This window comes from Paraburkholderia lebeckiae (assembly GCF_050436225.1).
Taxonomy (GTDB): domain Bacteria; phylum Pseudomonadota; class Gammaproteobacteria; order Burkholderiales; family Burkholderiaceae; genus Paraburkholderia; species Paraburkholderia tuberum.
Genome location: NZ_JBNDLU010000001.1, coordinates 2,586,528 through 2,643,239 on the forward strand (window position 1 = coordinate 2,586,528; position 56,712 = coordinate 2,643,239).

Sequence of the window (56,712 nt, forward strand, 5' to 3'; positions counted from 1 at the left end):
GAACGCTCGGCCGTATCGAGCATGTAGCTCGACATCGTTTCGGTGACGCGCGCCGCGACGAAGCTGCCGCGCCCGACCTCGCAGCGGATCAGGCCTTGCCGCTCCAGTTCCTTGTACGCGTTGGTCACGGTCTGCACGCTGATCGCGAGTTCGGCGGCGACGTCGCGCTGCGGCGGCAGGCGCGCGCCCGGCGGCAGCGACGTGTTCTCGATGTCGCCGGCAATCGCCTTGACCAGTCGCTTGTATTTCGATTCCACGCCGTGCACCGCGCGCACGGCCTCGCGCCACTGCTCGATCACCGCTGCTCCTATGTTGGTGGTGGATGCTGGCTCCGTGAGGAGTCGGCGTCGTCTCGCTTAATCTCCCATAGTGCGGCAGAAACGGGGGAGGAAATTAATGTCCTAGGGCATTTAACGCGAAAAAATGTGGGGCAGGATCTCGCCAAGCGGCGCCATCCAAGGATGACGGTTGAACGAGGCCACCTATTCCAGCGTCGCCAGTTCAACATGGAAAACGCGTGAGTGGACGTTATGCGGAGGCAATCGATCATGTCACTGTCGACGGCCAAGACTTCGGCTGGCCATGCTACGAAGGATGGAGCCCTGGCGCCAACTTCGCTGCGGCTCTCGAGCCCGACTATCAAAACACGGGCTACTGCGGAAAGTTCGTGGGTGCCAAGGAGCCGTTTTATGCGTACGCTCACACGAGCTACATTTCAGCCGATGACAGTCGTGGAAGAACCTGCGGCGGCAAGCGGAACGGCAGAGGGCCGGACCAGAACGGCAGTGTCATCTCTGCGATCGGGTTTACCGACAATGCGAGCGCAACCTACCCTGCTCAATTCAAAAAGGCACTGTACTTTGGTGATCTTCTGCGGCAATGCATCTGGACCATGCAACCTCCGAACAATGTGCCCCAGACTTTCGCAAGGGGTCTGCAGGGAGGACCGGTGGATCTGAAGGCGGGCCAGAATGGCGACTTGTTCTACGTGGATCTCGTGACCAGTACGATCAGGCGAATTACACACGACTAGGAAGAAGTATCGGTGGCGCGCTACAGCAACCCCACAAAATGCGCCAGCACAAACACAACCGCGCCGCCCGCGATCAACACCAATGCATTGATACGCGTCGTCATCACGAGCACGGTCGCGATGGCCGCGGTGAGCCACGCAATCCACCCGCCTTCGAGCTCCTTGAGCAGCACATAGACGGCCGCGAGAATCAACCCGGCAGCCACCGGCCGCAACCCGGCCTGCAACGCATTCAGCCAGCGCGCGCCTTCGTGCCGGTTCCATACGTGCACGACGCCATACATCAGAAACGCAGTCGGCCCAAATAGCGCGACGGTTGCGACGAGCGCGCCACCGAGTCCGCCGACCTGATAGCCAATCAGCGTCGCGAGCAGCGAGCCAGGACCGGGCGCGAGCCGCGCGATCGCGAAGTCGCTGAGAAATTGCGCATGGGTCATCCAGTGATGCACGTCGACGACCTGCCGCTGCACTTCGGGGATGATCCCCTGCCCGCCACCGACGGTCACGATCGATAGCGGCGCGAAAACGGAAAACAGAGTGATGAGAGTTCGAGACACGACGAAAGCTTTTCCGGAATTTGACTAACGGCGATCCAAGGCGATCAGGGCTGGCGCGCCTCGCGCACGTATTCATAGCCGACGCTCAACGCCCCGGCGATCAGCACGGTCCAAACCAGCGACACGCGAAACACCGCCGCAGCCGCGAACGTCGCGAGCAGCACCAGATACGGAAACATGCGGCGCGGCAGCCGGCGTGCGGCGGTGATCGCCATCGACAGCGACAGCCCGATCGCGCCGGCCGCGGCGCCAGCGAGCGCGATATGCGTGAGAGGAAACGATGCGATCGCCGAGAAGAACGCGCCGAGCAGAATGATCACGACGGCCGCCGGAAAAATGATGCCGAAAAATCCCGCAACAGCGCCGCGCCAGCCGAGCAGCCGGTAGCCGATCCAGATCGCCAGATTCTTCACGTTGACACCGGGCAGCGCCTGCGACAACGCGAGGCCGTTGAGAAATTCGTCTTCGCTCATCCAGTGGCGGTCGTGCACGAACTCGCGCATGAACCAGCCGCTCAGTCCGCCGCCGAAACTCGTCAGACCGATGCGGGCGAAGATCAGAAAGAGGCCCAGCGAGGTCACTTCGCGCGGCGGTGGTGCGTGGTGTGGCGCGTCGTCTTCGGATCTCGATACCGGGTCGCTGACGTGTTGCCCGTGGATGCCTTTGGCCAATGCTCGTCCTTAGTCGTTTTGATCGTGCTGCGCTTGCCGCGCGCCCGGCATGATAGCCGCAGACGTCGCCGATGACGTAGCCGATGAAGCAGACGCAGCCGAAGGCGAGGAAGCCGAAGAAGGCGCCGAGGCAGCCGAAGAAGCCGCCGCCGGATGCCGCGGATCATGCAGCTCATCGGTCGACCACCCGCCGCCCAGATCGCCAAACAACGACGCCGCGTGTAGCAAGCGCGATTCCTGCACATTCAGCGCGGTCTGCCGCGTCGTCAATTGCGTCGCTTGCGCAATCGCGACCGTCGTGTAGTCGACGGTGCCCGCCTGGTATTCGTTGAACGCGATCTCCGCGCCACGATCCGCGTCGCGCACCGCCGTTTCGAGCACGAGCGCCTGCTCGGCGAGAATGCGCAGGCCGGACAGATCGTCCTCGACGTTCTGGAACGCGCCCAGCACCGTGCCGCGATAGTTGGCAACGGCCGCGTCGTAGGCCGCCTTCGCCGCGTCGACATCCGCGCTGCGCAGGCCGCCGTCGAACAGCGTCTCGGTCGCGCTGCCGCCGAGCGACCACACGTAGTTCGCGGCCTTCAGCAGACCGGACAGCGGCGACTGCGTGAATCCGGCCGCGGCCGACAGCGAGATGTCCGGGTAATACGCGGCCACCTCGACGCCGATCGCCGCATTCTGCGCGGCCATCTTGCGCTCGGCTGCGGCGATGTCGGGGCGGCGTTCGAGCAGCGTCGACGGCACGCCGACCGGCACCGAGGGCAGCGCCGGCATCGCGGTGCTATGCGTGATCGACAGTTCCTCCGGGTTCTTGCCGACCAGCACCGCGATCGCATGCGCGTTCTGCGCGCGCGCGACGCCGAGCGCGATCAGATCGGACTTCGCGGTATTCAACTGGCTGCGCGCGGTGATCACGTCGCTCGGCGGAATCGTGCCCGCGCGATCCTGCTCGGTGACGACGTCGAGATAGTGCTGATACGCGACGACCGTTTGCTGCAGCAGGTCGATGTTCGCGTCGCTGGTGCGCAGCTCGATGATCGCGGTCGCGAGCGCGACCTGCTCGGAGAGCGTCGCATTCGCGAGCGTCGCTTCGCTCGACTGCGCGGTCGCGGCGTTTTCCTCGACGCTGCGGCGCACCTGGCCCCACAGGTCCGGCGCCCAGCTCACGTTGCCTTCCAGCGAACCCGAATTGACGATGCGCGCCGCCGTACCATTGACGAAGCTTCCCGATGCACTGACCGAACCGCCGCTCGCGCGTTCGCGCGTCGCCGAACCGGTGGCGCCGATGGTCGGAAACAGGGCCGCGTGCGCGGCGCGCACTTCGGCGAGCGCTTGCTGGTAGTTCGCGTAGTCCACGCGCACGGTCTGGTTCGACACCGCGACGAGCGGTTCGAGTTCGTCGATCAACGGATCGTTGAACGCGCTCCACCATGTGCCCTTCGGGCCGGTCGCGTTCGGCTCGGCCTGGGTCCAGCCCGGCAACTCGGAGTAAGTGGCGGCCACGCTCACCTGCGGCCGGTGATAATCCGGGCCGACCATGCAGCCGGCGTTGAACAGCGCCAGCAGCGCGACGGCGAGCGTCGCGATGCTCGGCAACCCGGCGCGAGACCCTGTGATTCGTTCAGTCGCAATCTTCATCGTCATGCCTTCGTATCCGCTTGTCCCGGCTTCGCGTCGCGGTTCCAGCGCAGCCCCGCGGACCATCTGACCAGCCGTGCACGCAGACGGTCGAGATACAGATAAATCACCGGCGTCGTATAGAGCGTAAACATCTGGCTCAGGATCAGCCCGCCCATCACCGTGATACCGAGCGGCTGGCGCAGCGAGCCGCCCTGGCCCATGCCGACCGCGAGCGGCACCGCGCCGAGCACGGCCGCGAATGTCGTCATCATGATCGGCCGCAGACGGATCAGCGCGGCCGCGTGGATCGCGTCGCGCGCGGGCATCTGTTGCTGGCGCTGCAACTGGATCGCGACGTCGACCATCATGATGCCGTTCTTCTTGACGATACCGATCAGCAGGATGATGCCGATCATCGCGATCACCGAGAACGGCGTGCCGAAGATCAGCAGCGCGAGCGTCGCGCCGATGCCCGCGGATGGCAGTGTCGACAGAATCGTCAGCGGGTGGATCGAGCTCTCGTACAGCACGCCGAGCACGATGTAGACGACGCCGAGCGCCGCGAGAATCAGCAGCGGCACCACGCCCATCGACTGCGAATAGGCCGCCGCCGCGCCCGCGAACGAGCCGTGGATGCTCGCGGGCATGCCGATCTCGCGGATCGCTTCGTTGATCGCCGCGCCCGCCTGACTCAGCGACCCGCCGGCCGGCAGGTTGAACGAGATCGTCGCGGCGACGAGCCCGCTCTGGTGGTTCACCTGCGTCGACGTATGGCTGTTCCTATACGTCGTCAGCACCGACAGCGGCACCATCGTTTCGGCAGCCGTGCTGTCCGCGCTACCGGTCGAACTGCCGCCCTTGCTGTTGGCGATGCTGTTGTTGGTCGCGTTCGACTGCGCGTCCGAGTTGCGCGAGTTCGTGTTCGACGACGTGCCGGTCGTGGTCGCGGTAGTCGTCGCCGATACCGTGCCGTGCGGCATCTGTGTCGCGGCCGTGCCGGTCGGATTGCCGGCGGACGTGCTCAGATAGATCCGGTTCAGCGTCTCTGGATACTGCCAGTACTCTGGCGCGACCTCCATCACGACGAAGTACTGGTTCAGCGGGTTGTAGATCGTCGACACGGTGCGCTGGCCGAACGCGTCGTACAGGACGTTGTCGATCTGATTCGGCGCAAAACCGTAGCGCGCGGCGGTCGCGCGATTGATCGTCAGGTAGGTCTGCAGGCCGTTCTGCTGCAAGTCGGAGTTCACGTCGAGCAGCCGCCCGCGCTCCTTCGACAACGCGGCGACGAGCTTCGGCGTCCACGCAAACAGCGCGGCGGAATCGTCGCTCGTCAGCGTGTACTGGTACTCGGCAGCCGATTGCCGCCCGCCGATGCGCAAATCCTGCTGCGCCTGCAGAAAGAGCCGCGCGCCCGACACTTCGTCGAGCTTCGGCCGCAGCCGGTTGACGACCTGGGTGGCCGTTGCGTGCCGCTGCGACAGCGGCTTCAGCTCGATGAACACATTGGCGGTATTGAGCGCGCGCCCGCCGGTAAAGCCCGCGACGGACTGCACCGCCGGATCCCTTTGCACGATCGACTGCAACTGCGCGAGCTTCTTCTGCATCGCCGTGAACGAAATGCTCTGGTCGGCGATGATCTGCCCGATCACGATGCCGGTGTCCTGCTCGGGGAAGAAGGTGGCAGGCACGAGTTTGAGCATGAACACGTTGCCGACCAGCAGCGCGAACAGCAGCAGGATCACCAGCAGCGAATGATCGAGCACGGCCGTCAGCGAGCGCGCGTAGACGTCCTTGAAGCGATCGAACTGCCGCTCGATCCACCGCGCCCAACGCGCTTTCGAATGACCGGCGTTGTCGCGGCTCAGCACGTACGCGCACATCGCGGGCGTCACCGTCAACGAGATCACCAGCGAAATCAGGATCGCGATCGACAGCGTGATCGCGAACTCATGGAACATCAGTCCGACGATGCCCGGAAACAGGATGATCGGCAGAAACACCGCGATCAGCGACAGGCTCATCGAGATCACCGTGAAGCCGACCTCGCCCGCGCCCTTCAGCGCGGCCTCTTTCGGACTCAACCCCTGCTCCATGTACCGCACGACGTTTTCGAGCACGACGACCGCGTCGTCGACGACGAAGCCGGTGCCGATGGTCAGCGCCATCAGCGACAGATTGTCGATGCTATAGCCGAGCAGATACATCGGCCCAAAGGTACCGACGATCGACAGCGGCAACGCGACCGCCGGCACCAGCGTCGCGCGCGGCGACTGCAGGAAGATGAACACGACGCCGACCACCAGCAGCACCGCGATGAACAGCGTGCGCTCGGTATCGCTGACCGACGAGGTGACCGACTGCGAGCGATCGATCGCGACATCCACGTGCACGCTGCTCGGCAACGTCGCCTCGATCGCCGGCAGCACGTTGCGTATCTGCCGCACGGTGCTGACCACGTTGCTGCCCGGCATCGGATAGACGATCACGAGAATCGCCGACTTGCCGTTGAAGAGCCCCGCGTTGCGGATGTTTTCGTTCGAGTCGCGCACCTGGGCGACGTCGCGCAACTGCACCGGCGCGCCGTCGCGATACGCGACCACCAGATCGCGATACGGCGCCGCGTGCGTGATCTGATCGTTCGACGTGACCACGTAGCGCTGATCGCCGACGTCGATATGCCCCTTCGCGCTGTCGGCATTGGCCGCGCTGATCGCCGCGCGCACGTCTTCCATGCCGATCCCGTAGCTATTGAGCTTGCCCGGCTGCAACTCGACACGCACGCTCGGCAACGCGCCGCCGCCGAGCGTGATCTGGCCGACGCCCTGCACCTGCGACAGCTGCTGCTGGATCACCGAATCGGCGGAGTCGTAGAGCTGCGCTTTGGTCAGCGTGTCCGACGTCAGCGACAGCACCGTGATCGGCGCGTCGGCCGGGTTGTACTGGCGGTAGCTCGGATTGCTGCGCAAGGTGGTGGGCAGATCGGCGCGCGCGGCCTGGATCGCCGCCTCGACGTCGCGCGCGGCGCCATTGATGTCGCGCTTCAGACCGAACTCGACGATGATCATCGACGAGCCCGCGTAGCTGATCGAGGTCAGCTCCGCGACGTCGGCGATCGTCGCGAGCCGCCGCTCGAGCGGCTCGGCCACCGTCGACGCCATGATGTTCGGGCTCGCGCCGGCCATGTTGGCCTGCACGACGATCACCGGAAATGCGATGTTCGGCAGCGGCGCGACCGGCATGCGGAAATACGCGAGCATGCCGGAGATCAGGATCGCGATCGCGAGCAGCGTCGTCGCGACCGGCCGCCGGATGAAGATCGCCGGGATGTTCACCGCGAGCCCTCCGCGCCGCCTTCCGGCGGGCGCCCGCCCGGCTCGTCGCCGCCGTTGCGCTTGGCGCGCTCGGCGCGCCAGCGGTTCACGCGCGTGGCCATACGGTCGAAGAACAGATAGATCACCGGCGTCGTGAACAGCGTCAGCACCTGGCTCAGCGTCAGGCCGCCGATGATCGCGAGACCGAGCGGCCGGCGCAGTTCCGAACCGGTGCCGGTGCCGAGCAGCATCGGCAGTGCGCCGAGCATCGCGGCGAGCGTCGTCATCAGGATCGGCCGGAAACGCAGCAGCGACGCCTCGAAAATCGCATCACGCGGCGCCTTGCCATGATTGCGTTCGGCATCGAGCGCGAAGTCGACCATCATGATCGCGTTCTTCTTGACGATGCCGATCAGGAGCACGATGCCGATGATGCCGATCACGTCGAGATCCATACCGGCGAGCATCAGCGAGAGCAGCGCGCCGATACCGGCCGACGGCAGCGTCGACAGGATCGTGACCGGATGGATGAAGCTCTCGTACAGCACGCCGAGCACGATATACACGGCAACGAGCGCCGCGATCAGCAGATAGACCTCGCTGGACAGCGAATCCTCGAACGCCGCGGTCGCGCCTTGCAGCGACGACGTGATCGACGGCGGCAGGTCGATCGCCTGCTCGGCCTGGTGAATCTCCTTGACCGCGGTGCTCAGCGATGCGCCCTTCGCGAGATTGAACGACACCGTCACCGACGGAAACTGCGCGAGATGGCTGATCACGAGCGGCGCCTTCGCAATCTGGATCTTCGCGATGCCGGAAAGCGGCACCTGACCCGTGCTGCTGGTCTGGCTCGGCAGATAGAGATTGCCGATCGACTGCACGGTCGGCATCGTTTCAGGCTTCGCGACCAGAATCACGCGGTACTGGGCCGATTGCTCGAAGATCGTCGACACGATGCGCTGGCCGAGCGCGTCGTACAACGCGTTGTCGATCGTCGCGGGCGTGATGCCGAAGCGCGCGGCCAGTTGCCGGTTCACTTCGACGTTCACGCTGAGGCCGTCGCTGTTCAGATCGCTCTGCACGTCCGACAGCGACGGAATCTGCTTCAGGCGCGCGACGAGTTCCGGCACGTACTTCTGGAACGCCTGCTGGCTCGGTCCGCGCAACACGAAGCTGTACTGGTTCGGCGACACTGTCGTGTCGAGCGTCAGGTCCTGCTCGGGCTGCATGAAGAGCTTCACGCCCGGCACGTGCGCGACTTCCTGCGCGAGCCGTCGTGCGATTTCCTGGGCGTTGTCCGAGCGCTGGTCGCGCTCGCGCAGATTGATCAGGAAGCGACCGTTGTTCAGCGTCGCATTCGTGCCGTCGATCCCGACGTACGACGTCAGCGATACCACGTCCGGGTCTTTCAGGATCGCATCGGCGAGCGCGCTCTGGCGCTGCACCATCGCCGCGTACGACACCGAGTTGTCGGCGACGCTGATGCCCTGGATCACGCCGACGTCCTGCACCGGAAACAGTCCCTTCGGAATCACCACATACAGGATGCCGGTCAGCACCACGGTGGCGATCGCGACCATCAGCGTCAGCGTCTGATGATCGAGCACCCAGCGCAGGCCGCGCTCGTAGGCGGCGAGCGTCTTGTCGAACAGGCCCTCGCTGATGCGCTCGAAGCGGCTCGGATGGCGCTCGGCCTGCGCGCGCAGCATCCGCGCGCACAGCATCGGCACCACCGTCAGCGACACGACCGCCGAAATCACGATCGTGACCGCGAGCGTCACCGCGAACTCGCTGAACAGCCGCCCGATCACGCCGCCCATGAACAACAGCGGAATCAGCACCGCGATCAGCGAAACAGTCAGCGACAGGATCGTGAAGCCGATCTGCCCGGCGCCTTCGAGGGCGGCTTCGAGCGGCGACATGCCCTCTTCGAGATAGCGCACGATGTTCTCGATCATCACGATCGAGTCGTCGACCACGAAGCCGGTCGCGATGATCAACGCCATCAGCGACAGGTTGTCGATCGAGTAGTTGAGCTGGTACATCACCGCGAGCGTGCCGATCAGCGAGACCGGCACCGAGATGCTCGGAATCAGCGTGGCGGGCACGTTGCGCAGGAACACGAAGATCACCGCGACGACCAGCACGATCGCGAGAATCAGTTCGAACGCGGCGTCCCCGACCGACGCGCGGATCACGCCGGTGCTGTCCGACACCACGGTCACTTTCATGCCGGCCGGCAACGTCGATTCGAGCTGCGGCAGCTCCTTCATGATCTGGTTGACCGTCTGGATCACGTTCGCGCCCGGCTGGCGCTGCACGTTCAGCACGATTGCGGGCGAGCCGTTGTACCAGGCACCGCGCTCGACGTCCTGGGCGGCCTGGCTCACGCGCGCGACGTCGCGCATGAATACGGGCGAGCCGTTCTGGTAGGCGATTACGGTGTCGAGGTAGTCCTTCGGATCGGTGATCTGATCATTGCCGTTGATCGTGTAGTCGAGATCGGGGCCGTCGAAATTGCCCTTCGGCTGGCTCACGTTCACATAGCTCAGCAGCGTGCGCAGATCGTCGATGTTCAGACCGTAGGCGGCGAGCTTGTGCGGGTCGGCTTCGACGCGGATCGCGGGCACGTTGCCGCCGCTCGTCGTCACGACGCCGACGCCCGCCACTTCCGAGATCTTCGTGCCGAGGCGGTTGTTCGCGACGTCCTCCAGTTGCGTCAGCGACATCGACTTCGAGGTGACCGCGAGCGTCAGAATGGGCTGGTCGGCAGGATTGACCTTTGCGTAGGTCGGCGGTGCCGGCAAGCCCGACGGCAGATAGCTGTTCGCCGCGTTGATCGCCTGCTGCACGTTCTGCTCGGCGATGTCGAGGTTCAGCGACAGATCGAACTGCAGCGTGATCACCGACGCCCCGTCCGAACTGTACGAGGTCATCTGCTGCAGGCCCGGAATCTCGCCGAGCTGCACCTCGAGCGGCGCGGTCACGGTGGTCGCCATCACGGTCGGGCTCGCGCCCGGATAAAAGGTCTGCACCTGAATCGTCGGATAGTCGACGTTCGGCAGCGACGATACCGGCAGCACGCGCATCGCGATCAGACCGACGAGCACGAGCGCGATCATCAACAGCAGCGTCGCGACCGGGCGAAGAATGAACAGGCGGGAAATGTTCATCGGCGCGGGGGTCCGTTACGACGAGGCGGCTTCGGACGCGGCCGGCGCAGGCGATGCCGGCGCGCTCGACGCCGGCGCGGCTTCGGACGCGGCGGCGGGCGCCTTCGGGCCGACGGCGGACGCGCCGCTCGCCGCTGCGGCGGACTTCGGATGCGCCGGCTGGATCTTCGCGCCGTCGTTCAGACGATCCGTGCCGTCCGTCACGACCTGGTTGCCGGCCGCGAGTCCCGACACGATCACCGTGTTCTTGCCGTCGCTAGGCCCGAGCTTGACCTTGTGCACGGACACCGTGCTGTCCGGATTGACCAGATAGACGAAGTCGCCCGGCGCGCCGGACTGTACCGCGGCGGTCGGCACGAGAACCGCGTTCTGCATCGTGTCGACGAGCAGCTTCACGTTGACGAACTCGTTCGGGAACAGCGTTTCGTCGTCGTTCGCGAAGGTCGCGCGCAAGGTGACGGTGCCGGTCGCGGTCGCCATCTGGTTGCTGACCGCGTACAGCGTGCCGGTCGCGATCTCGCGCGAGTTATCGCTCGAATACGCGGTGACCGGCAGCTTCGCGCCGGTGGCGAGACGCTGCACGATCGACGCGAGCGAATCCTGCGGCACCGTGAACTGCACCGTGGTCGGCTTCACGGTCGTGATGACGACGATGCCCGTCGACGACGACGCGGTCACGTAGTTGCCCGGATCGACGAGCCGCAAGCCGACCTTGCCCGCGATCGGCGCGGTGATGCGGCAATAGGCGAGGTCGAGATCGAATTGGGCGATGTTGGCGAGGTCGACCTTCACCGCCGCTTCGTCCTGCTGCACGAGGAATTGCTGATCCGCGAAGGTTTGCTGCGCGATCGACTTGTGTTCGTTCAGCTGCGTATAGCGCTCGAGATCGGCGCGCGCCTGCGCGAGCGACGCGCGGTCTTTCGCGAGCGTCGCTTCCGCCTGCTGCTTGCTGATCTGATACTGGCGCGGATCGATCTGCGCGAGGAACTGGCCCTTTTGCACCTCCTGGCCTTCGTGATAGCCGACTTCGGTCAGATAGCCGCTCAGCTGCGGCAGCACGGTCACGGTTGCAGTCGGCGTGACCGTGCCGAGCTCGCTCAGCGTGACCGGCATCGAACCGAGCGTCGCCTGCGCGACGGTGACGACCATCGCCGCGTTCTCGCGCACCGGCTTCTTGCGCGTCAGCAGATGAACCGCGACGAGCGCGACCAGCACGAGCACGACAACCGCGAAGATGATGAGCCCGCGTCGGGAGCGCTTTGGCGGCGGGGACACGGTTTCGCTCATGTTGATCTCCGGGAACGGATTTTGGTGCTGATACTCGGTTGGAAGCTCGTCCGCCGACGGGACTGCGCAAAAGTGCCATGGTTCCCGCGCGTTGTCATCAGTCGAAGGCCTCCGGACGTGTTGTCATGAAGATGTAAGGAAGTGGGGCAAGGGCTTGAATACGGGCATGCGTGAATGTAACCGGCTTGCGCCGGCCTTGAGTTACAGGGGTGCAACATGTTGGCCGGTGAAAGAGTCAGGGGCATCGGTCGGGCGGCACGTGGGGGCGGACACCCGCATGGGCCGAGTTATGGGCGCGGCGGGACATCGCAATATGCGGTAACAGACGACAGCCAACTGACAACCGGGCCGTGCGTCCAGAGTCGTCACAATCGTCCGCTATCATCGCGAGCCAGCGTCGCGCGCGCCGCGACTATCACGACACCCCACAACCTCGCGCCGATGTCCATCACCGTCAATTTCCCAGCCGAAGTCCGCGACTGGATCGCCGCCAACCTTTCGCGCGGCGTCGCGCCCCAAGCGATCGTCAACGAACTGGTGAGCCGCGACAACGCGGCCGAGCTCGCGTCGGCGATGGTCGATGCGGTCGCATCGGCGTTCCTGTACGGTATGGCGTTGCCCGGCGACAAGCTCGAAGTCGGCAGCGCGCCGCTCAGCTACCAGCCCGAGCCGCTGCGCGTGCCCGACGGTCCGCTGATCCAACTCGGCGAGCGCAAGGTGCGCGTGCTGTCGCGGCTGCAACGACCGGCCGCCGTGCACATCGCCAATTTCCTGAGTGCCGATGAATGCGAGCAGTTGATCGCGCTCGCACAGCCGCGGCTCGACCGGTCGGCCGTCGTCGATCCAGTGACCGGCCGCGATGTGATCGCCGGTCATCGCAGCAGTCACGGGATGTTTTTCCGTTTGGGCGAGACGCCGTTGATCTCGCGCATCGAGGCGCGCATCGCGGAACTCACGGCAACCCCGGTCGAGAATGGCGAAGGCCTGCAAATGCTGCACTATGAGGAAGGCGCGGAGTCGACGCCGCACGTCGACTATCTGATGACGAGCAACGAAGCGAATCGCGAGTCGATCGCGCGCAGCGGCCAGCGCATGGGCACGCTGCTGATGTATCTGAAAGATGTCGAAGGCGGCGGTGAGACGGTGTTTCCGCAGATTGGCTGGTCGGTCGCGCCGCAGCGCGGGCATGCGCTCTATTTCGAATATGGGAACCGCTTTGGGCTGTGCGATCCGAGTTCGCTGCATGCGAGCACGCCGCTACGTTCGGGAGACAAGTGGGTGGCTACCAAGTGGATTCGGACGCGGCGCTTCGCGCCTCGCGTTCAGGCTTGAGAAGTCAGGCCTGAAAGGCAACGCTTGTCGAGATGAAAAGGGCGTGCTGATTGTCCGCGAGCGTGGAAAAACATTCGAACGACTCGCGCGAGCCGTTGTCAGCTTCGCGCTGCTAGCCGAGGCGGGTTGCAGCGCGAAGCCAGTGCGAGTAGTGACGCGTCAGACGCCGCGCCCTCGAAGCAAGGTCATCAGAACTGCTCGATCCACGTGGCGAGGCGATCGGCGGCGAACTCGCTACCGCGCTGCGCCGGCCGGAACGCGATTGCATCGCCTTCACTGGCCGGCTGCAGTGCAACGTCATTGCCGTCGAGCCACAGAAGGCTCGCCAGCCATACCGCGTGCCCGCCCGACACCGCGTTGTTGCCCGGCTCCGCGAGAAACTCCGCGAGTGTGGCCGGCTGGTCGCACACGAGACCATCGCCTTCGCGGCGCACATTGATGCCTGCCTCGGAAAATACCCCGGCCAGCGTCGTCAGTGCGTCGCTCGCAGTCACGCTCGCGCTGCCGTGACGGCTGCGCAGCGTGGCGAGGTGCGCGGCCACCGTATGACCGAACGCGCCGCTGCGGGCACTCTCGGCCGCGATCAGATCGGAGTAGTCCTGCAGCAGCCAGTCCGGTTCGGAGTTCGGCACGTCGGCGAGTACCGCTGCGGCGAGATACGTCTCGACCGGCTGAAAGCGCTCGGGCCCGATCAGCGTGGCCGACAGCGAACGCAACAGACCGATGCGGGTGGCGACCACCTGCTTTTGCAGCACGCCCAGCTTCTCGCGCACCAGCGTGTCGCGCTCCTTGCGCAGCTCGGCCAGCTCGAGCGCCTGCTTCAGCTCCATGCGCAGCGCCGTGATGTCCCAAGGCTTCTTGATGTAGCGATGGATGTGACCGAGGTTGACGGCCGCGACGGTCTGATCGATTTCCGAATACGCGGTGGTCAGAATCCGCACGACATGCGGAAAGCGCTCGCTCGCATAGCGCAGCAGCTCGTTGCCGAACTCGCCCGGCATACGCTGGTCGGAGACCAGCACCCCCACCCTGTCGCCGTGCTCGTCGAGCAGCGCCTTGCCCTCTTCCACCGAGCCGCCAGTCAGGACCGGCGCCAGGCTTCCGATGGCACGCTGGAAGTACTTTACGGCGGTAGCTTCGTCATCGACGAAGATGATCGCCGGCGCCAATTCCTCTGTGGCTTTTGCTTCGTTCATCAACAACTCCTGTGCGTTTGACCTTTGATATGGGGGAAATCCAGCACTACGGTGGTGCCTCCCCACGACGTGGACTCGATCCTGAGTCCGCCGCCACAGGACTGCATGACACGGTTGCATAGAATCAGGCCCAAGCCGTTCCCCCCGGATTTCGCGTGCGTTGTAATTGGGTCCGTCAACAGGCGGTCTTTGATCTCGGGCGGAATTCCCGGCCCGTTGTCGCAGATGCCGATGCTCGGGTGGGGTTCCGTTGTCACGGTAAAGCGCACCGACGGCGACGACACATCCGCGAGCGCGCGCAACGCGTTGGACAACAGCGACGACAGCACGAGCGCCACGCAATTCGGTTGCGTGAGCACGGCAAAGTCGCTGTCGACGTCGACCTGCACCCACGAGCGCTGCGCGGTCGTAAACGGATACGTATCGAGCAACGCCGAGATCAGCCCATGCGCGGTACTCTCGATGCGCGCCTCGTCGCCCTCCAGTTGCCGGCGCCGCCCGTTGTGGACCGAGCGCCAGAAGGACGACACCACCGCCATGCAGTACTGCGCGCTCTCGCGCATCGATTTCGCGGCGCCGAGAATTTCGCCTTCCGCATCGCGCTCCGCGTCGATGCGGTCTTCGATGCTGTGCGCGTTCAACGCGATCGCCGCGAGCGGCGTGTTCAGTTCGTGCGCGATGAACGCCAGGGTTTCGTCGATGGCGATCAGGCGCTGATTCTGCATCGCGCGTTCGTGGTAACGATCGAACGCAAGTTGCAGCGTATCGCGCACTGCCGCCGGCTTCAGCGGCTTTTCGAGGATGCGGAACACCTCGCCGGTGTTGACCGTCCGCAATAACATCTCGACGTCTGCATAAGCAGTGACCAGAATCCGCACGATGTGCGGATATTCCAGCGCCACCTGGCGCAGCAGTTCGCCACCGTCACGCCCCGGCATGCGGAAGTCCGTGACCAGCACCGCGATGCGGGCGTGGTCCTGCTCGAGGATAGCGATCGCCTCATCGCTGCTCGTAGCGAGCAGGACCTCATAATCGGCACCTACGGTGCGCGCGAAATATTTGCAGGCCAACTCTTCGTCATCGACGTAGAGAAGAGTGGGCTGTGTCTGTCGGATGTCATTCATGGCGTTTCTCAGGGTGCGGGCGACAGATCGAAACTGAATGACGCCCAACTGCCCTGCTCGCTCTCAGCAAACAGCAGGCCGCCATGACGCTCGATCACCGCATAGCTGATCGACAGCCCGAGGCCCAGGCCTTGCCCCACTTCGCGGGTGGTAAAAAATGGCTCGAACACGCGCGCGATATGCTCCGGAGCGATGCCCGGCCCGTTGTCTTTTACCGTCACATGCAGGCGGTCTTCGGTCCATCTTACGTTGACGTGAATTGCCGGCGCGGGCGTGCCCGCCTTGCGCATCGCCAGCACCGCATTCGACAGCAGGTTGATCAGCACGCCGATGATGGCCGCCTCGTCGCCCTGCACCAGCGTATCCGCGGGCAGCTCGCGCGTGACGGTGACGCCGCGCAATTCATGCCCGACGAGCCGGATCGCCGAATCGAGCGCCTTTTCGAACAGGAACGGCGTGCCCAGCTCCGCCTCGGCGCCGGGCTTGCGATACGCGAACGTCTTCAGGTCCGACACGATGTGCTGGATCCGCTGCATGCCCTGCCGCGCATCGACCAGACATTCCTGCAGCGTCGGCTCCTTCTTCGAGATCGGCTCTTCCAGCGCAACCTCGATTGCCATCAGACAGAAGTTCACCGGGTTGTTCACTTCGTGCAGCAGGCCGGCCGCGAGCGTACCGATCGCCGCCATTTTTTCCTGCTGCAGCAGTTGGCCCTTGATGTCGAGCAACTGCCGATTGATCACTTCGAGTTCGGCGTTCTTCGCGGAGACCTCGCGCGTTTTTCTCGGACACCTCGGCCTTCAGGCGAAACAGCATGAAGCGCACGCGTTCGTTGAAAAACGTGTAGACGGCACTTGCCGCAGCGGCGAACAGAAGGAGCAGAACATTGACGGTCATCGTGCCGAGCGGCACGCCGTCATGCGGAGGCAACAGGCAGGCCAGCAGATACAGAAAGCAGGACAGCACGCCGAACACGAGGTTTTGCCAAAGGCCGAATGGCAACGCAATGCCGGACGCGAAGATGGCCAGATTCAGGCCCATGTAGTAAGGCGACAGAACACCATCGGTGCGCCAGATCATCCATGAAATCATCGCCTGCGGCAGCAGCAGCCAGGACAGCGTCAGCCATGGAGTAAGCCGCCGCCCCATGCTGGTGTCGAGCAAGGCGATGACACCGCCGATCATCAACGACACGAGCAGGCGCGCGAGCGCGAACGACGTCTGATACTGCGGATACTGCGCGTAATCCAGCCCCACGCCGAGCAGCACGAGCGCAATCGCCGTGCACGCGCCGCCCCGGCTGAACGTGACGCGAAAGTCGGCCAGCTCGGTTTGATAGCCGCTTTGCAAGGGACTGGTAGTCATGGACAGGGATGTCGACACGGTTTCAGAGGATCGTGGCTTCCGCGAACACATTCACCCCGGTCACGTCGACGTAGAGCTTCTGGTCAGTGGAGTTGGCGGGAAGCAGCGAGCTCATGCCGCTCTCGTTCCGATAGATCAGATACCACTCGAGCAGATGCTCCATCCCGTACTTCTCCGGATTCGCCGAATGGACGTTGGTGACCAGCAACTGGCCGCCAGCTCGCGTGCGAGCGGCGAAGTAACTCAGGAGACGCGCGCAGACCTTGTCCGACAGATAGTCGAACAGACCCGCGCAGTACACCGCGTCGAATTCGCGCGCGGAGGGGTCCGTTGAAATTTTACGCTTGAGCAGATCGTGCACCGACTGATGCACCATTTGCACCGAGGCTTTATGGCCCGCGGCATTCGCCGAGCTTTCGATCGCGTCCTTCGTAAACGCCAGCGTTTCCTCGCTGAAGTCGACCAGCTCGAACGACAGCAGCTCCGGATGCGGATATTCGCGCACGAAGCGCTGGATCTCGAAAGCGGGCCCGCAGCCAACGTTGAGAATGCGGAACGGCCTGCCGGCAGCGCGCGCCGCTTCGGCCTGACGCGTCAGAAAGTCGATCAGCAGCGTGATGCGGTTGCGGTGCGCGGTCGCGACCGCCGCTTGCAGGAACGCAGTATTGACGATCTGGAAGTATGTGGTCGGACCTTGCTGCGGATCGCTGAGGATCTGGTTGACCATCTCGTAGTCGCCGGCATAGCCGAGCGGCTTGGTGAACGTGCGGTAGACGAATGGCGCGCGCAGCAGCAACGGATGCAGTGCCGCTTGTGCATACGTGCGATGCACGGGTGCGGTCTCGGCTTCGACGCGCTCGGCCTCTTCCTCCAGGCGGTCGAGGAAGAACTTGATCTTGAGCATGATCGGCGTGGCGAGCTCGTAGAACAGGTCCTCGCGCAGCCTGCCTTCTTCGGTCTTCGGCAAGCTCTCGGTCAGGTCGACCTGCTCGACCCAGCGCGACACTTCCGACAGGAATGCGCGCATCTCGTTCACGACGATCTGATAGTCGCGCCGGATATTGAAACGCGCGTCCCAGTCGCTAATAAAGAGTTCTGCTTCCCGGCCGACCGACTTCGCTTCATTGGGCAGAACGCTAAGCTCGCGCCATTCGTCGATGAGTGCCAGCGAAACCACCGCGGTCAGACCGGTGTTCACCAGACTCACCACCACCGCCTTGCCGAGATAGGCATTCTTGGTGCCCATGCGCACGCTCAGCTCGCTTAACACCTCGCTGACCTGCACGATGGAATAGGGGTTATAGACCTCCATGACCAAAGACTTTCTCTGGAGGTTGATGATCGTCCCACGCACGTGCTCGCGCTGCGAGTTGCGGAAGCTGATCACCGGGTCGATTTGCGTTTGAGAGTACACGGTATTAGTACCTGAGGAATCCGGGAACGCAGCAGGGTGTTGGAGAAGTCCAGTGAATGGCTGCCGCATGCACGACACCAGCGACAGGTCGTGGACGCGTTTCAAACCACAGTTGAGCTGGAAACACCAAAGCCCCTTGCCAGAATGGCTCCAGCGGGTTGCAGTGTAACATCAACACATTCAATTCTGACTGAGGTCAAATTCAGGATGAAAAGTATACGCAAGGTTTTCTTGCGAGCATGTACGTGCTGTAGAAAGCCGTTTTTGCAAAGAACCATTTGAAACGAGTTGGCGAGCGCGCGGGTGCAATCGCCGACAATTCGTTTCTCGACAAAGACTTGCAATCGCATTGCCACGATGGCGGCACGATCCGCTATTGAGCGGGTGCGTTGCTTGTGCCTTTCTGATCTATGCCCTTTGGATATGCCCCGTGCATTCGCCGAATAAGCGTTTTTTTTTTTAACGCAATTCGCGTCCGGCGCGGCAGACGTTTTTCTTTTAGAGTTCGGCGCGAGTACCGTCGACATCGAGCGGCTCGCGCACTCGTTGACTCATTCGTGCAAGGCCAAGCCTTTCACGGCCTTGTCGACGGCTTTCTTCGGTCCGTGCAGTGCGAGACCGACGAGGTCGAGATTCGCCGCGTCCTCGGCGCGAAAGACTGCGCGATTCGCCGCGTCATGTCCTGTCGAAAACATCGCGTGCACATACGGCACGATTCGGAGCTCGCGCGACAGCGCCTGCCGATGCGCGCCCTGCAGACCGAACCGGTCGGCGGCGAACACCATCATCGGCTGGCCGAGCATGCGGCCGTAGCGGTGCCCGGCGGCATCCTCGTAGGGTTCGCCCAGCGCATCGGGCGCCGCGGCCGCGACACCGGTCGCGAGAAACGCGATCACATTGAGCTTCTGCCAGACCGCGAGATCGCTGCGCACGATCAGCGCCACTTTGGTATCGAACATGATGACTCCTCGTTGAGCCGCTCATGATCGACGATGCCGCGCGATCAGTCTGGAACGTTTGTGCACATCTGCCGGTACGCCGCCGGCGTCATGCGGTACGCCCGACGAAACCAGCGGCCGAGATGGCTCTGATCCGCGAAGCCGACTTCGGCGGCGACCTGCGCGGGCGTGCGGCCGGTCGCGAGCAGGCGCCGCGCGGCGCGCAGGCGCAAGCGCACCAGATACGCGTGCGGCGAGGTGCCGAACGCGCGCTGAAACAGACGCGTCAACCTGAACCGGTCGATGCCGGCAACTTCGGCGAGTTCGTCGAGCCCGAGATTGCCGTCCATGTGTTCGTGCAACAGATCGCGCACCCGCGTGATCGCAGGTGACGCAGCGAGGTCGCCGCTCAGCGGTGCATCGCGCAGCTGGGCGCCGAGTTGCAGCAGCAGACGATCGAGCGTCTGGTCGCGCGCGAGCCGGCCCTCGTTGCCGTAAATCGCGGCGAAGGCCCGGCCGATCACATCGACGAGCGCGCGGTCGTCGACCAGCGTACGGCCGAACGCCGCCTCGACGCCGGCCAGTCCCGGCAGATCGAGCCGCCGCGCCGCGCGCTCGACCCAGGCTTGCGGCAGATACAGCATCGCGTAGGTGAAGCCGGCCGCCTCTGGCGCGTGACCGTCGTGCAGCGCGCCGGGCTCGATCAGGATCGCGCGGCCCGGCACGCTCGTGTGCAACGACCGATGACACTGGAAGCGTTGCACGCCCTGCTCGGTATAGCCGATCAACATGTCGTCGTGATCGTGCGGATCGTAGGCGTGGCCGCCGAAATGCGCGCGCAGGCTCTCGATGCCGGTTTCGGCATCGCGGCGGGCGATTAGCCAGTTGGCGGGACTAAGTGGAGTGGGCATGGTTTGGAGCTGGCGGGCAGCGGGCGATGCGGCCAGCGGATAGTGTACGGCAGCGGGGGAATCGGGTTGGGCCAACGCCCCCGCCGGCGAAACGTCCTGACGATGTCAGTGCAACTCACCCCGCTCGTCGCCGACCAGAACGACGATGACAACGACCGTTCCTGTCGACGAAGGCAATCAGGGTCGCGGCTTCTTCGAACGCGGCGGCCGTGCGTTGACGAACGGGTTATAGCCGCGCGAACTCGCCGGCCGATCCTGTTCGGTCGCGCGGCGGCGCTTGCTGGATCGTCCGTCGCCCGACAATTGCGCAAGCAGTTCTTGCGATTCGGACTCCGACTCCACTTCCGTTTCATCCACGGGCGGCGCGGTTTTTTTGCGTCGCGCGGTTTTTGGCTGCGCTGCTTTCTCGTCCGTATCCGACGCGACGCCCGCGATGTGTTCGATCACGGTCATGAACGATGCCGATGCCGATCGGACAGGTTGTCCCGGCAGCATCGTCAGCGCGACGATTTCGTGCAGTGAACGACCGTCCACGGAGCGGCCCTGCACCGTGTCATGCCAGTCGACATCCGCTTGCGCGAAGGCGCCGATCACACGTTCGAGCACTGCCGGCGACAGGACGCCGCCGTCGTATAAGCGGATGACGACGCTTTCGAACATCTGGAGCGGGGCGATACCCGTTGTTTTCGGCGCCACGTTTTGTCGTCCGGTTGGTTTCTCTTCCAGTATCAGCCAGCAAATCACATGCCGATGCGGAGAGTAACTCATCGTGATCGCCGAATATGGCATGCACGAGGCGTGAATCATGCTCGCATGCAGTGACGCCCGCTTGCGCAAGCCGGGCGTCGCCGGTCGAGCCAAATCGACGCGCCGTCGTAGCAAATTAGAGAGAACCATCGATCGAGCCGCGGGACGTCATCACGGCCTTGTCATATGGCGTTGGGAAGATCGCGGCGCCATCCAGGCCCGCGACGTCGAGCGGTCTTGAGTCTTGCGGCACAGAAGGCACAGAAAAAAACGACGACCGACAACCCACACGACCCAACGACCATGAAAAGAAGCGCCTCGACACTCGCCGGTTTGGGAGTCATGCTTTCGCTCGCCGCTTGCGGCCCCGACAATGTCAGCTCGCCCGCCACCGGCTCGAGCCGGCGATATTGGTCTACGCGAGCAGCAGTAACGCATCCTCCAGTGACAGCACCGTTGTACGTGAATCGAATGCGGTAGAAAACAGATGCTCGTGGACCACCTGGTCCGGGTCGTAACAGCAATCCTTCACTGTATACAGGCGGAAGTCCGCGTCGCTGGCGTACGCGACCGAGGAGAGCACGACTCCGGTCGACGCGATGCCGACCATGATCAGCGAATCGATACCTTGCCCGGAAAGCTTCGCCTCCAGATCGGTGCCGAAGAACACGCTCGCACGATGCGCGATGACGAGCGGTTCGTTGGCCTGCTGGCCCAACTCTGGCGCGGTCCGGTCTGCGAGGAAGAGGCCAAGACTTTTGATTCCCTGCCCATTCCTGTTCAACGGGCTGACTTCCGGATAGCCCGGACTGAACCTGAGGTTGGCGAAATAGACGCTGACGCCTTTGGCCCGGGCCGCGTCGCATAACCTGCGCGTATTGGCGAGCAACGCGGGCGCGACCGACGGAAAGAGTCCGAGAATGTCGGTCTGGTAGTGCATGACGACAAGCGCGGTTCGCGATGGTGCGATGGCCGGAATCCGTGCACTCGCGCGAGTGCCGCCGAGCCCGTCGTTCGCGATGCCGTCAGAACCTGCGTTGGTTGTCATTACGCCACCTTCATCCGGGTTCCACGTCCTGTTGTCGGAGCGGCCGCTTCGATGCCGTGGAAATCATACTTCATCGCATCGCGCGGGCGATCATCGATTCCGCCTGGACGCATACCCTACTTCAACGGCCCTGCCCGCTTGCTACACTATGTACAAAGGTCGCCGGCGCTCCCGCAAGAGTCATGAACCGCCTGCGACGCAACTTCGCTAAAAAATAGAGGATGAGCATCCAAATGACGCTTTCGACGAGAAAATTTGGTCGTACCGGCTGGAATGTGTCGGAAATCGGTTTTGGGGCATGGGCGATCGGCGGCTCGTGGGGCAGTGTTGCGGAAGATGACGCCAAGGCCGCGCTAAATGCCGCGCTCGATAACGGTGTCACGTTCATCGACACGGCCGATGTCTACGGCGATGGTCGCTCCGAACGGATCATCCGCGACGTGCTGCGGCAACGAGGCGGCGAACGTCCGATTGTCGCCACCAAGCTCGGGCGCCGACTCGACCCGCATGTGACCAGCGGCTATCTGAACAAGCGCGAGCTCGAAGCTTTCATCGACCGGAGTCGCTCGAATCTCGGCGTCGACACGCTCGACCTGGTCCAGCTGCATTGCCCGCCGACGGAGGTTTACTACCGTCCCGAGGTGTTCGACGCAATGGACGACTTCGTCGCCGCGGGCAAGATCCGCTACTACGGCGTGTCGGTCGAAAAGGTGGAAGAGGCGCTGAAGGCGATCGAATATCCGAACGTGGTTTCGGTGCAGATCATCTACAACATGTTCCGTCAGCGTCCATCCGATCTGTTCTTCAGGCAAGCGCAAAAGAAAGACGTTGCGGTCATCGCGCGAGTGCCTCTGGCGAGCGGCATGCTCACGGGCAAGATGTCCGCGGATTCGACTTTTGCGTCAGACGACCATCGTGCATTCAATCGGCATGGCGAGGCGTTCGACGTCGGCGAAACGTTCTCCGGCGTGCCCTACGACGTCGCGTTGCAAGCGGTCGACGAACTGCGCGGCCTCGTACCAGTGAACGCCTCCATGGCGCAGCTGGCTCTGCGCTGGATCCTGATGGAGGATGCCGTCTCCGTCATCATCCCGGGCAGTAAAAACGCGGCCCAGGCGGCGTCGAACGTCTCGGCCGCGAGCCTCGCGCCGCTGTCCGACGAGGCAATGCAACGGGTCCGGGATGTCTATCAGCACCATATCGCGCCGCACGTCCATCAGCGCTGGTAAAGGCAACGCGGTGGCGGCTTCGCGGTGGGCGCATTCGACATGCAGGGAGCACCCGGAATAAATTGTGTTTGCACCTGGACTCTGGAGAACCCCATGACAGACATCGCACTTGCACGCAAAGATGCTTGCCTCGCAGTGGTTCATGCGGTACTGACGGACTTGAGCGACGACAGCAATCTGATCGGCGCGGCTCTACGTGTTGCGGACTACCTCGTAGATGATCTCGAAGGCAAGATCACCGAGACCGACGCCATACTGCTCGCTGTCACCGCGCTAACCAGGGTCAATCGCGCGATTCGCGAGTGGAACGACGTGGACGGCAACGCGATGGACGCGATGAGAGTCGCGGATTTCGTCATCGATGAACAAATAAACGGGTACGACAGCGCGCCACATCAACCGACTTCGTCGGCGGCAAGAATCGAGGCGCGAGCGGCCGCGGTGATCCGGCCGACGGGGTCCCCGGTGCGGCCTGTTCACCACTGAGTTTCGTATCTCACTCCGGGCGCGCCACCGCCGGCCGTTTCAGCGGCTGGATGGTGGCCATCGCAAGCCCCGCTCCGGCGAACGCACACGCGGCGCAGACGAGCGCGACGGCCCGCAGCGCGTCGGTCATCGCATCGGCTTGCGCGCGCGCCACGGATGTCTCGCGCGGCGTATGCGGGGCGCCCGCCGCCCCTCCCGCCTGCTCGACCGGCGCCAGCAATTGCCCGGTCTGGCGCGTATCTTGCGGCACATGCAGTTCGTCGAGGCGCGCCGATAGCGCCGCGTGGTGCGACCACACGAATACGATCCCGAGCACTGCAATCGCCAGCAGACCCGCCACGCGCGCAACGGCGTTATTGATGCCGGACGCCACGCCTGTGCGGTCGCTCGGCACCGCGCCCATCACGGTCGTGGTAAGCGGCGCGACGGTGATCGTCATGCCGAGCCCGAGCACGACGAGCGCAGGGAAGAATTCAGCCCAATAGCTGCCGCGCACGAACGGCAGCGCCAGCAACGTGAACCCGACTCCGGCGACGCCCGGGCCAACGGTCAGCAGCGTGCGCGAACCGAGGCGGCTAGTCAGACCGCCAGTGAAGCGCGATAGCAAACCGATGATGAAAGGCACCGGCAACAGCGCCGCCCCCGCTTCGGTCGCGGTGTAGCCATGCGCGCGGATCAGCGTGAACGGCAGGAAGAAGAACATGCCGCCAAGGCCGAAGTAAAGCAGCAGTGTGACGAGGTTGGCGCCGGTGAAGTCGCGCGAGCGAAACAGATCGAGCGGCACCATCGGGTTGGGGCTACGCGCCTCAATGGTCACGAATGCGGCGAGCATCAGCACGCCGGCGCCGATCGCACAGAATACGAGCGGATGGGCGAAGCCACGCGCCGATGCCTCGGTCAGGCCGAACGTCAGCGCACCGAGGCCCGTGGCCGCGCTCAGTGCGCCGGGCCAGTCGAGCTGTCCAGGCGCATCGGCCCCGTGGCTGTTGGGCACCGCCGATATGGCGAGCGCGATCGTCAGCGCCGCGAGCGGGACGTTCAGGAAGAAGATCGCGCGCCACGACCACGCGTCGACGAGCCAGCCGCCTGCCATCGGCCCCACGGCCGACGTGATCGCGCCGATGCCCGCCCAGGTGCCGATTGCCCGTCCGCGCGCTGCGTCGTCGAACACCGCGCCGATTATCGCGAGACTGCTGGGTACCAGCAGTGACGCGCCGATGCCTTGAACCGCGCGCGCCGCGACCAGCGCAAATGCATTCGGCGCAAACCCGCAAGCGGCCGACGCCAGCGTGAAAAGCGCGACGCCCGCGATGAACACCGTGCGCCGGCCGAGCTTGTCGCCCATCGATCCGCCGACCAGCACGAGGGAGCCGAGAAACAGCAGATACGCGTTGACGACCCACTGCATCGCCGCGACGCTCGCGCCGAGTTCGCTCTGAATGGAGGGCAGCGCGACGTTGACGACGGAGCCATCGATGAACGCCATGCTCGAACCACCGATCGTCGCGGCCAGCGCCAGGCGCTTGCGCGGGCACGGGCGGCCGGTCGTGACGGGCTGCGTGCGGATGACGAGCTCGTCGCACGGGCTCGCCTGCGCGGCGACGATGTGCGCCGTCCTCGGCTTGCTACCAGGATGATCAGGGTCGGCCACGTTCCCTCCCGTGCTGGTCGATGAAGACTTAGAGCCTGTTCGTGCCACCGAGGCTAGTCAACCCCGCAGCGCAACATCGCGGAGCGGGTTTTGCCCATTCGGGGTGTCCCGCGCCGCCGGACGGGACGCCAAGGACTTCGCCGGCGAGCGGTTACAGGCGATAATCGGTTGGAAGCAATCGATCTATAAAAGCGGAGAAGGAATGGACAAGCAAGGTTTCACCACTGGCATCGTTCACGGCGACAGAATTGCAGGCACCGAGCACGGTGCCTTGCGTCAGCCAGTTCATACGTCCGTGCAATATGGTTTCGAGCGCGTCGAGGACCTGATCGGCGTGTTCCAGGGCACGAAGAAAGGCGGCTTCAATTACGCGCGGCAGGGCACGCCCACAACCGCCGCGCTCGAGCGCAAGATCACCAGCCTCGAAGAAGGCGTCGGCACCATCTGCTTCAGCACCGGCATGGCCGGCATCACCGCGACGTTCCTCACGCTGCTGCGCGCGGGCGATCATCTCGTGTCGAGCCGCTACGTGTTCGGCAACACCAACAGTCTGTTCGGCACGTTGCGCGCGCTCGGCATCGAAGTCACGACCGTCGATGCTGGCAACGTCGACGACGTGAAGAACGCAATCCGGCCGAATACGCGCATGGTGTTCGTCGAAACCATCGCGAATCCGGGCACGCAGATTCCCGACCTGCAAGGTATCGGTGACGTGTGCCGTGAGCGCGGCATCGTGTACTTCGTCGATAACACGATTACCTCGCCTGCATTGTTCAAGCCAAAGGCGGTCGGCGCGAGCCTCGTCATCAACTCGCTGACGAAGACTATCGCGGGTCATGGCGCCGCGCTCGGCGGCGCGGTGACGGATACGGGCCTGTTCGACTGGAGCGCGTATCCGAACATCGCCGACGACTATCGGCGCTCGCCGGCGAAGGATCAGGGGCTGCTGCAGATCCGCAAGAAAGGCCTGCGAGACATGGGGGCGGCATTGTCGTCCGAGCAGGCGCACTCGATCGCGATGGGCGCGGAAACGCTCGCCTTGCGCGTGAAGCAAAGTAGCGACAATGCGCTCGCGCTCGCGCAGTTTCTCGAAGGGCACGAAGCGATCGGCAACGTGTTCTATCCTGGCCTGAAGAGCCATCCGCAATACGAGATCGCACAGAAGCTGTTCAAGGGCGCGTCGTGGCTGTTGTCGTTCGAATTACTCAACGCGGATCGCATGGTCGAAGTCGTCAACGCGCTCAAGCTGCCGGTCAAGGCGACCGGTCTCGGCGACACGCGCACGCTGATCATTCCCGTCGCGCCGACGATCTTTTTCGAAGCCGGGCCTGAAACGCGCAAGGCGATGGGCATTTCCGACGGCATGCTGCGGCTGTCCGCGGGCATCGAGGATATCGACGATCTGATTGCGGATTTCGCACAGGCGCTCAAGTTGGCGGCGTAGTTTTTCGGGCCTTCGAAATTTTGAGCGAGGCTGGTGCGCCGGCCTCGCTTATTTAGTTCCTGGCAGTGCAATCGGACGTCGGGTATCAGTTGAAAGTCTGGGTTACTTCCTGCGCCGCTGATACATGAGCTTCACGATATCGGTCGTCGGCCCGCTGGTCATGAGGCGACGGATGTCGTCCATGTGAACCCAGCGACACCTGGATATTTCGTTACTCGGGCGAGCTTTGGCCCGATTCGGGATTTCGCAGGAAAACACGTGATGGTGCTTCTGCTTGCCACGGAAGTCGAAGAGATGCTTGGCCGACTTGCCGGATAGTTGAGTTTCTTCCTTGAGTTCCCGAAGTGCGGCGTCCGTGCGATGTTCTCCACGCTTGAGGATCCCGCCCGGCAAAGCCCACTTTGATTGACTACGTGCGACCAGAAGGATTCGCTTACCTCTGCGACAGATCACGGTGGCGCGTTTCTTCAAACCGAACTCCCACTTATGCCCCAGATGCTCTCAAGACGCGCCCCGCACGGCGGCGTATCGGGCTTTGCCAGACATAGTTGAGCATCCTAATACAGAACAGCGGAAGCCAGAAATGTTTCGAAGCGAGGACAGCGGACGCGCGGCAGCTTAAAGTATGTCATCAACGCGTCACAATCTCGGCGCACGAAGGTCGCTATGGTAAGGTCTGGGCAAATGATTTTCTATCCGACTCGAGGTTGCAATGGATATGGATGGTGACTGGTCCTTGCCACGGCCAAACACTCTCTTCAAAGCAAACCGCCGGACGGCCGGTTCATCACTGTCAAAAACGAGTTCCGTTGCCAGTACCTTCTCGTCCCTGGCGGCGCCAGTGGTGGCCGAAGCCGTGCAAAGGGCAAGAGAGCTATCCACGCAGAGCGATGCAGAAGGGTTTCATCAGCTTCGCGTCGCTTTCAGAAAGCTTCGGGCTTTGTACTGGGCGTACTCTCCATACCTCGGAGAGGAATCGACCGCGCAAGCCACCGAAGAATTCAAGCGTCTTGCGGCCGTGGCAGGCGGAACCCGTGACTGGGACATAGCCGGCGATCTGCTGAGAGCCGCCCAGGAGTCCGGCGCCTCGATCGAACTGCTGGTGGCCGCGGCGCGCGAGAAGCGCGCGCAGGCGGTGGTACATAGCCAGACGATGATCAAAAGCGACGATGTCGAGGCGTTCCTGAACGATGTCCTGCTTCGCGCGCAAACCTCACTGCAGTCGCATTGCGACGATCTACCCATTCAGGCGTTCGCCGAGAAGCGTGTCCGTCTGGCACAGCGCGCACTTCAAAAGCGAAGCAGACGCGCTGCACGCAGCAGCGAGGACACCCACGAGGAGGATCTTCACGACGTTCGAAAGGCAGGCAAAAAACTGAGGTACCTGCTGGAGTTTTTTCAACCCGTTATCAACGGCGGACACGGTCGCACCATCAAGGAATTGACATCCGTGCAGAACAAGCTGGGGCAGTTCAACGACATTGCCGCAAGCGAGGCGCTGATTCGCAGTGCGTCATTCAATGAGGTTCCGCCCGAGGTCTTGCAGGAATCGCTGCAATGGTTGGAAAAACAGAAGTCCCAACGGATGCGGGCGGCATCGCGGCGGGTCCGAGGCATCTCTAACTGAGGCGGGCGCGATCTCACTAAATGGATGCCGAAGTATCGGGGGGTTGTTGCGCGGTTGGTGAACGGCTGCGCTCGGCCATGAAGGGACCGTCGACGCATATAGCCAAATCGTCGGCAATCCACGGCGCCGCGCCATCGACGACCCGAAAAGAATCTCGCTATAGCGGGGTAGCTCCCGCTGGAACTCTTCAACTGATACTTGTACATGCGGAGATCGTCGAAGCGATCGTTGCCTTCCACATACAGGTCGCCAGAATTGAGTTCGCGCATGATCTGATGGACGCATAGCTCGAAGAACCACCGATCCTGGGTGCGCCGACGGCGCTAGATAGAACCGCTCGGGCCACCCTCTGCCACAAACCACGGATTCGCGAAATCTACGTCGCTGCTCTGCCCGCGCTTGCCGTAAGTCAACACCGTGCCGTCCATCGACATGACGCGACCGCCCGCGGCCGACAGCACCGCATGCCCCGCGGCGGTGTCCCACTCCATTGTCCGGCCGAGCCGCGGGTAGATATCCGCCGCGCCGCTCGCGATGGCGCGAAATTTCAGCGACGAGCCGACCGACACACATTTTGCGTCGGGGTAGCGCTGGATAAATCCGTCGGTATCGGCCGACGCGTGCGATCTGCTTGCGACGATGGTCGGCGGCTCGCAACGGGCGCGCACCGCGATTCGCCGCCGGTTGCGTATTCCGCGATCAGCACCGACCTCCGACATGCACGCGTAACCGGGGCGGCCCGAGTACAGCACGCGCGTCGCCGGTGCAAGCACCACGCCGATCAGTGGCGCACCGTCCCGTATCAACGCGATGTTCACCGTGAAATCGTTGCGGCCCGCGATGAACTCCTTGGTGCCGTCGAGCGGATCGATTAGAAAAAAAGCTCGCCCCAGCACGTTCGGCACCACGCCCGCCGATACCGCCTGTTCGGCCACGCACGGCACGCCGCGATACACCGCGCGCAATCCGTCCACGATGACCGCCTCGGCGGCGTGATCGGCTTCGGTTACCGGCGACCGGTCCGCTTTGGCCCATACCGGGCACCGGTTGTCAAAATACTCGAGAATCTTTTCGCCCGCCACGATGGCGATCTGCTCGAAACGGTCCAGCGTGCTGGCATCCACCGACAATGCGTCTTCCTGTTCAATCATTCAAATACCCCCGCTCCTTCAACCATACCTCCACTCGCTCGACCGTTTTCTCCACCGAGTGCCCGACGGTATCGAGCCGGATCTCCGGTGACTCGGGCACCTCGTACGGAGAATCGAGCCCCGTGAAGTTCTTGATCTCGCCGCGCAGCGCGCGCGCATACAGGCCCTTTGGATCGCGGCGGACGCACTCCGCAATCGGTGTCTCCACAAACACTTCGACAAACTCGGCTTTTTCGGATTGAACGAGATCGCGATGTGGTCGATGTCCGATGCTTTCAACCCGCTGCGCGCGAGACAGCTTTCGATCGCGCGCTCCGGAAACTTCTGGGAATGTTTTTCGCCCGTCAGGCGCTCGCCTTCCACGGCGACCAGCAGTTCGCCATCGGCAACGACACATGCGGACGAGTCATGAAAAATGTAGACGTGAAATAATGGTGATACATGCGTTCTTCAAAAAATATTCCGTGCTCCTCGACACTGCCCAACTGGTGTTCGTGAATCTTCGCGGCAAGCCGGCCTAATTCGGTATTCGGCCAATAGCTGATTCCCTCGACGCATTTTCGCAAACCCAATATATCGAGGATTTTCCACAGCGTGATGAACGGAAAGCGCCATTCCAGATGTGTCAGGGAAAAGAAGGTATTCGCGTCGAGCGACAGCGGCCGCAGCAGGAACGTTGTTCCGCTGCGCGGCTGGCTCATGATGAAAACCGGCCTGGCCAACTCCTGCTGCGTAAACCGTGAAAACAGAATCTCGTCAAGATACCAGAGCACCGTGAAAAACGGTGCATAAATCAATTCCTTGCAAAGATGCCATGCCATGCTGCGCTTCTGATTCAGCGTCACCTCGCGGCTTCGAATAACCTCCCTCGCGACGACAAGAAATGATCGCCACAAAAAGAACGGACAACAGGCAACCAGAAAAAAATAACTGATCAATACCATAAACAACACCACTCACCTCCCCCATACTTCAGTTTAAAAATTAATTCCTTCGGAAGAACGATGTGCGCTATCACGAAATTGATTTTGATTATCATATATCTGCAAATGGCCTCGATGCATCCGCAGATTTGCAGTCTTGAACTGCAAAATTGCAGTGCATAACAATTTATACAGACTTGCCCGCACTTGATTATCCATATTGATTTAAAACAGCGGCGCGCGACTGGTGATTTCACATTGTTTGACTATTGGCGCATACCGGTGATGCAGTTATGATCCGATCCAGACGATAGATCGCGTAAGGAAATACGGTGCATGTCAAAAGAAAACTGGGACGACCTGCGGGTCGTGCTGGCCGCTTCGCGGACCGGCAATTTCGGCGAGGCGGCGCGTCTGCTGTCAGTTAACGAAAGCACGGTGGTCAGGCGGATTGCTCAGGTCGAAGAGCGGTTGGCCGCGCGCCTGTTCGATCGCGTCAAAGGCAAACTGACGCTGACGGATGCGGGCCTCGAAATCGCCGGCCTCGCCGAGCGCATCGAGATCGAAGTGCAAAGCTCCACCCGGACGATTTCCGGCGCCGATGTTCGCGTCGCCGGCACCGTACGCGTCACGTCGGTACCGATCCTTACCAACCGTATTCTCATTCCGGCGTTGCCGAATCTGCTGGGCCAGCATCCAGACCTCAACGTCGAACTGGTCGCTGAAGCGCGTTCGCTGAGTTTGACCAAGCGTGAAGCGGATATCGCGATTCGCCTCGCGCGGCCGCGCGGCGAAGTCAGCGTGGTCGCGAGAAAACTGGGCGATTTGCCGTATGGTGTCTATCTGCGCGAGGGCGCGGCAGAAGACGCGCTGCGATGGCTCACCTACGATGATCGGATGAACGATCTGCCGCAAGCGGAATGGATGGCGAAAACCATCGGACTTGGACAAGGGTCGGCGGGCCAGGTGATGGTCAACGATGCCGAGGCGCTGCTCGCCTGTGTACAGGAAGGTCTGGGCAAAACGCTGCTGCCGGTCGCCGTCGGCGAGAGCATCGGCGGCCTTGTCCGTGCGACGCAATTTCCTTGCGACCTGACACGCGAAATCTGGCTACTCGTGCATCCCGACCTGCGCAAGCTGAACCGGGTGCGCACGGTTATCGACTGGGCCGCGGCGACGGTGAACGCGCTCGCGTCGCGCCACGCCGCCGGGTGTTAAGGCGAGCGCTTAGCGGAACAGATAGTCTTCGCTCGAACTGCGCAGTTTGATGCCGGTCGCCCGAGCCGTTTGACCGATGATCCACTCGGCCAGCAGGCTGCTTTCGTGCGCCGATGCGCCGACCACCTGAAAGTGAAACGGGCACGTACTGCTGTCCATTTTCGCCACCCGCGTGCCGCGGCTGACGTCGAAGCGCCAGCCGGCCAAACGTTCCTTGAACGGCGCGTTCCAGTGCGGCGCGATCGCTTTTTCCACCTGCGTCGATTCCGCCGCGCCGATCATTCTGGTGGTCGCCGCCCGGATCGGCACGATGTCGCGGCACGCGACCGGCATCGCGCGCGTCAGGTACATGTCGACGAGCAGATCGTACGCGTCGATGCCGGTCGCGAGCTTGAAAACCGTCGGCATGTTGCCGCCCATGATGCGCGGATTCGCCTCCACCAGCACCGGCCCGTGTTCGCTCAGAATGATCTCAATGTGGAAGATGCCGAAGTCCAGCCCCACGCTGCGCACGACCTCGACTGCGTAAGCGCGCAATGCATCCGCCACTTCCGACGACACGGGAGCCGGCATCGTCGTGCCCAGTTCGATCGCGGGTTCGTCAATGCAGCGCTTTCTGGCGGAGACGATCAGCGGCACCACTTCGCCGGCGGCCGCCGCGACCTCGACAGATAACAGCGGCCCGTCGATGTAATCCTCGAGCAGCGTTTGCGGTGAAATCGCGTCCAGCAAACCGGCAGGCAACGCAAGCTGCTTGCCCAGCGAGGCGAAGTACGCGCGCAGCCGGTCTTCGTCGTCGATCTTCTCGGCCAGGATACTGCCGCCGCTCGACGGTTTCGCGATGACCGGATAGCCGATGTGCGCCGCGCGCACGAGTGCCAGCTCAAGGGTGTCGACGACGAAATGGCCGACAGACCTCAGGCCGCTCGCGCTGATCCGGTCGCGGCAAGCGGCCTTGTTCTGCGCCAGCGACAACGCGGCCGGTTCGGTGCCCGCGAGGCCCAATCGCTGCGCGCAACGCGCCACCGAACTCGCGCAGTACTCAAGCACCGTCACCACCGCGTCGAGCGGATGTTTACGGTTCAGCTCGGACAGCGCGGCAAACAGTTCGTCCTCGTCTCTCGACGCATCGATGCGGACGATCCGGTCGGCCAGACCGCGTGCTTCGATCGCCGACAGATCGCCGAGAAATTCGACAAACTGCTTCGACGAAACGAACGTGACTTCGTGTCCGCGGCGCTTCGCGGCAAGCAGCGCATTCAATCCGACCGGATTACTGTCGACAAACGCGATATGCATGATTACCCCACTTCTTTTCCAAGGAAGCCGGCTTGGTTTCCGAACGCCGCCCGGCGAAACCGGGCGAACAGCGGCACCAGCGCGGCGATGACTATCACGATGAGCGTGACCGGCGCGAAGCCGATTTCGCTCACCAGATAGCTGCCGCCCAGCGAGACGGCCAGCATCAGGCCGAGCGCCCACGCATTCGCGTTGGCCATGATTCTGGGCATGCTTGCCGACGGCACGGAGGTGAGCACGAAGCGCATGTGCACGCAGTACGCGGCCTCGAAGCCGAACGCGAACACCGCGTACATCGGCACGCCGAACGCAGGGCGCGTGATGAAGATCAGCGGAATCAGCGTGGCGAGCTCGATGCAGTGCGACAGTGGCCCGATCGTGCGATAGCGGCCGCCCGCAACACCGATGCGCGCCGCCGCGAGCGCGCCGACCACATACGCGATATTAGTAACGGCCTGCAGCAGCGCGATACCCGATGCCGGCATGCCGAGCTGATCGACCGCGAAGACCGAACGGGCGACGTTGTGATACCCCTGAAAGAGCGCCACCGCGGCAATGAAATAGACGAGCGCCGATTGCGCATCCGGATCGGCGCGCTCGTTCACCGCGCGCGATTTGCCGGACTGATCGGCGGGCTGCCGTGCTTTGGCGACCGTCGCATAGCTGCAGGCCGAAATCAGGTGAAGCGCGATCGAAAGTGCGATGACCTGCTGCGAACTCAGACGCGGCAGGAACAGCGCGCCGGCCAGCGCACCCACACCGCCGCCGAACAGCATCGCTGTGTTGTAGTACGACGCGGCGCGATCCAGCGTGGCGCCCGTAAAAAGCCGCTTGACCGCGACGGGGCGCGCGACCTTCGACAGGTTGTCGAACGTGCCCTTGACAACGAGAATCCCGAGCAACGGATAGAGATCGTTCACCAGCCGCATCGCGACCAGCAAGGAAAGCGCCGAGCCCACTTCCGCCGCGATCAGAAGCGAGCGCCCGTCGTAACGCGAAGCGAGCGACCTAATCAGCGGCAACGCCAGCACTGCCGGCACCCACTGTGTCAGGACGATGCCGTTTGAAAAGACCGGGGAGTGGGTTTGTGTGAACACGGCGGCTGACAGTGTCATCAGCAGCAGGAAGGTTGCGACCGTTGACGCGAATATCGCCGCCCAGATTCGCACGAACGTCGCGTCGCGCACGACCCAGGTTTCCGGCAGGTTGAGTGACCGTTGATTCACGGAATCCTCTGCCTTTTCGGCTAGTTAAATGATCGAGATGAACTTGATAAAGCCGAGCACGCTGAATATAAGCGGTGATGCTTAAAATTCAATTTCTTATCTAAAGTAAGCACTCAACCAGCGAAGCTATACATTCCGCTTAACCGTCGAAAACACCTGGGGCCATTCAAAAATGCGAAACGACTTTCTCAAACCGGTCGGCCAGAATGGATCTTCCTTGATTAAACCGAGGACCTGCTCCGGCGTTTCCGCCTCGACCACCCACAGGCCGCCTGCACCCGTGCCGTCAGCCGTGTCGATCAGCGGTCCGGCCTGCAGAAACGCCGCCTTGTTTTTTTGCAGAAACGCCAGATGCGGTTTCATATTTTCCGCACGAGCAGAGGCAATCGCCTCATTGTCTTCGAACTGCACACAGTAAATCATTTTATTTTCCCGAATGACGCTACGCTGGGCATAGTAGCATCGGTACGGCAGGTTTACCCGCGCATATTTGCCTGGCAGAATTGCATTAATGCGGGCGGTTGGGATGAACTTTGCGCGCGCAGGCGCATCATCGTTCAGAGACGAAAGAAACTGCGCTGGCGGATTGGACTTGCGGACCGGAACGCATGCGCCAAAGCTGGCTTATGGCGGGTCTGGGACAACGCGGACGGCTCGCAGACCGCTTCCATGACCATGCTTACTCTCAACGCCGCCGAGCATCCGTTGATGAAGCGGTTCCACAAGCGCGGCGTCGTCGTGCTTCCGCAATCCGAACACGTCGACTGGCTATCGTGCAAGAGCACGGACGAAGCCAGATCTTTTCTACGACTGCTGCCAGCCGACGCCTTGCAGGCGGAGCCATACCCGTTCCCGCCGCGCGTACGGACCCCGCTCGCTCCCGAAGAGGGCGATCAACCGTCCCTTATCTAAGCTGGCAGGGCCGACTCCGTCCCTTGCAGTTCTCGCCTCGTCGGGCCACAAAGATCGTTCTTCGCGGATTTGCGGGAGACCACTTGCCGACAGGCAGTAGTCGGCCACAAGCAGCCTGTCGAAATGGCCACGCAGATCGTCGACAATATTCGGGTTAGCCGTAGAGCCCAACGCAATTTTCCCAAGGGTCGCGCAGCATGCACATCCGCTTTCCATCTTCCACTTGGCCTGGCCCACGATAAAGCGTGGCACCTATGTTCAGAAAATGCTTTAGCGATTCATCGAAGTCATCGACGGTCCAGTAGACGACTGTGCCCGCCGATCCCGCCGATAATTTTGCATGGGCGGGAACAATTTCGAGTCTGATGCCATTGAATTTGAGGTATGTCAGATTGAACTCGTCAAGAAAGCGCCTCTCAGCGCCTCGAAAAGCTGACTGGTACCAGTCCAATGCGGCCGGCACGTCTGGCACATACACGAGCACTGCACATATTTGCGAGTTCATGCGGGTTCTCTTTTGTGTCGTCGCTGAACGAGGTGAGGAAGATCGCGATTCGCGATATTGGTCGAAAAATCTGCTTTAGCAAAGTGGGCGACCTAATTGTTGAACCGAGAGAGCGCTTTGTCGGTACCCATTTGTCCGCTACGGTCGAGGCATGCAAATCGCATAGGGTTGTGGCCGACCGAGGCCGTGTGAAAACGCGCTCCGCACGAAGCCTTCTCAAAAGTCGACCCTTCAGATCGCCGCGTATCAGCCCGGTGGCGACTCGGGAAGAGCGGCCTCAAATCTGAAGTGCAACACCTATCTCGTATAAGGTGTTGCGATGCACGAAAGAACTCAGTACCAGCAACTTCAACCTGAAGAGCGTCTGACCATTGCAAGCCTGCATCTGCAGGGTTCGAGTATCCGGGCCATGGCCCGGATACTCGGGCGCTCGCCGGCCACCGTTAGCCGGGAACTGACGCGAAACAGCTCTCCCGCTGGCTACGCGTCCGTGCCGGCTGAAGCACTCAGTGCCGCACGCCGCAGCGCGGGTCGCCATCCCACAAAGCTTTGCCTGCAAAGCGTCTGCTGGCGTATCGTTCTCACCCTGCTCGAGTGGAAATGGTCACCCCAGCAGATATCGGGCACACTCAAGCGTATGTATCCGACCGACCCGACCCAGCAGGTTTCGCACGAAACCATCTACACGGCCATCTATGCCCAGCCGCGCGGCGAACTGCGCCGCCAGCTCATTGCGTGCTTGCGCCATGGCCACAGCACGCGCATGCCGCGTACACGGGGCACAGACCGGCGCGGACAGATTCCTGACATGGTCAGTATTCATGTGCGGCCGCCCGAAATCGAAGACCGACTGCTGCCTGGGCACTGGGAAGGCGACTTCATCAAGGGTGCCGGCAACCAGTCCTCGGTAGGCGTGCTGGTCGAACGGACCAGCCGGCTGGTGCTGCTTGCCAAGATGGAAGACGCCACCGCCGCTTCAGCGCTGGCGGGCTTCTCCGCCAAACTCAATTCGATTGTCGCGCCATTACGGCAGAGCTTCACCTACGACCAGGGCAAAGAAATGTCGCGCCATAAAGAGCTCACCGCCGCAACCGGCGTGAAGGTGTACTTCTGCGACCCCCACAGTCCCTGGCAACGCGGCACTTGCGAAAACACCAACGGGCTACTGCGCCAGTATCTGCCCAAAAGCACAGATCTTTCGGTCTACAGTCAGGACGAACTTGACGCTATCGCCGACAGTCTGAACAGCCGACCTCGCGCGACTCATGCCTTCCATTCGCCATTCGAGGTCTTCGCCGCGACCCTTGCCTCAGCAAGTCAACCTCAAGGCTCTAAACATTAAACCCGCTGTTGCGCTTCACTCTTGAAACCGCCAAGGGTAAAGCGACACCCGAAAACCGAGTACTTTTCCGTTTTCACACGGCCTCGACCATGAAGAGACGTTCGACACACGTTTCTGATTCGTCGACAATTGGTGAATATAAACAAACCTCGACGGAATACTTGAGATGCTGCTGCGGCCGACCGAAATCCAGATTGAATCAACCCGGCTCTTGATGAAACCGTTCTCGGCCAGCGACGCGGATGCCACGTTTTCATGCATCACCCCTTCGCTCACCCGTCACATGGCGTGGGAGCCACCGGCATCCCGGCATGACTTTGACGGTGTTTGGCGGTCCTGGATACCGTCGATAGCCGACGGGTCAGACTATGTATTCGCGATACGTCAGTGCGCTGACGGGAGTTTCCTTGGGTTGGCCGGACTTCACCGCGTACACACCGAGAGCCCGGAACTCGGCATCTGGATTCGTGAAGATTGTCATCGAAATGGCTTTGGTCGTGAAGCTGTAACTCTAGTTGCACACTGGGCAACGCGAACCATTGGCTCTGAAAGCTTTACCTATCCGGCTGCCGAAGAGAACCACCCCAGCCGACGCATCGCCGAGTCGTTGGGCGGCGTCATTGTGGAAAGCCGCGTGACACCAAAGTACAAGTCCGTCGTCTACCGAATTCCTCGCCAGCCACTCACGAAAGAGGCATAGGCGGTTCCGCCTTCAAACCGACCTTCGTCGGCCATGAACGGACGGTCGTCGGCGAATACTGAATCGTCGACAATTTTGACGCGGTGAACAGCCAGTAGAATGTGGCCGATTACCCAGATACCCTTTCCCGCGTTCGCCTGGTTGGAAAAAGCAATGACTCATGTGATCCGCATCGTCCGATGGGAGGCATTAAGCCCGGCCCAGAAAATCGACGTTGAGAATTTGAAGATTTCCGATCAACAGATTGAGTATGCTGGGCCAACTCACCGCGCAGTCGAGGCTTGCATGTCCGATCTGACTGGCGAAATCCAAGGGGCGGCTATCTTCCACACGGAAGTAATTGTAGGTTTTCTCGTTCTGAAGAGGCGAAACGCCGCCCCCAGTTGGGCTTCAACTGGAGCCGCCGTCATTTCGGCCCTACGTATCGACTTACGCTTCCAAGGTCTAGGAATCGGAACGGCTGCGCTCCAGCGTGTGCCGGAATGGCTTTTGACCCACTGGGCCGACACCAAGTCCATTATGCTTTCCGTCGACGAAGAGAATGAGACCGGGCGCCGTTCGTATGCAAAAGCCGGCTGGGTGGATCTGGGAACCCGGGACGAGGGAAGAATCGGGTGGGTTCGCTATATGAAGCGCGACCTGCAAACGGTGTTTGCTGTCTCTGACTGAGCTCAGCGCAGGAACTCGCTTCGGCCCCAATCGGTCAGGCGGAAAGGCGGCGACAATTTTCGTTTGACGTATCCTTGAGGATCGATGTTCCGACACTCTTGGCCAACGATCCCGATAACAAAACCCGATGCAAGCACATCTCAGAATAGCCAGACCTGTCAGCGACCTTTCGCGGGCAGAAAGCATGTATTGCGCAGCGCTCAGCCTCGTTGTGCTGGCGAAATTTCAAGACCATCAGGGGTTCGACGGGTTGATACTCGGACGTTCCGGCATGGACTATCACTTCGAGTTCACACAGTGCCGTGAACATCCGGTAGCGCCAACACCAACGCGTGAGGATTTGCTGGTGTTTTACGCCCCGGATCGAGTTGAGTGGCAGTCGACTTGCGATCGTCTCGCCGAGAGCGGATTTGTTTGCGTGGCGTCGCTCAATCCTTATTGGGACGTGTCAGGCAAAACATTTGAGGATCACGACGGCTACCGAATCGTTTTGCAAAACTCGGCGTGGCCCTCATGATGCTTGCGTAATGCATTTGGATGCCGGCCCGATCGCTTTGCAGCAAGTCGCACGGTCGCGTGAGAGGCGAACTCCGGCCATATACGGCTAAGCGGCTTACCTCCGTGAACTGCTGACACTCGCTATCTTAAGCATCGCCAGTAGCGAATCGGACATGTATGTCGTCAATTAGCGAAACGCCAGCGTCTGGAGGCGTGCATCTAAATTTCGGCAAAAAATGTTGAGGTAGCATCATCGGACTCAACGGGGGAAGACGGTGTTTCGGGGAATCAAGTCTCACATAAACGCAATTGGCGTCCCTCTTGCCCGTCTGCTTCTCAGCGATCTGCTGAGGATCCTGGCAGAAATGGTTGGCTACATCACGCTCCCTTGGTGGATCGTTCATCTGGGCGGCGCACACGACTTGGCGATCTACAGCGTAAGCATTGCCGTCACCACGATTTTTGCAATGCCACTACTTTCGCCTCTTGGGGACCGCTACGCAAAGAGGCCACAGATTGTATGGGGTCTGTGCGCCCTGATGGTCGTCGCCTTTACCCTCGCTACGCTCGCGTCCCTGTTTGACTACCGGCTTATGCTGATCGTCTGCATAGGCATGGTGACGGTTATCGCGAAAGCTTTCATCGATCCAGCTAGCTCCATCATTTCGGCTGAACTTGTTCCGGCGGATCGTTTGGCCAAAGTGCTTCGTCTTCGTAAATCGACGCAGGCGGCTGGCCGTGCCTTAGGACCCACATTGGCTGGCGCGACTCTGGCGTTGGGTGGTATCGCCGCAACATTTTGGATGAACGGCATTTTGCTCGGCGTCGCTGCCTACGTGGCCTGGCAGCTTCCATCGCATACTCAGCCTAACGAACGCCATCGCGGTTTAGCCCGTTGGTGGGAAGACCTGCGCGCCGGCCTGCATGCTAAATGGATCGTCCCGTTGGAGCGCGGCTGGACGCTTGTCAATTTCTTCGTTTGGATATTCCAGGGCCCTGCAGTCGGCATGCTGATCCCGCTCAAAGTTCAATCACTTGGGCTATCGGGTCTCTGGCTAGGTGCTAGCGAAGCGGCCTTATCTTTAGGTTTGCTTCTCGGCAGCTTTCGTGGTTCTGATGCGCTAGTCGGTCGTTTCGGCCGATTCAATGTCAGGGTGGGGGCCGCCATGTGCGAAGGGCTGGCGCTTGCTGCTTCGGGCTGGGCGCACTCACCCATCGTTCTCATACTGGCGTTTACATGTGTGGGTTTCGCCAATGCATCGATGGGGCTCGTCGGCGCGACGCACCGTTCATTGGCTATCCCGCAGAACTTCCGCGTTCGCATTCTCGCTGCCAGCATGATGACCACGCAGATTGCGGGCATTCTTGGACCAATGATCGCAGGCGCTGCGCTCACGCATTGGGCGGTGGGCGAGGTCTATACATGCTTCGGCTTTGGCACTTGTTTGCTCGCTTTTGGTTTTGTCCTGATACCGCGATCGCGCGAATTCTTTGCGCTCAACCACGATCAGGTGAAAGATTGGTTTCGTCACGAATATCCCCAGGCATTCAAAGCATCTGCGGTGCCCGCATCGAGGCAAACTGCGTAGATCGCAACGCGGCAAGTCTCGGGAAACGCCACGTGTATGTGCGGATCGGACTTACCCGAGACACGATCGAGTGACCGCTTTGTAGAAATTTAGTCGACCGCTCAGGGTGGCGGACCTTCGGCCCCAAAGTGCAAATTGGTGACAATCGATTCGGCGCGATAGTATTTGCACAAGAAGTAAGCCTCGCGAATCCTTTGACCGGAAGCCGTTCCCAATGAACATCGCCTTTTCCGATACAACCGAGTCCGACGCCGACACACTGGTCGCCATTCGTATCGCCGCGATGCGCGAGAGTCTGGAGCGCATCGGTCGTTTCGACCCGCAGCGTGCCCGCGAGCGCTTCCTCGCGTCATTCGACCCTGCGCGGTGTCGATTCATAGAGGTCGATGGCGTTCGGTCGGGCTTTATCCTCATACGCCCACAGGTAGACTACTGGCTACTGGACCACCTTTACATTCTGCCGGCGCACCAAGGGAAAGGAATCGGCGCAGCCGTCTTGCGGGACGTCTTCGCGAACGCCGACGCGCAACGCATGCCAATCCGCCTCGGTGCTCTACGCGGCAGTGATTCAAACCGCTTCTACCAGCGGTACGGATTTGTACAGACTGACGAAGGAGAATGGGATATCTACTATGTGCGTCAGCCAATCGAAACACAGGAAGAAAGCTAGGGTGTATTGGTATTCATAGGGCGGGGCCCATCGCTGGAGTCGGCGACAGAAGTTCGAGCGTCCAGACGCCTAACCATGTACTGCCGAGTTCGGCCATTTTGGGACATTCGACAGAGTGGTTTGGATCGCCGACAATCGGGCAGGCACAAACTCATCGGGGGTGAAGGTGTCGCTGTACGTTGATAACGAAAGCTACATCAGTCGGCTGAGGAAAAAGGTTGGAAGTGATTTGATTTTGAGTCCCTCCGTTGCAGCCGTGATTCACGATCATGAAGGCAAGCTGCTACTTCAGGAGAAATCGTCCGGAGAGGCGTGGAGTTTGCCCGCTGGTGGAATTGAACTGGGAGAAAGCCCACAAGAGGCCATCTTCCGCGAGGTAATGGAGGAAACTGGATATGCAATCCGCATTCACGGCATTCTCGGCGTGTTTGGCGGACGGCCGTTCCGATACACGTATCCAAGCGGCGACCACGTCGAATACGTAGTGACGCTGTTCCAATGCAAAATCATTGGCGGCTCCGGGATACCCAGCGATTCCGAAACCCGGTCAACTCAATATTTCGGAAGGCACGAGATGCCGGAACTGGCACTCCCGTATCCGAAAGGCGATTTGTTTCGCCCTTTCTAAGATCACAGCCGGACGCCGTTGCTGTTTGACGTGCCTCCAAATTCGGCCACAAACGGCCAATGGACAATTCAGTTTAATGTTGTGACAATCGGTCATTGCGTATCAACAATGAGCGATGACATCACAACTTGAGGCGTTTATTCAGTCCGGTCCTGTAAGACTCGCGGTGCAGGATCACGGCGGAATCGGGCCTGTAATGCTTTTGCTACACGGAGCGGGGCGATCGGCCGCTGATTGGATTCCAATGGCGCATTTGTTGACATCAATTCGACACGTCATCGCGTTGGACTTGCGCGGCCATGGACTATCGGAGTCGGGAGATTGGAGCGTCGATCTTGTCTTGAAAGACATAAGGGCCGTGCTTCAGAGCTATTCCACCACCAATATTTCGATCGCTGGCCATTCGCTCGGAGGAGTCTTGGCATTCCTTTACGCGTCGAGGTATGGCGGTGTTAGCCACTTAATCGATTTGGACGGGTTTGCGCTACTTGCCAACGAGTATGTCGGCCTTTCTCCCGAAGAAGCGGCGGCCTCTCAAGAAAGAGTGCGAGCTGAATGGGTGCGGCCGCAGCCGAACTTGACTGACAAGGCAGTAGCTAAGCTCGAAGAAAACTTAGTCGAGGCCTACGGCCTTTCGCCGGCCGATAGTTCAAAGATTATTAGGCGAGCGCTGAAACCACTTGGCAACCAAAGTCACTCGCTGCATAAGGACATGCGGGCGATTCAGGGAATTCGCACTTTGTATGGAGCATTTCTCCATGACGATAGCTTTTTCGACCTGGTCCGCTCGATAAACGTCCCAACGTTGATCCTTCGCGCAAATCGGCTCAGCCTGCCGGCACAACTCCCCGAGTGGCATAAAGAAATGCTTAAAGCATACTTCCTTGGAGTTCAGCACCAAACTGACGCTTTGCAGTATTCCAGCCAGTTTTCGCTGTCTGTACGTGAAAGCAGCCATATGATGATGTTGGAAGAGCCGGGGGCACTGGCTGCTGAGATAAACCGATTCCTCACCGCAGGCTAAGCGGCGCTTAAGGCTGCGTACGCCCGCGGCGCTCACCACTCGAATGTCCGTTTCTGGTAACGGTGAGAGACCGCTGTGTCGCACTAACCCGCGACGGATGTCGCGTTCAAGAGACTCGCGCAACCGCTCGTGCCGGTGAGCTGTTCCATACAGGCGAGTGCCGGCTTGCTACCGCCTGCAAGCGAAGGTCGCCGCGCAGCTTCCTGCTGAGCGGCCCAGTCGATGGTCGTGGCGGAGGTCATGAAATTGTCCTGATAACTGATGCGCCTTTTTCAGAAAAAAGGGGCTCGTCGAACCTTGGCCGCAATGTGATGCGTGGACGAGCGCTTCAACCAAGTCCGAATGTTTTCCTCAAGCTTGAATCGACGGGACCAGCGGGCATAAAGCGGCGTAATTTGCTCAGCAACGATGCCTGTCCGGCAGGCGTGCGACGCATCCGCCAGGCGCCAAGCGCCGCTTCGACAATAGTGTTTGCCACGCCCTCGGGCTCGGGGGCACCTTTGACACTGCTCACGACTGCGCTCGTTGCAAGGGCACGCTCGCGATCATAGTCGGCGATTTTCGAACCCGCCTGGGGCGCATTGATGTCGAGATTGGTCCTGGTAAAAGTCGGTTCGACCAGCGTTGCGCGTATGCCGAACTGGCGCACCTCATGATCCAGGGTTTCGGTCAGCCCTTCCACAGCGTGCTTGGACGCCGAATAGAGTCCCATGTAGGGCGCCGGAAGAAACCCGAGCACCGAACTGACATTGACGATCCTTCCACCGCGTTGTGCCCGCATGTGGGGGAGTACAGCCTGGGTCGCGCGCAGAATGCTGAATACATTGGTATCGAACAGAGACGAGGCCTCGGCAGTCGACGTTTCCTCGACCGCGCCAATCATGCTCGTTCCTGCATTGTTGACAAGCACGTCGATTCGCCTGGCGCGATCGATGACGGACTGGATTCCAGCCTGGACCGAAGCATCGTTGCAAACATCCATCTCGACAAGCTCGACGCCCGGGATAGGCGCCGCTTTTGCGATGCTGCGCACGGTGCCAAATACGCGGCACCCCCGCCTGGCAAACTTCTCGGCGGCGGCGCGTCCGATACCCGATGACACGCCGGTAACAACGACAACGGTGGAATTCGACATGAACAGCTCTCTTCAGGTGAATTGATGGTGTTTTTTTAACTGCCCGCGTCGAGCGCGTCCTGCAGCGTTTGCCCGGAAGGCTGCACCTTCTCATGCCGATCTTTGCGCGAGCCAGCAATACTCCCGGGTCGAATCCTGAACCAGATCGAATACATGGCCGGCAGGAAGACCAGAGTCAGAATCGTCCCGGCGAACGTACCGCCGATCAGCGTGTACGCGAGGGTTCCCCAGAACACCGAATGGGTCAGCGGGATGAAAGCGAGGATCGCCGCCATGGCCGTCAGGATCACCGGCCTGGCACGCTGCACGGTGGCTTCGACGACCGCATGGAACGGATCCAGCCCCGCCTGCTCGTTCTGGTGGATCTGTCCGATCAGGATCAGCGTGTTGCGCATCAGGATGCCCGACAGCGCGATGAGACCGACCAGCGCATTGATGCCGAACGGCTGCCTGAACAGGATCAACGTCGGCACCACCCCGATCAAGCCCAGCGGGCTGGTCAGGAACACCATCACCATGGCGGAGATCGAGCGCACCTGGAAGATGATGATGATGAGCGTAACCGCCAGCATGATCGGGAAGAGCGGCAACATGGCTTTCGTCGCTTTAGCCGATTCCTCGATGGAGCCCGCCTCTTCGATACGGTAGCCGGTCGGCAGCCGGGCCATGATGGGCTGAAGCTGCTTCGTGATCGCCGTCGATACGTCCGGCGGCTGAAGGTTGTCGGCAATGTCGCCCCGTACCGTGATCGTCGGCACGCGGTCCCGCCAGCGCATGACCGGTTCTTCCATGCGCACGTCGACCTTGCCCACCTGCGACAGCGGAATGCGTTGCCCGTTCGCGCCAGCCAGCGTGAAATCGCCGATCCGGGCCGGATCGAGACGAACATCGCCGGCCGAACGCGCCATGACCTGCACGGTTCGAATATCCTCACGCACGGCGGTGACAGCCACGCCGGTTAGCAGGAATTGCAGTTGTTGCGCCACGGCGCTGGATGTCAGCCCCACCGCCTGCAAGCGATCCTGCTGCAACGTGAAGTGCAGCGTGGGCGTGCGCGTACCCCAGTCAGCGTTGACCGTACGCATCATCGGACTGCCCTCCATCCCCTGCTCAACTTCTCCCGCAATACCGCGTAGCTTGTCCGGGTCCGGGCCAGAGATACGGTAGGCGACCGGGAACGGCGAATATGGACCGAATACGAGTTGCGTAACCCGCACGCGCGCCTCGGGGGCGAGACCGCCCGCGATGGCCTGACGCAGTCGCTGCTTCAATGCGTCGCGCTCATCCTGGCTGTCCGTGCGCACCACGATCTTGGCAAACGACGGATCGGGCAGTTCCGGCCCCATCGCCAGGTAAAAGCGTGGCGCGCCTTGCCCGACGTACGCGGTGACGATCCTGGCTTCCTTCTGCTTCGCGAGCCACGCTTCGACCTTCGTCGTCGTAGCGCTGGTTTGCGAGATCGACGTGCCATAGGGCATCTGCACCTCGACCAGCACTTCGGGACGGTCGGAGATCGGGAAGAACTGTTTTTTGACCACGCCCATGCCGAGGATGGCCAGCACGAAGAGGCCCACAACCGAACCGGCGACCAGCCATTTGCGCGCGATGACGCGCGTGAGCAGCTGACGGAAGCGGTTGTAGCGCGGCGTGTCGTAGATCGCGTCGTGACCGCCTTTGACCTTTTTGAAGTCGGGCAGCATCTTCACACCCAGGTAGGGCGTGAAGACCACGGCGACGACCCACGATGCGATCAGTGCGATGCCGACGATCCAGAACATGTTGCTGGTGTATTCCCCGGCCGTGGAGCGCGCGAAGCCATTGGGCATGAAGCCGACGGCGGTCACCAGCGTGCCCGCCAGCATCGGCGCGGCCGTATGACTCCACGCATAGGCGGAGGCGGCGATGCGGCTGTAGCCTTCCTCCATCTTTACCACCATCATTTCGATCGCGATGATCGCGTCGTCCACGAGCAGGCCGAGCGCGAGGATCAGCGATCCGAGCGTGATGCGGTCAAAGTTCTTGCCGGTCGCGGCCATCACGACGAACACCACCGCGAGTGTCAGCGGTACGGCCGCGGCAACGACGAGGCCCACCCGCCAGCCCATGCTGACGAAGCTCACCAGCATGACCACCAGCAGCGCGACGAAAAACTTGAGCATGAACTCGTCGACCGCCGAATGAATGTTGACGGCCTGATCGGTGACCTTGGTGAGGCTCATGCCCAGCGGCAGCCCGGCGTTGATTGCGCCGACCTCGCTGTCCAGCGCCTTGCCGAGGTCGAGCCCGTTCCAGCCGTCGCGCATGACGATGCCCAGCAGCAGTGCCGGTTCGCCGTTGTTGCGGATCATGAAGGTCGCCGGATCTTCATAACCACGCGTAACGGTGGCAATGTCCGACAGCTTCAGCGTGCGGCCCTGCGCTACGACCGGCGTGTCGCGGATCTTCTGCAGGTTGTCAAAGGCACCGTCCAGGCGAATGAACAGCTCCGGACCTTTGGTCTCCACGGAGCCGGCCGGCGTCAGGGCATTCTGACCGTTGAGCGCGGCGAACACGTCCTGGGGGCTCACGCCCAGCGTTGCCAGCCGGTCATGTGAGAGCTCGACATAGATCCGCTCCGCCTGCTCACCGATGATGTTGACCTTCTTCACGCCCGGCACGTGCAGCAACCGCTGGCGCAGCGTCTCCGCATCGCGAACGAGCAGGCGCTGCGGTTCACCCTTCGCCTTCAGGGCGAAGAGGGCAAACGTGACATCCGAGTATTCGTCGTTGACCATCGGCCCGATCACGCCAGCCGGAAGGTTATTTGCCTCGTCGCTGATTTTTTTCCGGGCCTGGTAGAACTGCTCCTGCACTTCCGACGGCGGCGTGCTGTCGAGCAGGGTCAAGGTCGTGAAGGCCAGCCCAGGCCGTGTGTAGGTCTCGGTCCGGTCGTACCAGCGCAGCTCCTGCATGCGCTTTTCGATCTTCTCGGCGACCTGATCGTGCATTTCCTGCGCCGTGGCTCCCGGCCAGGCGGTGATGATGGTCATCACCTTGACCGTGAACGCGGGGTCTTCCGCCCGGCCCAGCTTGAAGAACGAAACGAGCCCCGCCAGCGAGATCAGGCAGATCAGGAACAGGGTGATGGAGCGCTCGCGCACGGCGAGCGCCGACAGGTTGAAACGGCCTTCGCTCACGGACGGGCTCCCTCGGCCGTCATGGCGACGGCTTGACTTGTCACCCGGACCTGCTCGCCTTCGCGCAGCAACTGCGCGCCGAGCGCGACGATCCGGTCGCCTTGCTTGATCTCACCAGCGACGCGAGTACTATCGTCGTCCAGACGTTCGACGGTAACCGGCCGCCAGGCAACCTTCGCCGGCTCGCCCTTGATGACCCACACCCCCGGTCCCTTGCCCGCGTCAAACAGCGCGCCGATCGGCACCTGCAAACCGCCTTGCACCGCGGAACGCGCGTCCGGAATCTGGACCGTCACCGTGGCGCCCAGTGGGGCGTCGGCCAGCTCTCCCTGCAGCACGTACCGCGCTTCGAACGTACGGGTACGGGGATCCGCCGTATCCGAAAGCTGGCGCAGCGTCGCCGGCACGCTAACACCGCCGTTGCCGAACAGCGTGGCCTGGGCGACCGAACCGATGGCGGGGCGCAGGGTTTCGGGTAGCTGGATGACAGCCTCGCGGCGCCCGGCGTGGGCGAGGCGCACCACGGGCTGTCCGGCGCTGACGACCTGGCCCGGTTCGACCAGCGTTTCCATCACGACGCCATCGCCGTCCGCCAACAGTTCGGCATAACCCGTCGCGTTGCGCGCAACGTCGGCGTCAGCCTCGGCCGCACTGAGCTGCGCTTTGGCGGCATCGGCCGCCGCCTTGATCTGGTCATAGGCCGATGCCGATATCGCGCCGGTTCCGCGCAGGTCGCGATAGCGCTCTTCATCCTGCGCGGTCTGCTGCGCGCGTGCTCGCGCGGCGGTGACCGCGTCCTGCCGGGCCTGCGCGGCAAGCCTCAGATCGATGGGGTCGAGGCGCATCAGCGGCTGGCCGCGTTTGACGGTTTGCCCGGCATCCACCAGCCGCTCGAGCACCTTGCCGGAGACGCGAAATCCCAGGTCGCTCTGCACGCGCGCGGCGACGGTTCCGGTAAACGAACGGGAGGCGGGGATCGCCGCCTGCGCGATGGCGGTGCGCACCAGGGGCGCTTCGGTGCGCGGATCGGACGGCGCTTTTGCGCCGCAGGCGGCTAGCGCAAGTGGCAGTGCACAGACGACTGCAGAGGTAGCAAGGCGACGCCGGAGCATGAAAGACCCATTGACGGAGTGATCGGGGCTTTCATTATGGTTCTAGTGACCAACTTAGTCAATAGTCACAATCGAAATTTCCATCAAGGCGACAGACTGCGAAGCACGAGACTGGACAGTTGTGCAGGCGCGACCTTGGTGTAATCGAAGCTGTACTGCAGGAGCATTGGGTTCAGGTAGGGGCGCATCACCAGATAGATCGCCATCGCAGTCTCATCGAGGGGTGTTTTGCGCTCGAACTCCCCGCTTTGCCGGCCCTCCTGGAGGACGTCCCGAAGCAGCTTCTGGACGCGCTCTTCATACGCAAGCACCGCCTGCCAGTTCTCCGTGGCCGCCGATGCGGCAATCTCGTAGAGCTTGCGGTCCTGGAAAAACAGACGGAGGCTCGCTTCCGTGAAGACGTTGAACATCCGCCGCAGCTTCTCCGGTGGCAGATCGGTCTGTGCGACGGCCGCCCTCACCTCGGTTTCGATCTCGTGCAGGCAGTTCGCGCAAATCATCTCGCCAATGGCCTGCTTGGACTCGAAGAACTTGTAGATGTAGGCCTTGGAAAACCCGATCGCCTTGGCGAGGTCTGAGACCGTCGTTTTCTCGTAGCCATACCGGCTGAAGTGCTCGGTGGCGGCGACGACGATCTGATCCCGTACCTCGTGGTCAGCGGGGCCGCGCGCCGGGATGGAGGAAGTGGTGACTTTTTTCATGGGTATAGCATACAGGAATGGACAACCAGTGACTATTTGGTATTATAGTCACCACTGGAATCTTGCGAAGACGCTCATGCTACCCAAACCTATCCTTGCCGCGGTTATTGTCGCCAGTCTCTCGGCTGGCTGCGCTGTAGGCCCCGATTATGTCCGGCCCAATGTAGCCATGCCCGAGCGGTTCCAGGGCCAGGCCGCGGTGGATCACCGGCACGCGGCGGCCAGTGCCGACCTTGTCACGTGGTGGACGGGTTTCGATGATCCGCAACTGACACGATTCGTCACGCTCGCACTGGATCAGAACCTGGACCTCGCGCAGGCCGCCGCTCGCGTCTCGCAGGCGCGCGCGGGACTGGGCGCGGCGAATGCCGCGCTGCTGCCGTCCGGCACTGTCAGCGGGCAGGCGGCGCGAGTCTACCAGTCGGTTGAGACCCCCTTGGGGCGAGTCCTGAATTCGACGCCCGGTTTCGATCGCTACGGCAATGAGTACGAGGCTGATTTCAACGCGAGCTGGGAACTGGATGTGTTTGGTGGCCTGCGTCGCGGGCGGGAAGCGGCACTTGCCGAATACCAGGCTTCGGAAGCCGGTGCGGTGGCCACGCGCCTGGCAGTGGCGGCGCAGACTGGCGATATTTACATCACGATTCGTGGATTGCAGGCCCGTCTGAAGGTTGCCCGGCGGCAGGTGCAGACGCAGCAGGATCTGCTTTCGACCATCAACCTCCTGTATGGCAAAGGATTGGCGGCCGACCTTCAGGTAAGCCAGGCCGAAGGTGCGCTGTCCCAGGTTCAGGCATCCGTCCCGGTCCTCGAGGCGGGTCTGGATGCGGCGATGAACGCGCTGGACGTGATGCTGGGTTCGCAGCCCGGCACGCATCGAGCCGAACTGGTCGAAGCTGGTGACATCCCGGTCGCCCCGCGGATCGCGGACACAGGATCGCCGGGAGAGTTGCTCAGGCGCCGGCCCGACCTGATCGTGGCCGAGCGTCGCCTCGCCGCATCGAACGCGCGCATCGGCGTAGCGATCGCAGAGTATTACCCCAAGGTGTCGCTCAGTGGACTGCTCGGCAGCGCCACCTCGGTGGCCAGCGGCAATCTGTTCAGTACCGGCGCCAATCAGGCCGCTGGCGTGCTGGGGCTGCGCTGGCGTCTGTTCGATTTCGGCCGCATCAATGCGCAGATCGAGCAGGCCAAGGGGCAGCAGGCGGAAATGCTGGCCGCGTATCGGCTCGCCGCGCTTCATGCAACCGAAGACGTCGAGAACTCATTCTCGGCACTCGTGAAGCGCGAGCAAGAGGCCGCGGTGCTCGCCCAGGGAGTGGATTCGCTCGGTCGCGCTCGAGCGGCCTCGTTCGCAGCCTATCAAAAAGGCGTCGTCAGCCTCATCGAAGTCCTGCAGGCCGACGACAACCTGCTACGCGCCTCCGATGAGCGGGTGCAGGCGCAAACGGAATCCGCACGCGCAGCCGTTGCCGCCTTCAAGGCGCTCGGTGGCGGGTGGCAACCTGGCGAATCCGAAGCGGTCGCCATCAAATAGCAACCCTACGCACCCAACGATCTGCCAGGAGCGTGGATTTTGGCCATCGTTCTTTGCCAGATGAGCGCTTTGCCGCATGCCACACAAACGAATGACGCGAGCAGAAAGCCGCGAGCGAACCCGGCAGCGCTTGCTCGACGCAGCAGCGTCGAGCATCGCCGAAAAAGGGTTTGCTGCGACTAGCGTGGAGGATATCGCAGCCGAGGCCGGCTATACCCGCGGCGCGTTTTACTCGAACTTCAGCAGCAAGAGCGATCTATTCGTCGAACTGCTCCGTCTCGATCACCAGAACATGCAAGCAAACTTGCAGAAGCTGCGAGACGCCACACCGTCCAGCGAAAACCTGCAAGTGCAGCTCACCTTGTTGTACGCGCAGTGCTATCGCGACGACAACAACTACATCATCTGGGCTGAGGCACGTTTGCATGCCATGCGTGACGCGAAATTCCGACAACATGTGAATGCCCTATGCCTGCAAAAGCGCGACATGATCGCGTACTTCATTGAGCAGTTATGCCTGCGCCTCAACATACGGTTGCCGGGCTCTTTCGCCGACCACGCGCTCGCCGTTATGGCAGTGATCGACGGCATCCTCTGCTTCAACATGACGATGCCCAATGATTTGTCCAACGCTTCGGCCGAAGCGATTTTGAGCAACGTTTTGACAAAGATGCTCTGCAATGCACCAGTCCTGACTGAAACATAGTTTGATCTTGCGCCTCCTCCACAGATACCCCGCTCAAGCGATTCAATCCATCAGTTGGTGTCAGCCAGGTCTCCTGGTTGTCCGTTCGAATTGGCGGATTCAACCGGTCGATGCAACACAACGAACGTCGCATGAGCGGCGGAAGTGTGGCGCTGCCTGTCGCTCCGATTTGCCGCCGCAATCTCATTCGGCATCGCATCACAGATGCCCGCGCGCGAGGAGCGGGCGCTCCGGCGCCTTCAGTGCGGCGCCGGAGCGTCGAGATAGACGCCTGCCGACAACCCGGCCTTCACCTGCCGCGTGAACTCGTCGGTGGACACTTCCTCCGCCCCTGCCTCGATCGCGTCGTATGCCTGACGCACGACGTCGGCCGGCGTCGCCTTCGGCACCTCCAGCCCGCGCGTCAGATCGGTATCGATAAAACCGGCATGCAGCCCGACCACCTGCGTGTGCTGCTCGCGCAGCGAGTGACGCAGGCCGTTGGTCACCGCCCACGCGGCCGACTTCGACACGCCATAAGCCGCGAGGATCGGCCGGTTTATCCAGCTCGCAACAGACAGTACGTTCAGGATCGCGCCGCCGCCGTTGCCGGCAAGGTTGCCCGCGAACGCCTGCGACATCGACAGCATCCCGAACACGTTGGTGTCGAAGTGATCGCGTAACGCGTCGAGCGCGCCGTCGTCCGTCAGACTGCCTAGCCGCGCGATGCCCGCGTTGTTGATCAGAAGCGTGACGTCGCCCGCCGCGTCGGCGGCAGCGGCCACGGCCGCCGGATCGGTCACGTCAAGCTTCACGGGCACGACGCCCGGCAGCGTTACGCTGGCGGGATCGCGCGCGCCCGCATAGACCTTGCGCGCTCCTCTTTCGAGCGCCTGCTTCGCGAACTCAAGGCCAAGCCCGCGGTTCGCACCCGTCACGAAAACAACAGCACCTTCGATCTTCATATCTCACCTTTCGCATGATGAATCGCATGTGCGCCGGTTCGCAGCGCGCGTGAAATTCGGAGAAAACAAACCTGCCCTTGCGTACCGAACCGTTGCGCCGCCGAACGGCGCCAACGTCCGCCGCCAGCCGGCATCAAAGAACCGCGACGGACCTGGATTGCCATCCGTGCCACGCCGGCGTTGCTTCGCGTTGTGCGCGAAAGTCGGCTACACTCATGTCAATGTCGATCACCATCGTGCTACGCCGCATTGTGTCGACGTAATTTGGGCATGTCAATGGTGACCGACATTGTGTTTTTTAATCGACGCGATCGCTTGTATAAGGGAGAGATCGATGGGGGTGTCACGACAGCAGGCCGCCGAGAACCGCAGCGCGATCGTCGCGGCCGCCGAGCGGCTTTTCCGGGTACGCGGAGTCGATGCCGTGGGGCTAACGGAGTTGATGAAGGAAGCCGGTTTTACCCAGGGCGGCTTCTACAACCACTTCAAGTCGAAGGACGCGTTGGTCACCGCGGTCATGGAAAAGGCGATGCAAGCCTACGCGGATTCGCCAAACGGCGGCAGCCTCGGGAAGCAGGCGGCACGCTACCTGTCGGCCTCGCACCGCGACAACGTCGAAGCAGGGTGCCCGTTGTCCGGCTTTGCTGGCGACGCTCCGCGGATGACCGACGCGGCGCGTGCGTCCTACGCGCGCGGCCTCGCCGCGTATCTCGACCGGCTTGCAGCCATGATCGCCACGGAAGGCGCGACGACGGAACAAACCCGTCGCGATGCGATTGCCGCGTTCAGTCAAATGGTCGGGGCGCTCGTGCTGTCGCGTGCGATCGCAGGCGTCGATTCGGCCTTCGCCGACGAAATCCTCGACGCGGGGCGGCGCACGCTCGTCGACGCGCTCGACGACCCGGTCACGCCGGACAGCCGGCACCGCAGGAGGTCGAATGGCTGATACGCCGCCTGCGGCCCCGGGGGCTCTGCATGGGAATGCGTAGGTCGGCGGGGGCAGCACGATTTGCGCGCAGAGACTCAGCGCGTTAGCGCGCCGGTGAGGGGCGGCTCCGTGCCGTCGTCGCCCGCCTGTCCTGGCGTAGGCAGGTACCTGCCGAAGTTCATTTCGAAGTCGCTTGGAACGCCGTAGGCCAGGCTACGGAGCTTGGCGCGGCGGGCCTGCCCACCTGGCGAGGCCAGGGCCGGGAAGAACAGGTCAATGCTCGACTGGAGTTCGGCAGGCGTCGGCATTCCGAAACGATTGATCTGGGCTTTCGCGGCGCCGAGCGTTTCACGGTCGAATGTGGCCAGACGCCGGACAAGCGCATCGACAAGCCGTGAATGAAAATGACGGGCGGGTCGTTCTTCATATCGGTCGTCCTCTCTTTGGATTGCAAAAGTGCCCCCTCGAACGCCGGAACGCTTCAACGGCATCTTTCAGGTCTTGACCGAGATAGTTCCGTTCGACGGCGAGCGCCGTGCCATCTACCGAACCGATTATTGGAAGATGTTCCGTTCGAACCGCCCTGAATCTCTCTGCGAATACAACGTCAAGATCGCGCAAATGGCACGCATGCTCCACGAGCGCGAAGTGCGTCAATGACCTCACTAAAGGGCAACTTGTTGGGATATGGACTGAAATGACCTGTCAAGACGCCTGTCTGTCCACAGGTGCAGCGCAGGCTATTCCGCCATCGCCCACGGATGGTCGACAAGACATCGCATCGCCGAACCTTCCAGATTGAATGGCACACGAACCGGATTCTGGACGACGTCCACTCTTCGTCAGCCTATGACACGACGACTGTAAATTCGACCCCTGATTCAAAGTCCAGCGTCGTGGTCGAAAAGCGGGGGTCGTCGTCGAGGTAGTGCTTGTACGGCCGAACGGCGTCCTCGGCTGTGTACATATTGTCGGCGAGAATGATAGATCCGGGACGCAGCAGGCGCTCGATCTGTTTGAACAGCTCCAGATAGGCGTCGGCCCATACGTCGATAAACACCATGTCGAAAGTACCGTCCAGTCCGGCAACGGTCTGGAAGACATCGCCCTCCCGCAGTTCAACATAAGCGTCTACGCCCGCCGTTCTGACGTGGGCTCGAAGTTGTGCGCACTTAACAGCATCGAGTTCAGTCGCTACAACCATGCCACCGCCTAACGTGCGAAGGGCCTCGGCGAAATACAGCGTGGACACGCCGCAGGAACTGCCGAGTTCGAGGATTCGAGCCGGCTTGTGCGAAAGCACCATGTTGCGTAAGAACCGTCCCGTTTCCGCCGACACGGATAACGATAGAGGAGTGCCTTGTGAGGATTCGAAATCTTCGCTCGATAGTCCGAGCGTTTCGAGAAACCGTCCACGGAGTCGAGGTGCGAGCGTTTCGTATTCCTCCGCGAGAGTCAGAAACTCCTCGCTCGATCCCTGAAATTGCGCCCGTGCGCGGGCTATCACTTCTGTCTGGCTCTGTTCGTGAAGCTGTCGCAGAAGATCCGTGGTTGATGAAGCCATGAGCGCTCCTTGAGGAGATCGATAATACTGACGACGTAGACAACGACCGACCACTGCTCCAGACGGGCTGCGCTTTGCTTAAAACGCGTGACGCTATGCCGTTCTGGCGAGCTTGATCGCGCGTTCAGGGCATGCCGTCACGCAAAGACCGCATGAGCGGCAGGCGTGCGCGTTCGGTGTGTAGGCGACTTTCATTCCGTGCACGCGTAGCTTGAGGCGGTGCATCAAATCGAGGCCGAGATAATCGACCTCATCGATGCGCCGGATCTCAAACACATTCTCGGGGCAGACCCGCAGGCAATCGCCCTTGCCTTCGCAACGTTTCAGGTCGACGACTGGCGCAATCACGCCCGGCTTCTGTTTGCAGTCGTCCGTTGATTTCTCGCGCATGTTCAGTCTCCCACGCGCCGGTCGTGGCCCGATCGCCATGCCGTCCGGAAATGCTCGCGTTCTTCAGGCGTCATCGCTTCCCATTTACGCCAGTGACGCCGTCCGCGCCAGCCGCCGTGTCCGCGGAATCCGCCAAACAGGATACGGCTCAAAACCAGCAAGCCTAACGCATGCGCGAAGTCGATCGCACGGGCGCCAACGAATAGCGCCGGAATCACCCAATTCCATAGCGTCATGACCACCCACCCGAGCACGGCTATGGCAACCACCACGAGCAGCGCTTTACCCGCGCATCTGATTCGAAACTTCATCCTTCGACTCCTCTATATATCCAGTTCGTCATAAATGGTCTGCAGTCGGGCGCGCAGATGCAAGACCGCGTAGCGTTTGCGCGCGAGCAGCGTATTGAGCGCGACGCCACTTTCCGCCACCATGTCTTTGAAGGACCGCCCCTCCAACTCGTGCGCGATAAATACTTCACGTTGATTCGGCGGCAACTCATCGAGCGCATCCTGCAAGGCCTTGAGCAATACAGCGCGAGCATAGAGGGCTTCGGGGCCTGCATCGTGCGCCGGCAGGGCGAGGTCGAGGCGATACTCACCGCTGGCGTCGTCCTCGGCCTCAGACAGATCGGTCAGCGGCTGCTCCTTCTTCTTGCGAAAACGATCGATGATGCGGTTGCGCGCGGCACGGAAAAGCCACGCGCTCGCCTGCTCGATCGGCGCGGGAAGCCGGTAAGCCTGCACGAATTCGTGGAACACATCCTGCAGGATGTCCTCGGCATCATCCGGGTCGCGTATTCGACGCCGGATAAAATTGACGAGCCTCGTGCGCTCACGCACCACGGTCGCGGTGATCTCGCTGTCTCGGTCGGTCATCGGGTGCGAGGTGGGTGGCGGTTCCATGCGCCTGTAGACGTTTCAGGAGCGCGAATATTGTGGCGAGCGCGAAAAATCTTTCCTTGCGCGACTGCCAGTTCGCTTGAGGCGGTGCGGAACAGAATTGTGGCCATTAAGTAACCGCAAGAAGTGGGTGCGTTCCCGTAGCGATGCCGCGCAATTCAACGAACGTCCATAACACCGACACCCGATCCAGGCATAACCGCGTTCGTTTCAGGGAGAGCCGCCGCAACGACAACGGCGCATGTAAGTAGAATCGTCAACATTCGGCCCTGCATTTGATGGCCGCTCCCAATTGGCGAGACACAGCGATGAAGGTAACGATTGCGTACATCGAAGAACCCCCGTTCGGTTGGACGGAAGCAGATGGTACCGCCACGGGCGCTGACATCGATCTGGCCGACGCGGTTCTTCGGGCGATCGGCGTAACCCGGATCGAGCATCATCGGACGTCGTTTAGTGAACTCCTGCCCGGCGTTGACGCGGGCAGGTGGGATATGAACGTTCCGCTGTTCGTCACACGCGATCGCGCCAATATGGTCGCGTTCAGCGTCCCGGTATGGGGGATCGCAGACGGTTTTCTGGTTCGGACTGGAAACCCGAAAGCGCTTGACAGCTACGCGTCGCTTGCCAAACGCGCTGATGCGCGCCTTGGCATCATAGCCGGACAGGTGCAGCACGACTCAGCGAAAGCATCTGGCGTAAGCGAGGACCAAATAGTCGTCTTCGAGCATCAGGCCGACGCTGTCGAAGCGGTTCTCTCCGGCGCCATCGATGCGTATGCGAGCACGGGCTTAGGGAATCGGATAGTCGCGAACCGGATCGGAGGCTCAATGCTCGAGGCCGTCGAGCACGAACCGGGAACGAAGGGCAAGCAGCAGAAGCCTCCGCTCGGAGCATTCTCGTTCAATAGAAGTAACGGCGATCTGATCCAGGCGGTAAACAAAGTTCTTCGTTCATATCTGGGCTCGCCAGACCATCGTGCTCGCATGGCGGAATTCGGCCTGACACACAACGAGATCGATCCCGCTCTCGCGGGTCGAGTATAAGACGGGCGTCGGCCAGGTGCTGCATCGAACCGCAAAATGCTACGATTGCC

55 protein-coding genes and 3 pseudogenes (1 of these 58 cut by a window edge) are annotated in these 56,712 nt (G+C 61.8%); 20 read left to right on the forward strand and 38 right to left on the reverse strand.

Features of this window, described 5'->3' with window-relative positions:
* Positions 1–299, reverse strand: the beginning of a protein-coding gene (gene ehuR, locus OKW45_RS12105; protein WP_429468323.1) for a MocR-like ectoine utilization transcription factor EhuR. It extends 1,099 nt beyond the left edge of the window; 299 of the gene's 1,398 nt are visible here — the first part of the coding sequence; the start codon lies at positions 297–299; its stop codon lies beyond the left edge, outside the window.
* Positions 300–517: 218 nt separating this feature from the next.
* Here ehuR and OKW45_RS12110 point away from each other — a divergent pair, with 218 nt between their 5' ends.
* A complete protein-coding gene (locus OKW45_RS12110; protein WP_429468326.1) occupies positions 518–1,033 on the forward strand; it encodes a PQQ-dependent sugar dehydrogenase family protein in 516 nt (171 codons plus the stop codon).
* 20 nt (positions 1,034–1,053) lie between these two features.
* Here OKW45_RS12110 and OKW45_RS12115 read toward each other — a convergent pair whose 3' ends face one another.
* The 6 genes from OKW45_RS12115 to OKW45_RS12140 are packed head-to-tail and all read right to left on the reverse strand — an operon-like array spanning position 1,054 to position 11,655.
* On the reverse strand, positions 1,054–1,590 hold the full coding sequence (locus OKW45_RS12115) for a chromate transporter (protein ID WP_429468329.1): 537 nt from the start codon (positions 1,588–1,590) through the stop codon (positions 1,054–1,056).
* Positions 1,591–1,634: 44 nt separating this feature from the next.
* Complete coding sequence (locus OKW45_RS12120; RefSeq protein ID WP_429468332.1) at positions 1,635–2,261, reverse strand: chromate transporter; 627 nt, start codon at positions 2,259–2,261, stop codon at positions 1,635–1,637.
* A gap of 9 nt (positions 2,262–2,270) precedes the next feature.
* Complete coding sequence (locus OKW45_RS12125) at positions 2,271–3,905, reverse strand: efflux transporter outer membrane subunit (protein ID WP_429468335.1); 1,635 nt, start codon at positions 3,903–3,905, stop codon at positions 2,271–2,273.
* Complete coding sequence (locus OKW45_RS12130; RefSeq protein ID WP_429468338.1) at positions 3,902–7,216, reverse strand: efflux RND transporter permease subunit; 3,315 nt, start codon at positions 7,214–7,216, stop codon at positions 3,902–3,904. Before OKW45_RS12130 ends, OKW45_RS12125 begins: the two co-directional genes overlap by 4 nt.
* Entirely contained in the window at positions 7,213–10,368 is a 3,156-nt protein-coding gene (locus OKW45_RS12135) for an efflux RND transporter permease subunit (protein ID WP_429468341.1), read from the reverse strand. The genes OKW45_RS12130 and OKW45_RS12135 overlap by 4 nt, the downstream gene beginning before the upstream one ends.
* Positions 10,369–10,383: 15 nt before the next feature.
* The gene (locus tag OKW45_RS12140; RefSeq protein ID WP_429468344.1) at positions 10,384–11,655 is read right to left on the reverse strand and encodes an efflux RND transporter periplasmic adaptor subunit; all 1,272 of its coding nucleotides are present in this window, start codon (positions 11,653–11,655) and stop codon (positions 10,384–10,386) included.
* A 441-nt stretch (positions 11,656–12,096) separates the two neighbouring features.
* Between OKW45_RS12140 and OKW45_RS12145 the strand changes: the two genes are divergently transcribed.
* Complete coding sequence (locus OKW45_RS12145) at positions 12,097–12,987, forward strand: 2OG-Fe(II) oxygenase (protein ID WP_429468347.1); 891 nt, start codon at positions 12,097–12,099, stop codon at positions 12,985–12,987.
* Between the two features lie 188 nt (positions 12,988–13,175).
* Here the strand turns inward: OKW45_RS12145 and OKW45_RS12150 are convergent, their stop codons facing one another.
* The 9 genes and pseudogenes from OKW45_RS12150 to OKW45_RS12190 all read right to left on the reverse strand — a co-directional run bounded on the left by OKW45_RS12150 (position 13,176) and on the right by OKW45_RS12190 (position 21,730).
* Complete coding sequence (locus tag OKW45_RS12150; RefSeq protein WP_429468350.1) at positions 13,176–14,183, reverse strand: response regulator; 1,008 nt, start codon at positions 14,181–14,183, stop codon at positions 13,176–13,178.
* On the reverse strand, positions 14,183–15,307 hold the full coding sequence (locus OKW45_RS12155) for a hybrid sensor histidine kinase/response regulator (RefSeq protein WP_018423813.1): 1,125 nt from the start codon (positions 15,305–15,307) through the stop codon (positions 14,183–14,185). Before OKW45_RS12155 ends, OKW45_RS12150 begins: the two co-directional genes overlap by 1 nt.
* Before the next feature lie 8 nt (positions 15,308–15,315).
* Positions 15,316–16,672: pseudogene (locus tag OKW45_RS12160) on the reverse strand (sensor histidine kinase).
* A 22-nt stretch (positions 16,673–16,694) separates the two neighbouring features.
* Positions 16,695–18,086 (reverse strand): class I SAM-dependent methyltransferase, encoded by a 1,392-nt coding sequence (locus OKW45_RS12165; protein WP_429468353.1) that lies wholly within the window; start codon positions 18,084–18,086, stop codon positions 16,695–16,697.
* A 101-nt stretch (positions 18,087–18,187) separates the two neighbouring features.
* Positions 18,188–18,613 carry a hypothetical protein gene (locus OKW45_RS12170; protein ID WP_429468355.1) on the reverse strand — a complete coding sequence of 142 codons (426 nt, stop codon included), beginning with the start codon at positions 18,611–18,613 and terminating at the stop codon, positions 18,188–18,190.
* A gap of 24 nt (positions 18,614–18,637) precedes the next feature.
* Positions 18,638–19,045, reverse strand: a complete 408-nt coding sequence (locus OKW45_RS12175; RefSeq protein WP_018423816.1) for a DUF2000 domain-containing protein — start codon at positions 19,043–19,045, stop codon at positions 18,638–18,640.
* Between the two features lie 44 nt (positions 19,046–19,089).
* Positions 19,090–19,935: an AraC family ligand binding domain-containing protein gene (locus OKW45_RS12180; RefSeq protein ID WP_429468358.1), complete on the reverse strand. Its 846-nt coding sequence runs from the start codon at positions 19,933–19,935 to the stop codon at positions 19,090–19,092.
* Between the two features lie 177 nt (positions 19,936–20,112).
* Entirely contained in the window at positions 20,113–20,631 is a 519-nt protein-coding gene (locus OKW45_RS12185; protein ID WP_429468361.1) for a hypothetical protein, read from the reverse strand.
* Between the two features lie 466 nt (positions 20,632–21,097).
* On the reverse strand, positions 21,098–21,730 hold the full coding sequence (locus OKW45_RS12190; RefSeq protein WP_429468364.1) for a cysteine hydrolase family protein: 633 nt from the start codon (positions 21,728–21,730) through the stop codon (positions 21,098–21,100).
* A 233-nt stretch (positions 21,731–21,963) separates the two neighbouring features.
* On the opposite strand from OKW45_RS12190, the gene OKW45_RS12195 reads away from it, so the two are divergent.
* Both OKW45_RS12195 and OKW45_RS12200 read left to right on the forward strand, forming a co-directional pair.
* Entirely contained in the window at positions 21,964–22,959 is a 996-nt protein-coding gene (locus tag OKW45_RS12195; protein WP_429468367.1) for an aldo/keto reductase, read from the forward strand.
* Positions 22,960–23,118: 159 nt separating this feature from the next.
* A complete protein-coding gene (locus tag OKW45_RS12200; RefSeq protein WP_429468370.1) occupies positions 23,119–23,445 on the forward strand; it encodes a hypothetical protein in 327 nt (108 codons plus the stop codon).
* Between the two features lie 10 nt (positions 23,446–23,455).
* Here the strand turns inward: OKW45_RS12200 and OKW45_RS12205 are convergent, their stop codons facing one another.
* Positions 23,456–25,096, reverse strand: coding sequence for an MFS transporter (locus tag OKW45_RS12205; protein WP_429468372.1), 1,641 nt, complete (start codon positions 25,094–25,096; stop codon positions 23,456–23,458).
* 202 nt (positions 25,097–25,298) lie between these two features.
* Here OKW45_RS12205 and OKW45_RS12210 point away from each other — a divergent pair, with 202 nt between their 5' ends.
* On the forward strand, positions 25,299–26,540 hold the full coding sequence (locus OKW45_RS12210) for a cystathionine gamma-synthase family protein (protein ID WP_429468375.1): 1,242 nt from the start codon (positions 25,299–25,301) through the stop codon (positions 26,538–26,540).
* Positions 26,541–26,642: 102 nt separating this feature from the next.
* Here OKW45_RS12210 and OKW45_RS12215 read toward each other — a convergent pair whose 3' ends face one another.
* The gene (locus OKW45_RS12215) at positions 26,643–27,011 is read right to left on the reverse strand and encodes an NUDIX hydrolase (protein WP_035471738.1); all 369 of its coding nucleotides are present in this window, start codon (positions 27,009–27,011) and stop codon (positions 26,643–26,645) included.
* 241 nt (positions 27,012–27,252) lie between these two features.
* Here OKW45_RS12215 and OKW45_RS12220 point away from each other — a divergent pair, with 241 nt between their 5' ends.
* The gene (locus OKW45_RS12220) at positions 27,253–28,167 is read left to right on the forward strand and encodes a CHAD domain-containing protein (RefSeq protein WP_429468378.1); all 915 of its coding nucleotides are present in this window, start codon (positions 27,253–27,255) and stop codon (positions 28,165–28,167) included.
* Positions 28,168–28,490: 323 nt separating this feature from the next.
* On the opposite strand, the gene cysQ is transcribed toward OKW45_RS12220, so the two are convergent.
* The 4 genes and pseudogenes from cysQ to OKW45_RS12240 all read right to left on the reverse strand — a co-directional run bounded on the left by cysQ (position 28,491) and on the right by OKW45_RS12240 (position 30,262).
* Positions 28,491–29,318, reverse strand: coding sequence for a 3'(2'),5'-bisphosphate nucleotidase CysQ (gene cysQ, locus OKW45_RS12225; RefSeq protein WP_429468381.1), 828 nt, complete (start codon positions 29,316–29,318; stop codon positions 28,491–28,493).
* Positions 29,311–29,616 (reverse strand): adenylyl-sulfate kinase, encoded by a 306-nt coding sequence (locus OKW45_RS12230; RefSeq protein WP_429469362.1) that lies wholly within the window; start codon positions 29,614–29,616, stop codon positions 29,311–29,313. Before OKW45_RS12230 ends, cysQ begins: the two co-directional genes overlap by 8 nt.
* 5 nt (positions 29,617–29,621) lie before the next feature.
* Positions 29,622–29,681, reverse strand: a pseudogene (locus OKW45_RS12235) (hypothetical protein); the annotation flags it as partial.
* Positions 29,663–30,262 (reverse strand): hypothetical protein, encoded by a 600-nt coding sequence (locus tag OKW45_RS12240; protein WP_429468383.1) that lies wholly within the window; start codon positions 30,260–30,262, stop codon positions 29,663–29,665. The gene OKW45_RS12240 and the pseudogene OKW45_RS12235, both read right to left, overlap by 19 nt.
* 315 nt (positions 30,263–30,577) lie before the next feature.
* Between OKW45_RS12240 and OKW45_RS12245 the strand changes: the two genes are divergently transcribed.
* Positions 30,578–31,459 (forward strand): LysR family transcriptional regulator, encoded by an 882-nt coding sequence (locus tag OKW45_RS12245; RefSeq protein WP_429468385.1) that lies wholly within the window; start codon positions 30,578–30,580, stop codon positions 31,457–31,459.
* Positions 31,460–31,468: 9 nt separating this feature from the next.
* Here OKW45_RS12245 and OKW45_RS12250 read toward each other — a convergent pair whose 3' ends face one another.
* The 3 genes from OKW45_RS12250 to OKW45_RS12260 form a co-directional block, all read right to left on the reverse strand.
* The gene (locus tag OKW45_RS12250; RefSeq protein ID WP_429468387.1) at positions 31,469–32,758 is read right to left on the reverse strand and encodes an ATP-grasp domain-containing protein; all 1,290 of its coding nucleotides are present in this window, start codon (positions 32,756–32,758) and stop codon (positions 31,469–31,471) included.
* Between the two features lie 2 nt (positions 32,759–32,760).
* Positions 32,761–33,984: an MFS transporter gene (locus OKW45_RS12255; RefSeq protein ID WP_429468389.1), complete on the reverse strand. Its 1,224-nt coding sequence runs from the start codon at positions 33,982–33,984 to the stop codon at positions 32,761–32,763.
* Between the two features lie 126 nt (positions 33,985–34,110).
* Positions 34,111–34,395 carry a YciI family protein gene (locus OKW45_RS12260; RefSeq protein WP_204357174.1) on the reverse strand — a complete coding sequence of 95 codons (285 nt, stop codon included), beginning with the start codon at positions 34,393–34,395 and terminating at the stop codon, positions 34,111–34,113.
* Here OKW45_RS12260 and OKW45_RS12265 point away from each other — a divergent pair.
* Positions 34,336–34,896: an SOS response-associated peptidase family protein gene (locus tag OKW45_RS12265; protein ID WP_429468391.1), complete on the forward strand. Its 561-nt coding sequence runs from the start codon at positions 34,336–34,338 to the stop codon at positions 34,894–34,896. The genes OKW45_RS12260 and OKW45_RS12265 overlap by 60 nt on opposite strands.
* A 154-nt stretch (positions 34,897–35,050) precedes the next feature.
* Here OKW45_RS12265 and OKW45_RS12270 read toward each other — a convergent pair whose 3' ends face one another.
* Complete coding sequence (locus tag OKW45_RS12270; protein WP_429468393.1) at positions 35,051–35,401, reverse strand: VOC family protein; 351 nt, start codon at positions 35,399–35,401, stop codon at positions 35,051–35,053.
* Between the two features lie 319 nt (positions 35,402–35,720).
* Here OKW45_RS12270 and OKW45_RS12275 point away from each other — a divergent pair, with 319 nt between their 5' ends.
* From OKW45_RS12275 to OKW45_RS12310, 8 genes are all read left to right on the forward strand, one after another.
* The gene (locus OKW45_RS12275) at positions 35,721–36,743 is read left to right on the forward strand and encodes an IS30 family transposase (protein WP_026226609.1); all 1,023 of its coding nucleotides are present in this window, start codon (positions 35,721–35,723) and stop codon (positions 36,741–36,743) included.
* 166 nt (positions 36,744–36,909) lie between these two features.
* Entirely contained in the window at positions 36,910–37,443 is a 534-nt protein-coding gene (locus tag OKW45_RS12280) for a GNAT family N-acetyltransferase (protein ID WP_429468396.1), read from the forward strand.
* Between the two features lie 99 nt (positions 37,444–37,542).
* Complete coding sequence (locus tag OKW45_RS12285; protein ID WP_429468398.1) at positions 37,543–38,112, forward strand: GNAT family N-acetyltransferase; 570 nt, start codon at positions 37,543–37,545, stop codon at positions 38,110–38,112.
* 127 nt (positions 38,113–38,239) lie between these two features.
* Entirely contained in the window at positions 38,240–38,629 is a 390-nt protein-coding gene (locus OKW45_RS12290) for a VOC family protein (protein ID WP_084754367.1), read from the forward strand.
* Positions 38,630–38,963: 334 nt separating this feature from the next.
* On the forward strand, positions 38,964–40,199 hold the full coding sequence (locus OKW45_RS12295; protein WP_429469365.1) for an MFS transporter: 1,236 nt from the start codon (positions 38,964–38,966) through the stop codon (positions 40,197–40,199).
* A 214-nt stretch (positions 40,200–40,413) separates the two neighbouring features.
* Positions 40,414–40,869 (forward strand): GNAT family N-acetyltransferase, encoded by a 456-nt coding sequence (locus tag OKW45_RS12300; protein ID WP_429468400.1) that lies wholly within the window; start codon positions 40,414–40,416, stop codon positions 40,867–40,869.
* A gap of 115 nt (positions 40,870–40,984) precedes the next feature.
* Positions 40,985–41,497: an NUDIX domain-containing protein gene (locus tag OKW45_RS12305; protein ID WP_429468403.1), complete on the forward strand. Its 513-nt coding sequence runs from the start codon at positions 40,985–40,987 to the stop codon at positions 41,495–41,497.
* A gap of 115 nt (positions 41,498–41,612) precedes the next feature.
* Positions 41,613–42,521, forward strand: coding sequence for an alpha/beta fold hydrolase (locus tag OKW45_RS12310; protein ID WP_429468404.1), 909 nt, complete (start codon positions 41,613–41,615; stop codon positions 42,519–42,521).
* A gap of 83 nt (positions 42,522–42,604) precedes the next feature.
* Here the strand turns inward: OKW45_RS12310 and OKW45_RS12315 are convergent, their stop codons facing one another.
* The 5 genes from OKW45_RS12315 to OKW45_RS12335 form a co-directional block, all read right to left on the reverse strand.
* Positions 42,605–42,763, reverse strand: a complete 159-nt coding sequence (locus OKW45_RS12315) for a hypothetical protein (protein WP_429468406.1) — start codon at positions 42,761–42,763, stop codon at positions 42,605–42,607.
* 86 nt (positions 42,764–42,849) lie between these two features.
* On the reverse strand, positions 42,850–43,656 hold the full coding sequence (locus OKW45_RS12320; protein ID WP_429468409.1) for an oxidoreductase: 807 nt from the start codon (positions 43,654–43,656) through the stop codon (positions 42,850–42,852).
* A 35-nt stretch (positions 43,657–43,691) separates the two neighbouring features.
* Entirely contained in the window at positions 43,692–46,832 is a 3,141-nt protein-coding gene (locus OKW45_RS12325) for an efflux RND transporter permease subunit (protein WP_429468411.1), read from the reverse strand.
* Positions 46,829–47,944: an efflux RND transporter periplasmic adaptor subunit gene (locus tag OKW45_RS12330; protein WP_429468414.1), complete on the reverse strand. Its 1,116-nt coding sequence runs from the start codon at positions 47,942–47,944 to the stop codon at positions 46,829–46,831. Before OKW45_RS12330 ends, OKW45_RS12325 begins: the two co-directional genes overlap by 4 nt.
* 83 nt (positions 47,945–48,027) lie before the next feature.
* The gene (locus OKW45_RS12335; protein WP_429468416.1) at positions 48,028–48,645 is read right to left on the reverse strand and encodes a TetR/AcrR family transcriptional regulator; all 618 of its coding nucleotides are present in this window, start codon (positions 48,643–48,645) and stop codon (positions 48,028–48,030) included.
* Between the two features lie 76 nt (positions 48,646–48,721).
* On the opposite strand from OKW45_RS12335, the gene OKW45_RS12340 reads away from it, so the two are divergent.
* Together OKW45_RS12340 and OKW45_RS12345 are read left to right on the forward strand one after the other, a co-directional pair.
* Positions 48,722–50,182 (forward strand): efflux transporter outer membrane subunit, encoded by a 1,461-nt coding sequence (locus tag OKW45_RS12340; RefSeq protein ID WP_429468419.1) that lies wholly within the window; start codon positions 48,722–48,724, stop codon positions 50,180–50,182.
* 76 nt (positions 50,183–50,258) lie between these two features.
* A complete protein-coding gene (locus tag OKW45_RS12345) occupies positions 50,259–50,888 on the forward strand; it encodes a TetR/AcrR family transcriptional regulator (protein WP_026226415.1) in 630 nt (209 codons plus the stop codon).
* Positions 50,889–51,127: 239 nt separating this feature from the next.
* On the opposite strand, the gene OKW45_RS12350 is transcribed toward OKW45_RS12345, so the two are convergent.
* Positions 51,128–51,832 carry an SDR family oxidoreductase gene (locus tag OKW45_RS12350; protein WP_184004977.1) on the reverse strand — a complete coding sequence of 235 codons (705 nt, stop codon included), beginning with the start codon at positions 51,830–51,832 and terminating at the stop codon, positions 51,128–51,130.
* A 334-nt stretch (positions 51,833–52,166) separates the two neighbouring features.
* Between OKW45_RS12350 and OKW45_RS12355 the strand changes: the two genes are divergently transcribed.
* Positions 52,167–52,778 (forward strand): TetR/AcrR family transcriptional regulator, encoded by a 612-nt coding sequence (locus OKW45_RS12355; RefSeq protein WP_429469368.1) that lies wholly within the window; start codon positions 52,167–52,169, stop codon positions 52,776–52,778.
* A gap of 77 nt (positions 52,779–52,855) precedes the next feature.
* On the opposite strand, the gene OKW45_RS12360 is transcribed toward OKW45_RS12355, so the two are convergent.
* The 6 genes and pseudogenes from OKW45_RS12360 to OKW45_RS12385 form a co-directional block, all read right to left on the reverse strand.
* Positions 52,856–53,251, reverse strand: a complete 396-nt coding sequence (locus OKW45_RS12360; protein ID WP_429469420.1) for a hypothetical protein — start codon at positions 53,249–53,251, stop codon at positions 52,856–52,858.
* A pseudogene (locus OKW45_RS12365) lies at positions 53,211–53,414 on the reverse strand (DinB family protein); the annotation flags it as partial. The pseudogene OKW45_RS12365 and the gene OKW45_RS12360, both read right to left, overlap by 41 nt.
* A 193-nt stretch (positions 53,415–53,607) precedes the next feature.
* Positions 53,608–54,324 carry an O-methyltransferase gene (locus OKW45_RS12370; protein WP_429468422.1) on the reverse strand — a complete coding sequence of 239 codons (717 nt, stop codon included), beginning with the start codon at positions 54,322–54,324 and terminating at the stop codon, positions 53,608–53,610.
* Between the two features lie 93 nt (positions 54,325–54,417).
* The gene (locus tag OKW45_RS12375) at positions 54,418–54,714 is read right to left on the reverse strand and encodes a 4Fe-4S dicluster domain-containing protein (RefSeq protein WP_429468424.1); all 297 of its coding nucleotides are present in this window, start codon (positions 54,712–54,714) and stop codon (positions 54,418–54,420) included.
* Between the two features lie 2 nt (positions 54,715–54,716).
* Positions 54,717–55,025 (reverse strand): hypothetical protein, encoded by a 309-nt coding sequence (locus OKW45_RS12380; protein WP_018423854.1) that lies wholly within the window; start codon positions 55,023–55,025, stop codon positions 54,717–54,719.
* Between the two features lie 12 nt (positions 55,026–55,037).
* Complete coding sequence (locus tag OKW45_RS12385; protein ID WP_429468426.1) at positions 55,038–55,619, reverse strand: RNA polymerase sigma factor; 582 nt, start codon at positions 55,617–55,619, stop codon at positions 55,038–55,040.
* A gap of 305 nt (positions 55,620–55,924) precedes the next feature.
* On the opposite strand from OKW45_RS12385, the gene OKW45_RS12390 reads away from it, so the two are divergent.
* Positions 55,925–56,662 carry a transporter substrate-binding domain-containing protein gene (locus OKW45_RS12390; protein ID WP_429468429.1) on the forward strand — a complete coding sequence of 246 codons (738 nt, stop codon included), beginning with the start codon at positions 55,925–55,927 and terminating at the stop codon, positions 56,660–56,662.
* Positions 56,663–56,712 lie beyond the last annotated feature (50 nt).

Excerpts from the sequence above, each read along its gene's own strand:
- OKW45_RS12265 (WP_429468391.1), top strand. The coding sequence starts at position 34,336 with ATGCGGTTTCATATTTTCCGCACGAGCAGAGGCAATCGCCTCATTGTC.
- OKW45_RS12355 (WP_429469368.1), top strand. The coding sequence starts at position 52,167 with ATGGGGGTGTCACGACAGCAGGCCGCCGAGAACCGCAGCGCGATCGTC.
- OKW45_RS12180 (WP_429468358.1), bottom strand. The coding sequence starts at position 19,935 with ATGCCCACTCCACTTAGTCCCGCCAACTGGCTAATCGCCCGCCGCGAT.
- OKW45_RS12145 (WP_429468347.1), top strand. The coding sequence starts at position 12,097 with ATGTCCATCACCGTCAATTTCCCAGCCGAAGTCCGCGACTGGATCGCC.
- OKW45_RS12170 (WP_429468355.1), bottom strand. The coding sequence starts at position 18,613 with ATGTCGACGGTACTCGCGCCGAACTCTAAAAGAAAAACGTCTGCCGCG.
- OKW45_RS12315 (WP_429468406.1), bottom strand. The coding sequence starts at position 42,763 with ATGACCTCCGCCACGACCATCGACTGGGCCGCTCAGCAGGAAGCTGCG.
- OKW45_RS12380 (WP_018423854.1), bottom strand. The coding sequence starts at position 55,025 with ATGAAGTTTCGAATCAGATGCGCGGGTAAAGCGCTGCTCGTGGTGGTT.
- OKW45_RS12190 (WP_429468364.1), bottom strand. The coding sequence starts at position 21,730 with ATGACAACCAACGCAGGTTCTGACGGCATCGCGAACGACGGGCTCGGC.
- OKW45_RS12375 (WP_429468424.1), bottom strand. The coding sequence starts at position 54,714 with ATGCGCGAGAAATCAACGGACGACTGCAAACAGAAGCCGGGCGTGATT.
- OKW45_RS12155 (WP_018423813.1), bottom strand. The coding sequence starts at position 15,307 with ATGAATGACATCCGACAGACACAGCCCACTCTTCTCTACGTCGATGAC.
- OKW45_RS12390 (WP_429468429.1), top strand. The coding sequence starts at position 55,925 with ATGAAGGTAACGATTGCGTACATCGAAGAACCCCCGTTCGGTTGGACG.
- OKW45_RS12280 (WP_429468396.1), top strand. The coding sequence starts at position 36,910 with ATGCTGCTGCGGCCGACCGAAATCCAGATTGAATCAACCCGGCTCTTG.
- OKW45_RS12385 (WP_429468426.1), bottom strand. The coding sequence starts at position 55,619 with ATGGAACCGCCACCCACCTCGCACCCGATGACCGACCGAGACAGCGAG.
- OKW45_RS12125 (WP_429468335.1), bottom strand. The coding sequence starts at position 3,905 with ATGACGATGAAGATTGCGACTGAACGAATCACAGGGTCTCGCGCCGGG.
- OKW45_RS12210 (WP_429468375.1), top strand. The coding sequence starts at position 25,299 with ATGGACAAGCAAGGTTTCACCACTGGCATCGTTCACGGCGACAGAATT.
- OKW45_RS12275 (WP_026226609.1), top strand. The coding sequence starts at position 35,721 with ATGCACGAAAGAACTCAGTACCAGCAACTTCAACCTGAAGAGCGTCTG.
- OKW45_RS12250 (WP_429468387.1), bottom strand. The coding sequence starts at position 32,758 with ATGCATATCGCGTTTGTCGACAGTAATCCGGTCGGATTGAATGCGCTG.
- OKW45_RS12360 (WP_429469420.1), bottom strand. The coding sequence starts at position 53,251 with ATGCCGTTGAAGCGTTCCGGCGTTCGAGGGGGCACTTTTGCAATCCAA.
- OKW45_RS12285 (WP_429468398.1), top strand. The coding sequence starts at position 37,543 with ATGTGGCCGATTACCCAGATACCCTTTCCCGCGTTCGCCTGGTTGGAA.
- OKW45_RS12150 (WP_429468350.1), bottom strand. The coding sequence starts at position 14,183 with ATGAACGAAGCAAAAGCCACAGAGGAATTGGCGCCGGCGATCATCTTC.
- OKW45_RS12350 (WP_184004977.1), bottom strand. The coding sequence starts at position 51,832 with ATGAAGATCGAAGGTGCTGTTGTTTTCGTGACGGGTGCGAACCGCGGG.
- OKW45_RS12240 (WP_429468383.1), bottom strand. The coding sequence starts at position 30,262 with ATGGTATTGATCAGTTATTTTTTTCTGGTTGCCTGTTGTCCGTTCTTT.
- cysQ (WP_429468381.1), bottom strand. The coding sequence starts at position 29,318 with ATGATTGAACAGGAAGACGCATTGTCGGTGGATGCCAGCACGCTGGAC.
- OKW45_RS12300 (WP_429468400.1), top strand. The coding sequence starts at position 40,414 with ATGAACATCGCCTTTTCCGATACAACCGAGTCCGACGCCGACACACTG.
- OKW45_RS12330 (WP_429468414.1), bottom strand. The coding sequence starts at position 47,944 with ATGCTCCGGCGTCGCCTTGCTACCTCTGCAGTCGTCTGTGCACTGCCA.
- OKW45_RS12245 (WP_429468385.1), top strand. The coding sequence starts at position 30,578 with ATGTCAAAAGAAAACTGGGACGACCTGCGGGTCGTGCTGGCCGCTTCG.
- OKW45_RS12195 (WP_429468367.1), top strand. The coding sequence starts at position 21,964 with ATGACGCTTTCGACGAGAAAATTTGGTCGTACCGGCTGGAATGTGTCG.
- OKW45_RS12345 (WP_026226415.1), top strand. The coding sequence starts at position 50,259 with ATGCCACACAAACGAATGACGCGAGCAGAAAGCCGCGAGCGAACCCGG.
- OKW45_RS12290 (WP_084754367.1), top strand. The coding sequence starts at position 38,240 with ATGCAAGCACATCTCAGAATAGCCAGACCTGTCAGCGACCTTTCGCGG.
- OKW45_RS12335 (WP_429468416.1), bottom strand. The coding sequence starts at position 48,645 with ATGAAAAAAGTCACCACTTCCTCCATCCCGGCGCGCGGCCCCGCTGAC.
- OKW45_RS12220 (WP_429468378.1), top strand. The coding sequence starts at position 27,253 with ATGGATATGGATGGTGACTGGTCCTTGCCACGGCCAAACACTCTCTTC.
- OKW45_RS12135 (WP_429468341.1), bottom strand. The coding sequence starts at position 10,368 with ATGAACATTTCCCGCCTGTTCATTCTTCGCCCGGTCGCGACGCTGCTG.
- OKW45_RS12340 (WP_429468419.1), top strand. The coding sequence starts at position 48,722 with ATGCTACCCAAACCTATCCTTGCCGCGGTTATTGTCGCCAGTCTCTCG.
- OKW45_RS12320 (WP_429468409.1), bottom strand. The coding sequence starts at position 43,656 with ATGTCGAATTCCACCGTTGTCGTTGTTACCGGCGTGTCATCGGGTATC.
- OKW45_RS12175 (WP_018423816.1), bottom strand. The coding sequence starts at position 19,045 with ATGTTCGATACCAAAGTGGCGCTGATCGTGCGCAGCGATCTCGCGGTC.
- OKW45_RS12370 (WP_429468422.1), bottom strand. The coding sequence starts at position 54,324 with ATGGCTTCATCAACCACGGATCTTCTGCGACAGCTTCACGAACAGAGC.
- OKW45_RS12270 (WP_429468393.1), bottom strand. The coding sequence starts at position 35,401 with ATGAACTCGCAAATATGTGCAGTGCTCGTGTATGTGCCAGACGTGCCG.
- OKW45_RS12140 (WP_429468344.1), bottom strand. The coding sequence starts at position 11,655 with ATGAGCGAAACCGTGTCCCCGCCGCCAAAGCGCTCCCGACGCGGGCTC.
- OKW45_RS12310 (WP_429468404.1), top strand. The coding sequence starts at position 41,613 with ATGACATCACAACTTGAGGCGTTTATTCAGTCCGGTCCTGTAAGACTC.